The organism is Halorubrum sp. JWXQ-INN 858, assembly GCF_009806985.1.
GTDB lineage: Archaea > Halobacteriota > Halobacteria > Halobacteriales > Haloferacaceae > Halorubrum.
Genome location: NZ_WUAX01000006.1, coordinates 286,773 through 342,465 on the forward strand (window position 1 = coordinate 286,773; position 55,693 = coordinate 342,465).

55 protein-coding genes (1 of these 55 running past the window's edge) are annotated in these 55,693 nt (G+C 69.1%); 32 read left to right on the top strand and 23 right to left on the bottom strand.

Features of this window, described 5'->3' with window-relative positions; all coding sequences use genetic code 11:
* Window positions 1-237, top strand: the 3' portion of a protein-coding gene (locus tag GRS48_RS04720) for a helix-turn-helix domain-containing protein (RefSeq protein WP_235027990.1). The gene continues 57 nt to the left of window position 1, outside the view; the window shows 237 of its 294 coding nt (coding positions 58-294); the start codon falls outside the window, past its left edge; its stop codon occupies window positions 235-237.
* A 68-nt stretch (window positions 238-305) separates the two neighbouring features.
* Here GRS48_RS04720 and GRS48_RS04725 read toward each other — a convergent pair whose 3' ends face one another.
* Entirely contained in the window at window positions 306-704 is a 399-nt protein-coding gene (locus GRS48_RS04725) for a universal stress protein (protein ID WP_159484033.1), read from the bottom strand.
* Window positions 705-818: 114 nt separating this feature from the next.
* Here GRS48_RS04725 and GRS48_RS04730 point away from each other — a divergent pair, with 114 nt between their 5' ends.
* The 4 genes from GRS48_RS04730 (at window position 819) to GRS48_RS04745 (ending at window position 4,668) form a co-directional block, all read left to right on the top strand.
* The gene (locus GRS48_RS04730; protein WP_321168294.1) at window positions 819-2,054 is read left to right on the top strand and encodes an HD domain-containing protein; all 1,236 of its coding nucleotides are present in this window, start codon (window positions 819-821) and stop codon (window positions 2,052-2,054) included.
* Window positions 2,055-2,128: 74 nt separating this feature from the next.
* Complete coding sequence (locus tag GRS48_RS04735; RefSeq protein WP_159484035.1) at window positions 2,129-3,166, top strand: amidohydrolase family protein; 1,038 nt, start codon at window positions 2,129-2,131, stop codon at window positions 3,164-3,166.
* Between the two features lie 93 nt (window positions 3,167-3,259).
* On the top strand, window positions 3,260-3,814 hold the full coding sequence (locus tag GRS48_RS04740) for a DedA family protein (RefSeq protein WP_159484037.1): 555 nt from the start codon (window positions 3,260-3,262) through the stop codon (window positions 3,812-3,814).
* A gap of 137 nt (window positions 3,815-3,951) precedes the next feature.
* On the top strand, window positions 3,952-4,668 hold the full coding sequence (locus tag GRS48_RS04745) for a thymidine kinase (RefSeq protein ID WP_159484040.1): 717 nt from the start codon (window positions 3,952-3,954) through the stop codon (window positions 4,666-4,668).
* Here the strand turns inward: GRS48_RS04745 and GRS48_RS04750 are convergent.
* The gene (locus tag GRS48_RS04750) at window positions 4,623-5,828 is read right to left on the bottom strand and encodes a PAS domain S-box protein (protein WP_159484042.1); all 1,206 of its coding nucleotides are present in this window, start codon (window positions 5,826-5,828) and stop codon (window positions 4,623-4,625) included. The two genes, GRS48_RS04745 and GRS48_RS04750, sit on opposite strands and share 46 nt — an antisense overlap.
* 196 nt (window positions 5,829-6,024) lie before the next feature.
* On the opposite strand from GRS48_RS04750, the gene GRS48_RS04755 reads away from it, so the two are divergent.
* The 5 genes from GRS48_RS04755 to GRS48_RS04775 all read left to right on the top strand — a co-directional run bounded on the left by GRS48_RS04755 (window position 6,025) and on the right by GRS48_RS04775 (window position 11,506).
* Window positions 6,025-6,900 carry an electron transfer flavoprotein subunit beta/FixA family protein gene (locus GRS48_RS04755; protein ID WP_159484044.1) on the top strand — a complete coding sequence of 292 codons (876 nt, stop codon included), beginning with the start codon at window positions 6,025-6,027 and terminating at the stop codon, window positions 6,898-6,900.
* A 2-nt stretch (window positions 6,901-6,902) separates the two neighbouring features.
* A complete protein-coding gene (locus GRS48_RS04760; protein ID WP_321168295.1) occupies window positions 6,903-8,555 on the top strand; it encodes an electron transfer flavoprotein subunit alpha/FixB family protein in 1,653 nt (550 codons plus the stop codon).
* Window positions 8,548-10,209 (top strand): FAD-dependent monooxygenase, encoded by a 1,662-nt coding sequence (locus GRS48_RS04765; protein WP_159484046.1) that lies wholly within the window; start codon window positions 8,548-8,550, stop codon window positions 10,207-10,209. The genes GRS48_RS04760 and GRS48_RS04765 overlap by 8 nt, the downstream gene beginning before the upstream one ends.
* A gap of 4 nt (window positions 10,210-10,213) precedes the next feature.
* Window positions 10,214-10,645 (top strand): hypothetical protein, encoded by a 432-nt coding sequence (locus GRS48_RS04770; protein ID WP_159484048.1) that lies wholly within the window; start codon window positions 10,214-10,216, stop codon window positions 10,643-10,645.
* Window positions 10,646-10,750: 105 nt separating this feature from the next.
* Window positions 10,751-11,506, top strand: coding sequence for a bifunctional helix-turn-helix transcriptional regulator/GNAT family N-acetyltransferase (locus tag GRS48_RS04775; protein ID WP_159484050.1), 756 nt, complete (start codon window positions 10,751-10,753; stop codon window positions 11,504-11,506).
* On the opposite strand, the gene GRS48_RS04780 is transcribed toward GRS48_RS04775, so the two are convergent.
* Window positions 11,497-13,275: a methyl-accepting chemotaxis protein gene (locus GRS48_RS04780; protein ID WP_159484188.1), complete on the bottom strand. Its 1,779-nt coding sequence runs from the start codon at window positions 13,273-13,275 to the stop codon at window positions 11,497-11,499. The two genes, GRS48_RS04775 and GRS48_RS04780, sit on opposite strands and share 10 nt — an antisense overlap.
* A gap of 234 nt (window positions 13,276-13,509) precedes the next feature.
* Window positions 13,510-14,061: a hypothetical protein gene (locus tag GRS48_RS04785; RefSeq protein ID WP_159484052.1), complete on the bottom strand. Its 552-nt coding sequence runs from the start codon at window positions 14,059-14,061 to the stop codon at window positions 13,510-13,512.
* A gap of 370 nt (window positions 14,062-14,431) precedes the next feature.
* Between GRS48_RS04785 and GRS48_RS04790 the strand changes: the two genes are divergently transcribed.
* Window positions 14,432-15,307 (top strand): hypothetical protein, encoded by an 876-nt coding sequence (locus GRS48_RS04790; protein ID WP_159484054.1) that lies wholly within the window; start codon window positions 14,432-14,434, stop codon window positions 15,305-15,307.
* A gap of 146 nt (window positions 15,308-15,453) precedes the next feature.
* Window positions 15,454-16,428, top strand: coding sequence for a GTP 3',8-cyclase MoaA (gene moaA, locus GRS48_RS04795; protein WP_159484056.1), 975 nt, complete (start codon window positions 15,454-15,456; stop codon window positions 16,426-16,428).
* A gap of 176 nt (window positions 16,429-16,604) precedes the next feature.
* Here moaA and GRS48_RS04800 read toward each other — a convergent pair whose 3' ends face one another.
* A complete protein-coding gene (locus GRS48_RS04800) occupies window positions 16,605-17,177 on the bottom strand; it encodes a hypothetical protein (protein WP_159484058.1) in 573 nt (190 codons plus the stop codon).
* A gap of 288 nt (window positions 17,178-17,465) precedes the next feature.
* On the opposite strand from GRS48_RS04800, the gene GRS48_RS04805 reads away from it, so the two are divergent.
* The 4 genes from GRS48_RS04805 to GRS48_RS04820 all read left to right on the top strand — a co-directional run bounded on the left by GRS48_RS04805 (window position 17,466) and on the right by GRS48_RS04820 (window position 19,479).
* Entirely contained in the window at window positions 17,466-17,675 is a 210-nt protein-coding gene (locus tag GRS48_RS04805; RefSeq protein WP_159484060.1) for a hypothetical protein, read from the top strand.
* A gap of 138 nt (window positions 17,676-17,813) precedes the next feature.
* Window positions 17,814-18,227 carry a hypothetical protein gene (locus GRS48_RS04810; protein WP_159484062.1) on the top strand — a complete coding sequence of 138 codons (414 nt, stop codon included), beginning with the start codon at window positions 17,814-17,816 and terminating at the stop codon, window positions 18,225-18,227.
* A 57-nt stretch (window positions 18,228-18,284) separates the two neighbouring features.
* Window positions 18,285-18,863, top strand: a complete 579-nt coding sequence (locus GRS48_RS04815) for a molybdenum cofactor biosynthesis protein B (RefSeq protein ID WP_159484064.1) — start codon at window positions 18,285-18,287, stop codon at window positions 18,861-18,863.
* Window positions 18,864-18,948: 85 nt separating this feature from the next.
* Window positions 18,949-19,479, top strand: coding sequence for a hypothetical protein (locus GRS48_RS04820; protein ID WP_159484066.1), 531 nt, complete (start codon window positions 18,949-18,951; stop codon window positions 19,477-19,479).
* Between the two features lie 15 nt (window positions 19,480-19,494).
* Here the strand turns inward: GRS48_RS04820 and trpG are convergent, their stop codons facing one another.
* The 6 genes from trpG to GRS48_RS04850 form a co-directional block, all read right to left on the bottom strand.
* Window positions 19,495-20,091: an anthranilate synthase component II gene (gene trpG, locus GRS48_RS04825; RefSeq protein ID WP_159484068.1), complete on the bottom strand. Its 597-nt coding sequence runs from the start codon at window positions 20,089-20,091 to the stop codon at window positions 19,495-19,497.
* Window positions 20,088-21,821 (bottom strand): anthranilate synthase component I, encoded by a 1,734-nt coding sequence (trpE, locus tag GRS48_RS04830; RefSeq protein WP_159484070.1) that lies wholly within the window; start codon window positions 21,819-21,821, stop codon window positions 20,088-20,090. Before trpE ends, trpG begins: the two co-directional genes overlap by 4 nt.
* A gap of 1 nt (window position 21,822) precedes the next feature.
* Window positions 21,823-22,467 (bottom strand): phosphoribosylanthranilate isomerase, encoded by a 645-nt coding sequence (locus tag GRS48_RS04835; RefSeq protein ID WP_159484072.1) that lies wholly within the window; start codon window positions 22,465-22,467, stop codon window positions 21,823-21,825.
* Window positions 22,467-23,561, bottom strand: a complete 1,095-nt coding sequence (trpD, locus tag GRS48_RS04840; RefSeq protein WP_159484074.1) for an anthranilate phosphoribosyltransferase — start codon at window positions 23,559-23,561, stop codon at window positions 22,467-22,469. Before trpD ends, GRS48_RS04835 begins: the two co-directional genes overlap by 1 nt.
* A gap of 188 nt (window positions 23,562-23,749) precedes the next feature.
* Window positions 23,750-24,136, bottom strand: a complete 387-nt coding sequence (locus GRS48_RS04845) for a thiol-disulfide oxidoreductase DCC family protein (protein WP_159484076.1) — start codon at window positions 24,134-24,136, stop codon at window positions 23,750-23,752.
* Between the two features lie 503 nt (window positions 24,137-24,639).
* Window positions 24,640-25,413: an AsnC family transcriptional regulator gene (locus GRS48_RS04850; RefSeq protein ID WP_321168296.1), complete on the bottom strand. Its 774-nt coding sequence runs from the start codon at window positions 25,411-25,413 to the stop codon at window positions 24,640-24,642.
* A 207-nt stretch (window positions 25,414-25,620) separates the two neighbouring features.
* Between GRS48_RS04850 and GRS48_RS04855 the strand changes: the two genes are divergently transcribed.
* A complete protein-coding gene (locus GRS48_RS04855) occupies window positions 25,621-27,888 on the top strand; it encodes an amino acid permease (RefSeq protein WP_159484080.1) in 2,268 nt (755 codons plus the stop codon).
* A gap of 123 nt (window positions 27,889-28,011) precedes the next feature.
* On the opposite strand, the gene deoC is transcribed toward GRS48_RS04855, so the two are convergent.
* The 3 genes from deoC to GRS48_RS04870 form a co-directional block, all read right to left on the bottom strand.
* On the bottom strand, window positions 28,012-28,647 hold the full coding sequence (deoC, locus tag GRS48_RS04860; RefSeq protein WP_159484082.1) for a deoxyribose-phosphate aldolase: 636 nt from the start codon (window positions 28,645-28,647) through the stop codon (window positions 28,012-28,014).
* Window positions 28,648-28,734: 87 nt separating this feature from the next.
* Complete coding sequence (locus GRS48_RS04865) at window positions 28,735-29,967, bottom strand: MBL fold metallo-hydrolase (protein ID WP_159484084.1); 1,233 nt, start codon at window positions 29,965-29,967, stop codon at window positions 28,735-28,737.
* A gap of 61 nt (window positions 29,968-30,028) precedes the next feature.
* On the bottom strand, window positions 30,029-30,748 hold the full coding sequence (locus tag GRS48_RS04870) for a DUF998 domain-containing protein (RefSeq protein WP_321168297.1): 720 nt from the start codon (window positions 30,746-30,748) through the stop codon (window positions 30,029-30,031).
* A gap of 99 nt (window positions 30,749-30,847) precedes the next feature.
* Here GRS48_RS04870 and GRS48_RS04875 point away from each other — a divergent pair, with 99 nt between their 5' ends.
* Window positions 30,848-31,222 (top strand): DUF5518 domain-containing protein, encoded by a 375-nt coding sequence (locus GRS48_RS04875; RefSeq protein ID WP_159484086.1) that lies wholly within the window; start codon window positions 30,848-30,850, stop codon window positions 31,220-31,222.
* Window positions 31,223-31,318: 96 nt separating this feature from the next.
* Here GRS48_RS04875 and GRS48_RS04880 read toward each other — a convergent pair whose 3' ends face one another.
* The 3 genes from GRS48_RS04880 to GRS48_RS04890 form a co-directional block, all read right to left on the bottom strand.
* The gene (locus GRS48_RS04880; RefSeq protein WP_159484088.1) at window positions 31,319-32,947 is read right to left on the bottom strand and encodes a tryptophan--tRNA ligase; all 1,629 of its coding nucleotides are present in this window, start codon (window positions 32,945-32,947) and stop codon (window positions 31,319-31,321) included.
* A gap of 102 nt (window positions 32,948-33,049) precedes the next feature.
* On the bottom strand, window positions 33,050-34,264 hold the full coding sequence (gene endA, locus GRS48_RS04885; RefSeq protein WP_159484090.1) for a tRNA-intron lyase: 1,215 nt from the start codon (window positions 34,262-34,264) through the stop codon (window positions 33,050-33,052).
* 128 nt (window positions 34,265-34,392) lie between these two features.
* Window positions 34,393-36,339 carry a DHH family phosphoesterase gene (locus GRS48_RS04890; protein WP_159484092.1) on the bottom strand — a complete coding sequence of 649 codons (1,947 nt, stop codon included), beginning with the start codon at window positions 36,337-36,339 and terminating at the stop codon, window positions 34,393-34,395.
* Window positions 36,340-36,486: 147 nt separating this feature from the next.
* On the opposite strand from GRS48_RS04890, the gene GRS48_RS04895 reads away from it, so the two are divergent.
* From GRS48_RS04895 to GRS48_RS04940, 10 genes are all read left to right on the top strand, one after another.
* Window positions 36,487-37,062 carry a Mov34/MPN/PAD-1 family protein gene (locus GRS48_RS04895; RefSeq protein ID WP_235027991.1) on the top strand — a complete coding sequence of 192 codons (576 nt, stop codon included), beginning with the start codon at window positions 36,487-36,489 and terminating at the stop codon, window positions 37,060-37,062.
* Window positions 37,059-37,502, top strand: coding sequence for an adenylyltransferase/cytidyltransferase family protein (locus tag GRS48_RS04900; protein WP_159484094.1), 444 nt, complete (start codon window positions 37,059-37,061; stop codon window positions 37,500-37,502). Before GRS48_RS04895 ends, GRS48_RS04900 begins: the two co-directional genes overlap by 4 nt.
* A gap of 134 nt (window positions 37,503-37,636) precedes the next feature.
* Window positions 37,637-38,995, top strand: a complete 1,359-nt coding sequence (locus GRS48_RS04905; RefSeq protein WP_159484192.1) for a heme o synthase — start codon at window positions 37,637-37,639, stop codon at window positions 38,993-38,995.
* Window positions 38,992-39,675, top strand: coding sequence for a hypothetical protein (locus tag GRS48_RS04910; RefSeq protein ID WP_159484096.1), 684 nt, complete (start codon window positions 38,992-38,994; stop codon window positions 39,673-39,675). Before GRS48_RS04905 ends, GRS48_RS04910 begins: the two co-directional genes overlap by 4 nt.
* Window positions 39,676-39,808: 133 nt before the next feature.
* On the top strand, window positions 39,809-40,051 hold the full coding sequence (locus GRS48_RS04915) for a SelT/SelW/SelH family protein (RefSeq protein ID WP_159484098.1): 243 nt from the start codon (window positions 39,809-39,811) through the stop codon (window positions 40,049-40,051).
* A 94-nt stretch (window positions 40,052-40,145) separates the two neighbouring features.
* A complete protein-coding gene (locus GRS48_RS04920) occupies window positions 40,146-40,352 on the top strand; it encodes a hypothetical protein (protein WP_159484100.1) in 207 nt (68 codons plus the stop codon).
* 111 nt (window positions 40,353-40,463) lie between these two features.
* Window positions 40,464-41,576 carry an AIR synthase-related protein gene (locus GRS48_RS04925; protein ID WP_159484102.1) on the top strand — a complete coding sequence of 371 codons (1,113 nt, stop codon included), beginning with the start codon at window positions 40,464-40,466 and terminating at the stop codon, window positions 41,574-41,576.
* A gap of 168 nt (window positions 41,577-41,744) precedes the next feature.
* On the top strand, window positions 41,745-42,128 hold the full coding sequence (locus GRS48_RS04930; RefSeq protein ID WP_159484104.1) for a helix-turn-helix domain-containing protein: 384 nt from the start codon (window positions 41,745-41,747) through the stop codon (window positions 42,126-42,128).
* Window positions 42,129-42,130: 2 nt separating this feature from the next.
* Window positions 42,131-42,403: a hypothetical protein gene (locus GRS48_RS04935; RefSeq protein WP_159484106.1), complete on the top strand. Its 273-nt coding sequence runs from the start codon at window positions 42,131-42,133 to the stop codon at window positions 42,401-42,403.
* A 73-nt stretch (window positions 42,404-42,476) separates the two neighbouring features.
* Complete coding sequence (locus GRS48_RS04940) at window positions 42,477-43,181, top strand: helix-turn-helix domain-containing protein (protein WP_159484108.1); 705 nt, start codon at window positions 42,477-42,479, stop codon at window positions 43,179-43,181.
* A gap of 69 nt (window positions 43,182-43,250) precedes the next feature.
* Here the strand turns inward: GRS48_RS04940 and GRS48_RS04945 are convergent, their stop codons facing one another.
* The 3 genes from GRS48_RS04945 to GRS48_RS04955 all read right to left on the bottom strand — a co-directional run bounded on the left by GRS48_RS04945 (window position 43,251) and on the right by GRS48_RS04955 (window position 48,159).
* Window positions 43,251-44,504 (bottom strand): tRNA (N(6)-L-threonylcarbamoyladenosine(37)-C(2))-methylthiotransferase, encoded by a 1,254-nt coding sequence (locus tag GRS48_RS04945; protein WP_159484110.1) that lies wholly within the window; start codon window positions 44,502-44,504, stop codon window positions 43,251-43,253.
* A gap of 137 nt (window positions 44,505-44,641) precedes the next feature.
* Window positions 44,642-46,999: an amino acid permease gene (locus tag GRS48_RS04950; RefSeq protein ID WP_159484112.1), complete on the bottom strand. Its 2,358-nt coding sequence runs from the start codon at window positions 46,997-46,999 to the stop codon at window positions 44,642-44,644.
* A 410-nt stretch (window positions 47,000-47,409) separates the two neighbouring features.
* Window positions 47,410-48,159 (bottom strand): winged helix-turn-helix transcriptional regulator, encoded by a 750-nt coding sequence (locus GRS48_RS04955; protein WP_159484114.1) that lies wholly within the window; start codon window positions 48,157-48,159, stop codon window positions 47,410-47,412.
* A gap of 132 nt (window positions 48,160-48,291) precedes the next feature.
* Here GRS48_RS04955 and GRS48_RS04960 point away from each other — a divergent pair, with 132 nt between their 5' ends.
* Together GRS48_RS04960 and GRS48_RS04965 are read left to right on the top strand one after the other, a co-directional pair.
* Window positions 48,292-49,065, top strand: a complete 774-nt coding sequence (locus GRS48_RS04960; protein WP_159484116.1) for a universal stress protein — start codon at window positions 48,292-48,294, stop codon at window positions 49,063-49,065.
* A 138-nt stretch (window positions 49,066-49,203) separates the two neighbouring features.
* A complete protein-coding gene (locus tag GRS48_RS04965) occupies window positions 49,204-50,028 on the top strand; it encodes an NAD(+)/NADH kinase (RefSeq protein WP_159484118.1) in 825 nt (274 codons plus the stop codon).
* A gap of 52 nt (window positions 50,029-50,080) precedes the next feature.
* Here the strand turns inward: GRS48_RS04965 and larC are convergent, their stop codons facing one another.
* From larC to gpmI, 3 genes are all read right to left on the bottom strand, one after another.
* Window positions 50,081-51,445 carry a nickel pincer cofactor biosynthesis protein LarC gene (larC, locus tag GRS48_RS04970; protein WP_159484120.1) on the bottom strand — a complete coding sequence of 455 codons (1,365 nt, stop codon included), beginning with the start codon at window positions 51,443-51,445 and terminating at the stop codon, window positions 50,081-50,083.
* A gap of 124 nt (window positions 51,446-51,569) precedes the next feature.
* Window positions 51,570-51,983: a DUF3054 domain-containing protein gene (locus tag GRS48_RS04975; RefSeq protein WP_159484122.1), complete on the bottom strand. Its 414-nt coding sequence runs from the start codon at window positions 51,981-51,983 to the stop codon at window positions 51,570-51,572.
* 109 nt (window positions 51,984-52,092) lie between these two features.
* Window positions 52,093-53,613 carry a 2,3-bisphosphoglycerate-independent phosphoglycerate mutase gene (gpmI, locus tag GRS48_RS04980; protein WP_159484124.1) on the bottom strand — a complete coding sequence of 507 codons (1,521 nt, stop codon included), beginning with the start codon at window positions 53,611-53,613 and terminating at the stop codon, window positions 52,093-52,095.
* Between the two features lie 205 nt (window positions 53,614-53,818).
* On the opposite strand from gpmI, the gene GRS48_RS04985 reads away from it, so the two are divergent.
* Window positions 53,819-54,478 (top strand): ArsR family transcriptional regulator, encoded by a 660-nt coding sequence (locus GRS48_RS04985; protein WP_159484126.1) that lies wholly within the window; start codon window positions 53,819-53,821, stop codon window positions 54,476-54,478.
* 307 nt (window positions 54,479-54,785) lie between these two features.
* Window positions 54,786-55,649: a GAF domain-containing protein gene (locus GRS48_RS04990; RefSeq protein WP_235027992.1), complete on the top strand. Its 864-nt coding sequence runs from the start codon at window positions 54,786-54,788 to the stop codon at window positions 55,647-55,649.
* The last annotated feature ends 44 nt before the right edge of the window (window positions 55,650-55,693 follow it).

Genomic DNA, 55,693 nt, shown 5'->3' on the forward strand with positions numbered 1-55,693 from the left:
TACTACGTTCTCGACGCCGAGGGACGTCTGGATCAGACGGGGTTGGCCGCCGAGACGCGGCTGTCGACGCGGACCGTCCGGTTCGCCGTCGAGAAGCTCTCGGCGGCCGAGCTGGTCGACGAGGGATTCTGCCCCACCGACGCCCGCCGGTCCGTGTACGAGACGGCCCCGGGTCCCGACTCCGAGTCGGATCCCGACCCGACGGCCGCCGTGCGGACGGCCCCCGTCGACGACTGACGCCGAGGATCTTGCCCGGCGGTCGGATGCCTGTTCCGCTCAGTCCCTTCCCGGGCGGCGCGGTCGCCTTACTTCGTCGGGCCGGGGACGGCGAACACCGGGCGGTCGCTCGTGAGGATCGTCCCCTGGGTCACGCTCCCGAACACCGCCTTCCCCGCCGGCGACCGCTTGCGCCCGGAGAGACAGATAGCGTCGGCGTCGATGTCCTCGGCGGCCGCGACGAGCTCTTCCGCCGGCCTCCCGCTGGCCTCGTAGTGGACACAGGAGACGCCCGCGTCCTCGAGGAGCGTCCGCGCCCGGCGGACGGCCGCCAGCTGGTGGACCGACGCGCCCTCGGGGTTGTCGCCGAACACGTGACAGAGGTGTGCGGTCACGTCCTCGCTCGCGGCGGGGAGGGCCGCGATGGCCTCGGCCTGTGCGATCGCTCGGTCCTCGTCGACATCGATCCCCACGAGTACTCGATACATACCTCCCCGTTCGATCGACCGGCACATAAGTGATCGTGGGAGGACACGTGGGGGAGGGCGACCGCGCCGACCTTCGCGCCCCTGTTTTTACCCGATGCCGACGAACGGGCGGTCGTGATAACGATCAAAGACACCGTCCACGACCACATCGAGATCGACGGCGTCGCCGCCGACCTCCTCGACACGCCGGCGGTACAGCGGCTCCGGCACGTCAAACAGCTCGGCACGGTCCAGCTCGTCTATCCGTCGGCTAACCACACGCGGTTCGAGCACAGCCTCGGCGTCTACCACCTCGCGCGGCAGGCGCTCGAGCACCTCGGGATCGGCGGCAAGCGGGCCGACCGGATCGAGGCGGCCGCGATGGTCCACGACGTGGGACACGGCCCGTTCAGCCACAACCTGGAGGCGCTCACCCACCGCCGGACCGGGAAGTACCACGACGACGTCGAGGGGCTGTTGGCCCGCGGCGCGGTCGGCGACGTCCTCCGCGACCACGACCTCGACCCGTCCCGGATCGCCGGCCTCGTCGCGGGCGAGGGGCGCTACGCGGGGCTGGTCTCGGGTGAACTCGACGTCGATCGGATGGACTACCTCGTGCGCGACGCGTATCACACCGGCGTCCCGTACGGGACGATAGACACCGAGCGATTCGTCCGTGAGCTGGCGTTCACGACGGTCGACGGCGACGGGCCCCGGCTCGTGTTGGACGAGGGGAACGTCCAGACCGCCGAGAGCCTCCTCCTGGCGCGCGCGCTGATGAACCCGGTCGTCTACACCCACCACGTCGCGCGGATCTCGAAGGCGATGCTGCGTGACGGGGCGGCGACGCTGCTCGACGCGACGGAGACGACGGCGGCGGAGCTCCGTCGCATGGACGACCACGACTTCCTCGTCGCGCTCCGCTCGTGTCCGGACACCGCGCCGATCGCCCGGCGGTACGACGAGCGGGACCTCTACAAGCTGGCGGTCTGGGCGGAGTACGACGACGTCCCCGAGCGGGTCCACGACGCGGAGCACGAAACCATCGTCGCGCTCGAACGCGAGATCGCCGCGGAGGCCGGCGTCGATCGCGACGCCGTCGTGCTCGACGTCCCGCCGGAGCCCTCGATGCGGGAGTCGAGCGCCCGCGTGACCGTCAACGGGGAGGTCCGGCGGCTGGAGCGACAGTCGCCGCTCGTCTCGGCGCTCCGGACCGTCCAGCGGAACCAGTGGCGGCTCGGCGTGTACGCCCCCGCGCCGGCGACCGACCGGGTCGGGCGAGCCGCCGCCGACGTGTTGGACCTCGACCCCGACGGGCTCGTGAGCGAGGTGCGGCGGGGGATGTCGACCACCCTCGACGAGTTCGAGTGACCGCCGGACGGGAGGGGACGGCAGGGTCGTCGCGGGTCGTGACGTTTTAACCCCCCGCTGTCGACCACCCGCGTATGCACGTCGAGGGGACCGTACTGGTCGGGCGCGGGTTCGAGCCGGTCGAGGGGCGGGTCGTCGTCGCAGACGGGGAGATCGTCGCGATCGAGGAGTGCGAGACCGACAGCGACGACGTGGTCCTCCCGGCGTTCGTCAACGCACACACGCACATCGGCGACTCCATCGCCAAGGAGGCCGGCGAGGGGCTCTCGCTCGACGAGCTGGTCGCCCCGCCGGACGGGCTCAAACACCGGCTCCTCCGGGCGGCGAGCCACGAGGAGAAGGTGGCCGCGATGGCGCGGACCCTCCGTTACATGGAGTCGACCGGAACCGGCACGTTCCTCGAGTTCCGCGAGGGGGGCGTCGACGGCGTCGCGGCCCTCCGCGACGCGCTGGCCGGCGAGGGCGTCCCGTTCGGCGAGCGCGACGTCGAGGCGGTCGTGTTCGGTCGCGACGACCCCGACGTCCTGTCGGTCGCGGACGGCTACGGCGCGTCCGGCGCGCGCGACGCCGACTTCGACGCCGTTCGCTCCGAGACCCGGCGGGCGGGGAAGCTGTTCGGGATCCACGCGGGCGAGCGCGACGCCGACGACGTTAACCCCGCGATGGACCTCGAGCCCGACTTCCTCGTTCACATGGTCCACGCCGAGGCGATCCACCTCGACCGGCTGGCGGACCGCGGGACGCCCGTCGTCGTCTGTCCGCGGTCCAACCTCGTGACGAACGTCGGGGTCCCCCCGATCCGCGAGCTGGTCGAGCGCACCACGGTCGCGCTCGGCACCGACAACGTGATGCTCGACTCGCCGTCGATGTTCCGCGAGATGGAGTTCGCCGCCAAGCTCGCGGACCTGCCCGCGAGGGAGGTGCTCCGGATGGCGACGGTCAACGGGGCGGCGATCGCGGGGCTCAACCGCGGCGTCATCGAGGAGGGAGCCGACGCCCGCCTCCTCGTGCTCGACGGCGACTCCGACAACCTCGCCGGTGCACGCGACCTCGTCCGGGCGATCGTCCGCCGGGCGGGGGCGGCCGACGTCGAGCGCGTCGTCCTCGGGTGAGCCGGTAGCCACGGGTCGGGCCGAGTAGCCGACCGCGGGGCCGCTCGAGAGGCGAGCCACAGATTGAAGCGTGGGAAGCCCGTGCGCTCCGGTATGCTCCCGAGCGCCACCGGAACCGGTGTGCTCCTGCAGGCGCTCGGCGTGCCCCTGATCCTGCTGTTGTTTTACGTCGACGGGATGATCGTCGGGAAGGTCACGCCGCCGGCCGCGCTGTACGTCGCGTACGTGGCGCTGGTCGCCCCGGAAAACGCCGTGCTCGTGGCCGTCGCGGCCGGATGCGTCATCGCCGCCACGCTCGGCCAGTGGACCATCTACCGCGGCTTCAACGAGGACAGCCCGGAGTTCGTCGGGATCCGGCGGGCGGTTCCGTACGTCGACCGGATCCCCGCCGTCGTGAAGAGGCGTATCGGCCAGCGACGGATGGACGTCGTGAGCGGGCTGTTCGATCGCTTCGGTGGGGCCGGGATCGCCGTCACGAACGCGGTTCCGGGGATCCGGAGCCTGATGGCCGTCCCGGCCGGGCTGAGCGGCTATCCTCGCTGGCGGTTCCTCGCGTTCGCGACGGTCGGCAACGTCGGCTATCTCGTCCTGCTCACCGCGATCGCCCGGGGGGCGGTCACCGTCGTCGGGTTCGCGCCGGGCGGCTGACCGCCGACGGCAGAACGCGTCGGGCCGGCGGCGATCGGGTGCCGATCGGACGGGGCCGGCCGCCGTCGGCGGTGATGAGGTCGACGTGACGGGGGCGGAGAGCAACCGTTTAGTCGTTGGCTCGACGCCGATACCGCATGCACGCCATCACCCGATCCGGGTGGATCGAGGTCGTCTCCGGGTCGATGTTCTCCGGGAAGACCGAGGAGCTCCTCCGGCGGCTCCGGCGGGCGGAGATCGCCGAACAGTCCGTCGCCGTTTATAAACCAGCGATCGATGATCGCTACGGCGAGGCGACGATCGGCACGCACAACGGCCGTCAGTGGGAGGCGACGGTCGTCGACGCCGAAGGCGACGGCCCGCTGGCGATCGTCGACGACGCCGGCGACGCGGCGGTCGTCGCGATCGACGAGGCGAACTTCTTCTCGCCCGCGCTCGTCGACGCGTGCAACGCGCTCGCGGACCGCGGCGCACGGGTCATCGTCACGGGAACCGACCAGACGTTCCGCGGCGAGCCGTTCGAACCTCTGCCGCGGCTGATGGCGGTCGCGGAGTACGTCGACAAACTGCGAGCGATCTGTTCGTGCTGTGGCGAGCCGGCGACACGGAACCAGCGACTGATCGGCGGCGAGCCCGCCCACGTCGACGACCCGACGATACTCGTCGGGGCCGAGGAGTCCTACGAGGCGCGGTGTCGCGACTGCCACGTGCTTCGGACGGGCGAGCGGGGCGGAGACGACCGCCGCCGGGAACGTCCCGACGCGGGGCAGTCGTCAGCAGGCACGGGGCAGTCGTCAGCAGACGTGGATCAGTCGTCGTCCGGCGGGGGCGGATCATCGCCCGACGCCTCCTGATACACCCAGAGGTGTCCCTGTCCGTCGGGGAGGTCGATCGGCTGGTACGTCCGTCGGAACGCGCCCCCGTCCGCCAGCGGGAGCCGCTCGTCCCGGACGGGGCGGCGCTCGGCGACGACCGTCGCGATCCGGTCGACGAACCCCTCCGGGTCGGCGAACGCGCCGCCGACCCGTTCCGCGAAGCGCTCGCAGTCCGCGCCGACGGCGTCCGCCGGCGCCCCGTCGATGTCGAACAGGTCGTAGAGCTGTTGGTTAATCGCGATGACGCGCCGGTCGGCGTCCTCCGCGAGCATCCCGACCGGGAGGGTGTCGCAGATCGTCGAGAGAACGGCGTTCGTCCGCGTTATTTCCCGTTTTCTCGCCTCCCGTTCGGTGATGTCCTCGAACTGTGAGACGACGCTGATGACCGCTCCGTCCGCGTCGGTCACCACCTGGTTATGCCAGGCGCAACGGATCCGCTCGCCGGTCGCGGTCACGTTGTCGTTCACGCTCCGGTAGCCGCCCGCCTCCGCGAGGAGCTGTCGCTCCACCTCCGCGACGTGCCGGCGCGCCTCCTCCGGGACGAACGGCAGCCACGTCCCCCCGACGAGGTCGTCGGCGTCGTAGCCGAGGATCGACTCGGCGGCGGCGTTCACGCGGACGATCCGGAACCGCTCGTCGTACTCGATCGTGCCCAGCGGCGACTGGTCGATGAACCGCGAGAGGCGTTCCTGGCTCGCGGCCAGCGCGCGCCGCGAACGGTACTGCTCGACCGCGTTCCGGACCCGGTTGGCGAGCACGGCGTACTGGTCCGTTCCCGTTCCCTTCTGGATGTAGTCGGTCACGCCCGCCGAGATCGCCTCGCTCGCGATCTCCTCGCTCCCCTTCCCCGTGAACAGCACGAACGGGATCTCCGAATCGATCTCGCGGGCCCGTTCGAGGAACTCCAGCCCGTTCATCCCGGGCATGTCGTAGTCGCTGACGACGCAGTCGAACGGCTCGTCGACGAGCGCCTCGAGCGCCGCCCGGGGGCTGGCCTCGGTCCGGACCGTGAACGAGCCGTCGACCCGGGCGAGGAACGCCGCGGTGAGCTCCGCGAAGTCCGGCTCGTCGTCGACGTGGAGGAGCCGAACCGCGGACGGCCGCCCGGGCGACTGCCCGTAAGGATCGGCCCCGTGCATACAGTCCGTCCGCGTCGGCGATCACATATATGTTTGTATCGGTGACTGTTTCCGGCTCGACGGCGGAAACGGGGGTCGTCCGTGCCGAAACGGGATCTCCCCGTGCCGAAACCGAGCGTAATCCGCACCCCCGCGAAACATACCACACAAACAACTATTAGGGATCGAACCAACGCGCCAATGTGAGGAGTGATCAATGTACACAGTCGTACTGACGAAGGGCGTCCCCGACTTCCGCGAGGGGAAGGTGTCGTTCGACGAGGACGGTCACCTCGAACGCGGGAAGACGCCCACCGTTATGAACCCGAACGACGAGCTCGCACTGCGGGCGGCCCTCCAAGGGAAGGTCCGCCACGGCGGCACCGTCTCGCTTCTGAGCATGGGCCCGCCCGGATACACGGACGTGTTGCGACAGGGCATGGAGGAGGTGTACGCCGACGACCTCTACCTCCTGTCCGACCGGGAGATGGCCGCGGCGGACACCTGGGCGACCGCGATGACGGTCACCACCGGCATCTCGCGGCTGGAGCCGACGCCCGACCTCGTCGTGGCCGGGTTCAAGACGGCCGACGGGGAGACGGGCCACACCGGCCCGCAGACGAACTGGTGTCACCACATGAACGACGCGCTTCCCGACCGCACGCTCGTCACCCACGTCGTCTCGCTCGACGTCGACCCCGACGCCGGGACGCTGCGCGCGAAGCGGCTGGTGAAAGGCGACGTCACCGAGGTCGAGACCGTCGAAACCGACCTCCCGGCGTTCGTCGTGACCGACCCCGAGTTCGAGGCGAGCTACCCGAAAGCCGACCACCGGCTGCGATACAAGGACCTGCGCGAGGAGACGAAGCGGCGGGCCGAGGACCCGGAGGCGGTGCTTACCGTCTGGAACCACGAGGACCTCAACCTCGATCCGGACTTCATCGGGCTCGACGGCTCGCCGACGATCGTCGCGGGCGTCGACCCGATCCCGAAAGGGCCCGACGAACGGGAGGCGACGCACGTCTCGCCCGACGACGGCGCGGGGATGGAGACGGTCCTCGAGGAGCTCCAGCCGTTCGCGGGGGGTGACTAACCGTGCCCACGATAGACCCGACCGACCACGAGATCGCCGACCTCGGTCCGGAGGTGAACGGGATCGACGACGTCGAGGAGCTGGAGGCGATGCTCGCTCTCGAGGCCGACGGCGAGGACCGGGGGCCGGTCAGAACGCTCATCGAGAGCCGGATCGAGAAGCTCCGCGCGGCGGACGAGGAGGAGGACGCCGACCCCGGCGACGTCGACCTCGCCGAACTCACCATCGCGGACGTGGCCAACATGGTCCGGGACGTCGACGACGCCGCGGTGTTGCGGGGGCTGCTCGAACGCGAACGGGAGGGGAAGGACCGCTCGGGAGCGATCACGCAGATCGAAAACCGGATCGAGGCCGTCGAGGGCAGCGAGGGCGGCGACGGCGAGGTCGAGTACGTGCCGCCCGAGGAGAAGTACCCCGACCTCGACCACCCGACCGCGGACAAACAGTACGTCGAGGGCACCTCCGGCGAGACGTATCGCGACATGTGGGTGTACTGTGAGACCCAACAGGGCGAGCTGATCGACGTCTCGAAGGAACTGCTCGGGAAGGCTCGCGAGCTGATGGACGAGTACAACGGCGAGGAGGGGTACGGCGGCGACGAGGACGGGACCCCCGAGGAGGTGATCGCCGTGGTCATCGGCGACGACGTCGTCGATCTCGCCGAGGAGGCGATCGCGTACGGGGCCGACCGGGTCGTCTACCACGAGGACGAGCGGCTCGAACGGTTCCGCCACAAGCCGTACACGGAGCTGTTCGCGCACATGTGTCGCGACTTCGACGTCGACTGGCGCGACTACCACGAGCCGCGATACACCGTCTTCCCGGCGACGAACAACGGTCGCGACCTCTCCGCGCTCGTGCAGGGCGAGCTCGACTCCGGGCTCGCGTCCGACTGCTCGGACCTGTACATCGACGAGGCGATGATCTCGAACCCGGCGAAGACGGGGATACCCGGCGACAGCGTGGCGTTCGATCGGGTCCTCCACATGCCCCGGCCGGACTTCTCCGGGTTCGAGTACTCGACGATCCTCTGTATCGACAAGCCGCACCGGGACTTCCACCCGCAGGGCGCGAGCGTCATTCCCGGCGCGTTCGACCTCCCCGATCCGGACCCGGACCGGGAGGGCGAGCTCGTGGAACACGACCTCGAGTTACCCGACGAGTGGTTCCAGATCGAGATCGTCGACCACGACCGGCTGGAGGGCGGCGTCGACCTCACCGGCCACGACGTGGTGGTCGCGCTCGGCCGCGGGATCGGGACCGACCCGACGAAGGGGATCGAGCTCGGGCTCGAGCTGGTCGACGCGTTCGACGACGCGGCGTTCGGACTCTCCCGAGGGGTCATCACGGCCTCGTACCAGTTCGGGGGCCACGTCGCGGACTACGTCTCCGAGGAGCGGCAGATCGGCGAGTCCGGGCAGGTCGTCGAACCCGCCGTCTACATCGCGGCCGGCATCTCCGGCGCGGTACAACACAAGGTCGGGATGGACGAGTCGGACACGATCATCGCGATCAACGACGACCCGGACGCGGACATCCGGGGCTTCTCGGACTACTTCATCGAGGGGGACCTCTTCGAGGTGCTCCCGCGGCTGACGGCGGCGGTAGAGAGCGGGAACCTGGCGGCGGTAGCGGCGGAGGCAAGCGATGACTGACGATCACGAACACTACGAAGCGGTCGTCGTCGGGGCGGGTCCCGGCGGGGCCGCCGCGGCGGCGGCATTGGCACGGCAGGGCGTCGAGACGCTCGTGTTGGAACGCGGCGTCGACGCCGGCTCGAAGAACGTCTCGGGCGGGCTGATCTACGCGGAGGAGTCGGCCCCGTACACGATCGACTCGCTGTTCCCCGACTTCCGCGAGGCCGCCTCGGAACGCCCCGTGGACGACTACTACATCCACAACGTCTCGGGACGGGACGTGAAGACGTTCGACCTGGGACGGATCCACCGCCACGACACGGACTGGTGTGACGCGGTGTTGCGCCGGAAGATGGACTCGTGGCTCGCCGAGCGCGTCCACGAACTCACCCGCGAGACGGGCGGGGGGCTGCTCACCGAGGTCCGCGTGAACGGGCTGCTGCGCGAGAACGGGGAGATCGTCGGCGTCACCTGCGACGAGCTCGACCCCATCACCGCGGACCTCATCGTCGCGGCCGACGGGGTGAACTCCGAGCTGGCCCGCGACGCCGGCCTGATGGACTGGGACGAGCCCGACGACTGGTTCCAGGGGGTGAAAGCCGTCGTCGAGATGGAGCCCGACGCGATCGCCGACCGCTTCGGGATCGACGACGACGAGGGGGCCGCACACCTGTTCTCGGGCGACCTCTTCGAGGGAGTCCGCGGCGGCGGGTTCCTCTACACCAACGAGGACTCGCTCTCGGTCGGGACGGTCTTCCACCTCGACTCGCTCGCGGCCGAGCGGGCGGAGCCGCACGAGCTGCTGGACGCGCTGCTCACGCACCCGTTGCTCGATCAGTGGCTTCAGGGCGAGTACGAGGAGCGCGAGTACGCGGCGAAGCTCGTCCCGGACTCGAAGAAGGTGGCTCACCCCTCGCCGCACCGCGGGCGGCTCCTTCTCGTCGGCGACGCCGCCGGCCAGATGCAGGCGCAGGGACCGATCATCAAGGGGATGAACCACGCCGTGACCGCCGGCGGGCTCGCCGCCGAGGCGTACGCCGACGCGAAGACGCGGGGGGACCCGTCCGCGGCCGGCGAGCTGTACGAGGCGAAGCTCAACGAGGAAGGGGTCATGGACCAGCTCCGGCCGGCACGCTACCGCGCGACCCGGTCGGTCTCGGAGAGCGACCTGCTCGGCACGATCGGGGACGCCGTGATCCGGTCGCCGATCGGGGCGGCGGGGTTGAAGGCGTTCGACGGCGCGATAGAGCGGGCGTTCAACTCGCCGTTCCTGCTCGGGATGGTCCCGGACACGCGCTTCTCGTACGTGACGCTTCCGACCCGGATCGGCGAGGTGCTCGGCGAGCCGGTGACCGGCGACAACGACGTCGAGCCGCCGGATCTCGCCGACCGGATCGGCGACCTGACGTACGACGTGGGCGAGCCGCACATCGAGCTGGTCGACAACAGCTTCGAGGCGAGCGGGACCGCCGTCACGGCGTGTCCGGTCAGCGCGGTCGGGTTCGGCGGCGGCTGTTACCGCGAGGAGACGGTCCGGACGAACGGGAGCGAGGAGCGGCTCGTCAGTCTCGACACCCAGCCGTGCGTCGAGTGTGGCACCTGCGCGATCGTCGCCGACACCGAGTGGGAGCACCCGGCCGGCGGCAAGGGCGTCGAGTACGAACAGGGGTGAACGAATGCCCTCAGCGTACGCCGACCGGATCGCGACCCTCGCGGCGGCGGCAACCGACGCGCGCGAGTGCGTCGACGAGGCTCCCGCCCCCGACGGCCGCCCGTTCGTCGACCGCGTGGCCGACGGGGACGTCCGGCTCGCCGGGACGCGGGTCGCGGATCCCGACGAGGCCGCGCTCGTCGCCGCCCGCGACGGGCTCGGGCCGGTCGTCGCGACCTACGTGGAGGCCCGGACCGCGGACGAGTGGGTGTGGTTCTCCCAACGGGAGATGGACCGGCTACACGCCGCGACCCGCGACTGGCTCGCCGTCTACGCCGGCTGTCACGGCGTGGACGCCGACCCCGACGTCACCGTCCGCGAGGCCGCCGAAGTCCTCCTCGACACGCACGACATCACCGACGTCGCCGCGCTGTTGACGGGACTCCATCGCCGGTAGCCGCTCGCGTGTGCTAGGGGGCCGCGCTTGTTGTGCCCTCCCCGACGTTGTTTATCACGTTCTTTCGTGGCAATCGTTAAGTAGCGCACCGTGGTATCGACCAGCATGGAGCTCGCCAGACGCGTCGCGATCGAGAACAGGGACCGAAAGGACATCTACGAGCACGTCGAACGCCGCGGCTCCGTACCCGCGGAGGACGTCCGCCAGGAACTCGGCTTCGAGCCGGCCGCGTTCGGCCACCACCTCGCGGTGTTGCGCCGCGACGGCTACGTTCGGAAGGTCGGCGACGAGTTGGAGATCGCCTTCGACACCGACGCCGGCACCGTCCACGAGTCCGACCGCTCCCGGTTTACGATCCGGACCGCCCGACAGGCGGACCTGACGGGGCTCGTCGGCGCCATCAGACAGGTGGCGAAGGACGGCTCCTATATCGAGGCCGAGACGGTGGCGGACCTCCTCGACTACGAGGAGATCATCCTCCGGAACAACGAGGTCGAGTCGCGGATGTTCTTCGTGGCGACCGTCGAGGACCAGGTGGTCGGCTGGGTCCACCTCGAGCTCCCCGAGACGGACAAGCTGAAACACACGGCGCGGCTCACCGTCGGCGTCCTAGAGGAGTACCGCGGTCGGGGGATCGGCGAGACGCTCCTCCGAAAAGGGACGTCGTGGGCCCGCGAACACGGCTTCGAGAAGCTGTACAACAGCGTGCCGGCGACGAACACCGACGCCGTCTCGTTCCTCGAGGCGCACGGCTGGACGCGGGAGGCGACGCGGAAGGACCACTACCGGATCGACGGCGAGTACGTCGACGAGGTGATGATGGCCGCCTCCATCGCGTCGCCCGACGGCGATCAGTCCTGATCGGGTCCGCCCCGCGTCGCTCCCGGCGGCTCGATCGACGCGGCCGACTCGCCGACCCACTCCATCGAGCCGTCGCCCCCGTCCGCGACCGCCTCGGTCCCGGCCGCCGTCTCACCTGTAGCCCTGGTCCCGGCCGCCGTCTCACCTGTACCCCCGGTCTCGTCCGCGGTCTCACCTGTATCTCCGGTCCCGCCCGTGGCCCGCTCGTCCCCGTTCGGGACCTCGAACCTCGCGAGCAGCGCCCGGAGATCGTCCGACCGCGCCGAGACGTCGTGGACGCTCTCGGTCACCGTCGAGACGGTCGCCGTCTGCTGTTCGGCGGCCGCCGCCGCGTTCTCCGCCTCCGTGGACGTGCGCTCGCTGATCGCCGCGATGTCGTCGACCATGTCGACGACCTCCGCGGTGGTCCCCGCCTGGTCGTCGGTCGCGTCGCTTATCTCCTGTATCGTCCCGTTAACCGTCGTGACCTCGTCGACGATCTCGTCGAACTCCCGGAGCGTCGTCTCGATGGTGTGGACGCTCTCGGACACTTGCGTCTCCATCGTCTCGACGTCGTCCGTCGTCTCCGCGGTGGCCGTCTGTACCTGCTCGATGCGCTCGGAGATCTCCGCCGCGGAGCCGCGGGCCTCCTCCGCGAGCGACTTGACCTCGTCGGCGACGACCGCGAACCCGGCCCCCTTTTCGCCCGCGCGAGCCGCCTCGATCGAGGCGTTGAGCGCGAGGAGGTTCGTCTCCTCCGCGATGCCGTCGATCACCGACGCGATCTCGTCGATCTCCGCGACGCGGTCGGCCAGGTCCTCGACCGCGCCCGCCGTCTCCGCGATCCGCGACTCCAGCTGGTCGAGCTCGTCGATCGCGTCCTCGGCGGCCTCCCGCCCGGACCGGCTCCGATCCGCGGCCCCCTGTGCCGTTCGTGCCGCCTCGTTGGCCGACGCCGCGATCTCCTCGACGGTCGCCGACAGCGTGTTCATCTCGCCCGCGACGGACCGGAGGTCCGTGGTCTGTTCGGTCGCCCCGTCGGAGATCGCCTGCACCGAGCGGGCCACGTCGCCGCTGGCTTCGTCGAGCTCATCCATGCTCACGGTGACGTCGTCGGTGGCGTCGGCGACGCCCCCGGTGAACGCCTGCGCCTCGACGAGCGTCTCCCCGAGCGTCTCGACCAGCCGGTTGTAGTCCTCGACGAGCGCCATGTACCGGTCCCGCTCGACCGACAGCTCAGCGGCGTCGATCGTCGCGGTCAGGTCGCCCTCGGTCGCCCGGGCGGTGGCATCGCCGAACGCCGTCACGAGCGTCTCGAGGTCGGTCGTGTACGCTTCGAGGTTCTCCGCCATGCGGGAGAGCGACTCGCCGAACGCGCCCGGGACGTCCGCCTCGAGCGACGGGTCGTCGAACTCCTGGTCCGCGAGCGCGTCCGCCTGCGAGGAGACCGTCTCGAGGTAGCCCTGGAGGTCCGCGAACGACGCGGTAAGCGCACCGATCTCGTCGGCCTGGTCCGTCTCGGTGACCCGGGTGCCGACGTCGCCGGCGGCGATGGCGTCCGCCTGCCGCTCCAGCTCCCGTACCGGCTCCGTGAAGTCACGCCGCACGATCAGCACCGTGTTGTAGACGGCGACGAGGGCCGCACAGAACAGCACGCCCGAGAGGACGTACCAGACGGTGCCCGCGAACAGGAAGGGGACGAGGAAGATCCCGACGGTGACGAGCAGCTGGATCCCGACCGCGGCGAGGACCTTGCGCTCGATCGATCCCGAGACGCCCAACACGTCCATCGTCCGCCGAAGAAACGCCTCGTAGCGTCCCGCGAGCCCGAAGCGTGTCCGTCGAATCGACGTCATACCCGAACGTCGATCGAACCGGGCTATCAAAGCACGGCTGCGATTATCGAAAGTGATAACGACGGGTTCTCGGATCGGCGGATCGCTGGACTGGAGGGCCGGGGAGCAAGGACGTCGATTACAGAATTACGGACATCGAACCCGTGACAGGCGCACGACGCCGACCCGTTACAACTGGCTCGCCCGCGTGTATCGGAAGTGGGCGACCGCCGCCACCGCGAGGAGGAGCGCGAACGATCCCATCACGACCGTCGCCGAGAGCGCACTGAACGGGGGCGTCCCGGTCGCGTACGCCAGCGTAACCGCGGCGAAGAGCCCGGCGAGCCCGAGATAGAACTCCGACCACGTGAACTCGTCGTCGCCGACGACCTCGAGGTACGCGTCGAACGTGTCCGCCCCGGGCGCGAGGGTGATGGCCCCGCTGTTCCGGTTGTACTCGATCACGCCGCTCCGTTCCATCCGTGGTAGGTGTGACTGATACAACGACGTGTACAGCCGCTTGCGCTGGGCGTACGTGACCTCGACCGGCTCGACGTCGTTCTCCTCGGCGGCGATCGTGGTGGCGAGCTCGCGGAGGCGTACCTCCCCGCCGTTCATCGAGAGGTGCCGCAGCACGCTCCGGCGTCGCTCGTTGCTCAACAGGGCGAACACCTCGTCCGTCGAGATGGCTTCCGGGCCCTCCTCGTCCAGTGATTCGTCGCTCGGTCCCTCGCTGTCCACGGTTTCGGATGACTGGATTTGGCTCATAGAACGTTCCACAGGCTCCCCCCGATCGGCAGGAAACCGCTTGCTACTACAATATCGTCAAAAGTATTAACAGTATCCATGTGTCTATTGATTGTCTATAGATGCGTTATGAGGTCCGTACCGGGCGAAATATCTCGTCTCTGTTTCTCTGACGAGAGAGTTATAACTTCATTGGGTATTCTCGCCTTCGGTGACGATCGGGATCGAGGCCCCTGACGGGGAGGGGACGCTCCGGGAACGGTTGGGGCTCGAGGACCGGACCGTTCACGGGAGACGTATATGGAACGCGGGCCGTGACGGTATGGGTGCCATAACTATGCCGTATCGTGGCCTCCATGGCGCCATGGCGACGTCATTCACGCTTCCCGCATGGCTGCGGGATCCACGCTACACCGGACCGAACCGCTGTCTCCCCTGCACCGCGGTGAACGTCGTGATCGCGGCGGCGATCGCCCTCCTCGTCGCGACGGTGTCGGTCCCGGGCGCGCTGCTCGTGTTCGGCGCGTCCGTCGCGACGATCTCGGTCCGTGGGTACCTCGTGCCGGGGACTCCGACGCTGACGAAGCGGTACCTCCCGGACCGCGTGTTGGCGTGGTTCGACAAGGGGCCGGCACGCTCGACGGCCGCGACCGTCGCGGCCGGTGCGGGCGGGTCCGGCGGCGACGCCGAAACGGGTGCGCCGTTCGACCCCGGAGCCCGCCTCGTGGACGCAGGGGTGCTGTTCGATGACCCTGCCGTCGACGACTACGTGCTCGAGCCGGCGTTCCATGTGACGTGGACCGACCGCGCCCGTGAACTGGCCGACGCCGACGGCGACGCGGCCGCGCTGGCGCGATTCCTCGAGGTCGATGCCGACTCGATCGACCTCGTCGACCGCGGCTACGTCTTCGCGGCCGCCCTCGACGGCGAATGGATCGGACAGTGGGAGTCCCGATCGGCGTTCATCGTCGACGTGGCAGCCGCCGAGGTGCTCGCCGAACGGTGGGGGGAATGGGCCGGGCTCCCCACCGCACAGCGCAGCGAGCTGCTCGGTGGCCTCCGGCTGTTCGTGGAGGACTGTCCGACCTGCGACGGTTCGGTGACGCTCGGAACGACCGTCGTCGAGTCCTGTTGCCGGCAGTACGACGTGCTCGCGGCGACGTGTGACGACTGCGGCGCGCGGCTGTTCGAGGCCGACGTCGACCCGGAAGCGCTCGAACGTGTCGCGGGGACCGCGTGATCCGTTTCGGCGCTCGAAGCGCACTCGACGCTCGAAGCGCACTCGACGCCCGAAACACACCCGCTGCCCCAAACGCAACCGGATCGCGTTACGCGACCACCGGATCGACCCGGACGCTTAAGCGTTCGTAGTGGCTTCCTCGATCCATGAGCGGCCCACTCGCGGACGACTTCGGACGGGAGGTGACGGGGGTTCGCGTGTCACTCACCGACCGCTGTAACTTCGACTGTATCTACTGTCACAACGAGGGGCTGGGGGATACGCGTGGACCGATGGATCCCGGCGAGAACGAGATGAGCACCGACGACGTCGTTCGCTTCCTGGAGGTCGTCGAGGGGTACGGCGTCCGAAAGGTGAAGTTCACCGGCGGGGAGCCGATGCTCCGCGACGACCTCGAGGAGATCGTTCGACGGACCCCCGACTCGATGGAGACGTCGATGACGACGAACGGCACGTTCCTCCCGGGGCGCGCCGTCGACCTGAAGGCCGCCGGGCTGGACCGGGTGAACGTCTCACAGGACGCGCTCGACCCCGATGACTTCGCCGCGGTGACGAAGTCCGGCGCGTACGACCAGGTGTTAAAAGGCGTCAAAGCCGCCGTCGACGCCGGGCTCGATCCCGTGAAGCTCAACATGGTCGTGTTCACCCACACCGCCGGCTACGTCGAGGAGATGGTCGACCACGTCGCCGACAACGAGGGGCTCCAGCTCCAGCTCATCGAGTACATGCCCGAGCTGACCGGGAAGCCCGAGTGGAACGTCGACATCGGCCGGGTCCACGACTGGCTCGCGGGGAAGGCCGACCGCGTCGAGCGCCGCGAGATGCACGACCGGAAGCGCTACTTCGTCGGCGACGGAATGGTCGAGATCGTCGACCCCGTGGAGAACGCCGACTTCTGTGCGAACTGCGGTCGCGTTCGCGTCACCCACGAAGGGTACTTGAAAGGCTGTCTCAACCGGAACGACGACCTGCGGTCGATGGGCGAGATGACCCGGGCGGAGATCGCCGAGGCGTTCGAGACGGTCGTCGCGAACCGGGTACCGTACTACGGCGAGTACCTGATCGAGAACGACGACGGCGAATACGAACTGAACGAGGAGTACCTCAAGGCGTCCGTATGAATCGCTTCGGGGCGTACCCCTGAGCGCTCGGGAGAACCGATCCGACCGCGGACAGAGCGCTACCGGAGGTTCGCTACCGAGCATTCGAGCGAAAAAACGCGCCGGCACAGGGGACGGTCACCCACCCCCGATCTCACGAGCTCTTCTTGAGGTGTCGGGCCCTCGAAACGGGCGGATCAGTCCTCGTCGTCCTCGTCAGGATCGTCATCCTCGTCAGGATCCTCGTCCGGGTCGTCATCTTCATCCGGGTCGTCATCTTCATCCGGGTCGTCATCCTCGTCCGGATCCTCCTCAGGATCGTCGTCTTCGTCAGGATCGTCGTCTAGGTCGTCGTCCTCATCGGGATCCTCCTCAGGATCATCGTCCGGGTCGTCCTCTAGGTCATCATCCTCATCGGGATCCTCCTCAGGATCATCGTCCGGGTCGTCGTCTAGGTCGTCGTCCGGGTCGTCGTCTAGGTCGTCGTCCGGGTCGTCGTCTAGGCCATCATCCGGGTCGTCGTCTAGGCCATCATCCGGGTCATCGTCTAAGTCGTCGTCCAAGTCGTCGTCTAGGCCGTCATCCGGGTCATCGTCTAAGTCGTCGTCCAGGTCGTCGTCTAAGTCGTCGTCAAGCGGCTCGTCGTCGGTATCGCCACAGCCGGCGAGCGCGATCGTACCCGCCGCCCCGAGGAGCGTGACGAAGCCACGCCTGGTGTTCTTGTGTGCACGGTTCTCCGTTCGGTCGTCGGCGTTGTCGTTGGTGGTCACTGCGACCGTCGGATCGGGCGGATCGCGGATTGTTATAAGCCCCCCCGAGAGACGAACGTCTGACGTACTTCACGACAGTCTCCAAAACCACGAGGTGATGAGCGATGGTCGGTTCCTCCGTGTTCCACGAGTATGGTTGGCGATATCCGACGTAATCTCTCCGTAGGTGACATTCGACAATCCTCGCGACGACCTCGTGGTCCAGAGCGGGACACGCCCCGTCACGGCGCCGAGGAACGTTCCCAGTGGACCGCAATCCTTATCATCGATCATGTTGCATGGTATCACATGTCAGTACAGGGACGACGGATACGGCTGCGTCGAACCGGAACCGTTCCCCCGAACGCTCGGGTGCGCCACTACGACGAACTGTCCGACGACACCCAGGACGCCGTCGTCGAACTCGCCGGACGAGCTCGGACGCTCCCCGAGACGGCCGATCTCGACGACGGCGACGTGGTGAAGTTCACGGAGTACTACCTCGTTCGCGCGCGCTGAGCCGGCGGCGAACGTCGGGAGCGGATGAGGCGGCGTCCACGGGCGGCTCGTGTGGACGGTGAGACGGCGTCCGTGGCCGGATCGCGTCGATGGGCGGGGAAGCGAAGCTGTTTTCGGCCGGCACGCGAAAGCGCGGGTATGGACAGTGGCGGATCCAGCGACATGACGCTGGCGTTCGAGTTGAAGGCGCTACGGGCCCTCGCGAACCCCAACGCCGTGTTCAACAGCGCCCGGCAGTGGACCGAGTACGTCGGCGTCGTGAGCGAGAAGCCCACGTACGTCGTCACCAACTTCACCCGCAAACACCGGGTTCGCCAGGACTTCTTCTCCGGGCCTCGCGGCGTCGAGGAGAGCCTCGAGAACATCGCCCGGCAGTTCGACACGGACCGGCACGTCTTCGTCGGCATCGACGCCGACGACGAGGCGGTCGCGGAGGCGACCGGTTGGGAGTTCCTCCACGTCGAGGACGCCGCCGAGGCCGCCGGATGGGCGCTCGCCGACGAGGTCGACGAGGAGCCGACCGAGGAGCCGTCCCGCGACGACTGGCCCTGAGTCGATCGGAAGCCCGAACGACGGAGGGTTTTACCCGCGACGACCGAAGGGGTTCCCATGAGCGACCACGAGGTCGAAGACGGACACGATCACCACGACGACGCCCACGGACACGACCACCACGACGACGCCCGCGGACACGACCACCACCATCACGACGCGGAGACCGTCTCGGTCGCGGTCGTCACCGTTTCGTCGTCGCGGACGATCGACGACGACCCGTCGGGCGACTACCTCGAGTCCGCGTTCGAGGACGCCGGCCACGACGTCGCGGTCCGCGAGCTGATCCCCGACGAGTTCGACAGCGTTCAAGGCACCATCGACAGGCTGGCGCGCCGCGACGACACTGACGTCGTCGTGACGACCGGCGGCACGGGGGTGACGCCGGACGACATCACCCCGGAGGCCGTCGACGACCTCTTCGAGAAGGCGCTTCCGGGCTTCGGCGAGCTGTTCCGTCGGCTCTCCTACGAGGAGGTCGGGACGCGAACCATCGGCTCCCGCGCGATCGCCGGCGTCGACGACGGAACGATCGTCTGTTGTCTCCCCGGGTCGGAGAACGCGGTCCGGCTCGGCGTCGACGAGATCCTCCTCCCCGAAGTCGGCCACCTCGTCGGGTTGGCGACCCGGGAGTGATCGGAGTGCGCCGGGGGTGACCGGAGTGCGCCGGCACCGTCGCCGTCATACAGTGATATAAACGATCGCCGTCCGTAGCACGCTCATGCGACAGGTGGACGTTACGGCCGATCTCCGTGCGCCGCGTGAAACCGTCCTCGACGCGCTCGACCCGGCGGCGCTGGTCCGGCTCGAAGGGACCTACGAGGTCGACAGCGTGCACGAGACCGACGACGGCTGGATCGTGACGGCGGTGGCCGAAGCGGGCAGCGACCGCGTTCCGATGACGCTGTCGGTCGACGCCGTCGACGACGGCTACGCGTACGACCTCGTCGACGGGGGGTTCTTCGCGGAGCTCCATACGACGGTCCTCGTCACGGACCCTCCCGCGGAGGCCCGCCAGGAGGCGGGCGATGAGGACCTGACGCGCGTGACGATACGGTCGACGTTCACGTTCGGCGGGCGGTTGGCGAGGGTGAAAGACTGGTTCGCGACCTCGAACCGTCGCACCGAGCTCCGCCGGGCGATCGCCCGGCTGGGCGAGGAGGTCGCGGGCGAGGAAAGCGACACGGGCAACGAGAGCAACACCGGCGAGGGGAGCAGCACGGACGACGAGGACGCGAGCGGCGGCCGGTGACGCGACGCCTGCGGCTCACCGCGCCAGGTCGATGAAGTTCCGGATTACGTCGTGGCCGACGCCGGTGAGCACGCTCTCCGGGTGGAACTGCACCGCCTCGATCGGGTGTTCGCGGTGGCGGATCCCCATCACGAGCGACTCGCCGTCGTGGTCGGTCGTCGCCGTGACGTCGAAGACGTCCGGGACGCTGGTCGCGACGAGCGAGTGGTATCGGCCGGCACGGAACCCCTGATCGAGGCCCGCGAACACGCCCGCGCCGTCGTGGTCGATCGGGAACGCCTTCCCGTGGATCGGCTCGGGGGCGTGGCCGACGGTGCCCCCGTATTCGTAGACGGCCGCCTCCAGGCCGAGACAGACCCCGAGCGTGGGGGTCTCCGGCGACAGCTCCCGCAACACCTCGGCGGTCACCCCGACGTCGCGGTCGTTCTTCGGGTGGCCGGGACCGGGGCTGAGCAGGAGCGCGTCGGGGCCTTCGGCCTCGACGGCGGCGACCGACGCCGTGTTCTTCAACACGGACACGTCGACCGGCTCGCCGTCGACCCGCTGTTCGGAGACGTACTCGACGAGGTTGTACGTGAACGAGTCGAAGTTGTCGACGACGACGACCCTCATTCGTCCACCCCCGTTCCCGGGGCGACCGCTCCGTCCCCCTCGCGGATCGCGTCGATGGCGGCCAACACCCCGTGCATCTTCTGTTCGGTCTCCTCGTACTCGGCCGTCGGGTCGGAGTCGGCGACGAGTCCCGCGCCGGCACGGACCGTCACGACCGAGTCGCGGTCGACGGTCGAGTCATCGACGGCCGAATCATCGACGACCGAATCATCGACGGCCGAACCGTCGATCGTCGGCTCCTCGGCGGTCGCGCTCGGCTCGACCGCGTCGCGGATCGTCGCGGTGCGGATGACGATGGCGAAATCGGCGTCGCCCGTCCACGAGTAGTAGCCGACGCCGCCGCCGTACGCCTCCCGCGGGGTCGCCTCGAGGTCGTTGATGATCTCCATCGCACGCACCTTCGGCGCGCCCGTGAGGGTCCCGGCGGGGAACGTCGCGCGCGTCGCGTCGAACGCGTCGGCGTCGGCCGCCAGCGTCCCCGTCACCGTCGACTCGATGTGTTGAACGTGGCTGTACTTCAACACGTTCATGAACTCCTCGACGCGGACCGACCCCGGCTCGGAGACCCGCCGCACGTCGTTTCGCGCGAGGTCGACGAGCATCGTGTGCTCGGCGCGCTCCTTCCCGTCGGCGAGCATCTCGCCGGCGAGCCGCCGGTCCTCGACCGGGCTCTCCCCGCGCGGACAGGTGCCCGCGATCGGGTTCGAGACGATCCGGTCGCCCTGCACGGAGACGAGCGTCTCGGGGCTCGCCCCGACGATGGTCCGGTCGTCGTGCCGGAGGACGTACATGTACGGCGACGGGTTGATCCGGCGCAGCGCGGCGTACAGCCCGAGCGGGTCGACCTCCCCGCGCAGCTCGCGCGACCGGGAGACGACGCCCTGGTAGATGTCCCCGTCGAGGACGTGGCGTTTGGCCGTTCGGACGGCCTCCTCATACGCCGGCTGGGGATCCGCCGTTTCGTCCCGACCGCGGAAGCCGCCGGTCTCCGGCTCCGATGCGGCCGCGAGCGCGTCGACCACGCGGTCGGCCTCCGCGGCGATCGCGTCGTACGTCTCGCCGGGGTCGTCGTCGACGTCGATAACCGGAGTGAAGACGACCTCGACGGTCCCCTCCACCTCGTCGAAGACCACCGTCCGGGTCGTCAGCGCGAACTCCGCGTCCGGGAACGCAGTCTCCGGGCGGTCGACGCCGACCTCCTCCAACCAGAGGTCGTAAACCGCCTCGTACGCGAGGAAGCCGACGAACCCGCCCGAGAGGATCTGACGTTCAGTCTCGGGGAAGCCGCGCAGCCGTACGTCGGGGAACGCCGACCTGACTCGGTCGATGACGTCGCCGGCGTCGGGGCCGAGCGCGTCGTCGCGATGGTGGGGGTCCTCGTTCGCCTCGTCGGGCGTCCCGATCAGGTCCGCCGCCGGCCCGAGCCGCTGGATCTCGGTCCGGTCCGGATGGATCGAGACGATCGCCTCGGGGTCGTAGCCGACGAACGAGTAGCGGGCGTGCTTGTCGGCCTTCCCGCCCGCGGTGAACGCCCCGTCGGGGTCGCTGGAGGCGACCTTCTCGCCCGATTCGAGCAGGAAGCCGTACGGGCTGTCGCCGACGAGCGTCGCGTACGCCGCCAACGGCGTCACGTCGGTGTCGATCGGGGCCGCGGCGCGAACGACGACCGGCCGGTCGGCGTCGGCGGCGAGGTCGACGAACGACTCCCGCGAACGGTCCAGGGCGGTCATCTCACGCGACCTCCATCTCGCGTCCCGCGTTTCGAATGAACCGCGCGACGCCGTTGTGGTCCTTCCGGCCGCCGGAGAGCTCGACCCCGGAGGCGACGTCCACCGCGAACGGGTCGGCGACCCGAACCGCCTCGGCGACGTTCTCGGGCGTCAACCCGCCCGCGAGCACGACCGGCGACGTCAGCCGGTCCGCCAGCGCGCCCGTCGCGGCCCAGTCGTGCGTCTCGCCGGTCCCGCCCGCACCCGACGCCGTCGTCGAGTCGACGACGAGGGCGTCGACGACCGTGTCGAGCGCCTCGGCCCGGCCGTGATCCGTCGCGTCGACGGTGAGAAGCACCTTCACGCCCGTCTCCGCACGGACGTACCCCACCTCGTCGGCGGTCCACTCCCCGTGGAGCTGGAGCGCGTCGGGCTCGACGGTCCGGACGAGCTCGACCGCCCGCTCCGGCGAGTCCGGCATCGTGACGAGCGTCGACGTGACGAACGGCGGCACGTCCGCGAGCAGCTCCGCCGCGGTCGCCGGGTCGACTTCCCGGGGCGTGTCGACGGGCACCTCGGTGATGACGCCGACCGCGTCGCTGCCCGCATCGATCGCGGCCCGGAGGTCCGCGCCGCGGGTCAGCCCGCAGATCTTCACCCGCGCCATCAGTCGTCACCCTCGGCGTCGGGGAGCGTCCCCGCGGTCTCCCCGTCCGGGCCGCCGGTCCCCGCGGCATCCGCGTCGTCCGCGTCGCCCGGATCGTCCCCGCACAGCGCCGCGAGCTTCCCCGCGGCCGCGCCGGAGTCGATCGCCTCGGCGGCGCGGTCGACGCCGTCGGCGAGCGTGTCGGCCATCCCGGCGACGTATATCGCCGCGCCCGCGTTCGCGAGTATCAGGTCGCGCTTCGGGCCGGTCACGTCGCCCTCGACGATCCCCCGGAGGTCCGCGGCGTTCGCCTCGGGCGTCCCGCCGGCGACCGCCTCGATCGGCGCGCGCTCCAGTCCGAGGTCCGCGGGCGAGACCGTGTACTCGGTCACCGTCTCGCCGTCGACCTCGGCGACGACGGTGTCGTCGTGGAGCGCGATCTCGTCCATGCCCGAGCCGTGAACGACCAGCGCGCGCTCGACGGGCATGTGCGAGAGCGCTCGGGCGATCTGCGGGACCAGCGCCGGGTCGTACACGCCGAGCACCTGCGCGTCCGCGCCGGCCGGGTTGGTGAGCGGGCCGAGGACGTTGAACACCGTCCGCATCCCCAGCTCGCGTCGCGGGCCGATGACGGCCTTCATCGCCGGGTGGAACACGGGCGCGAGCATGAACCCGATCCCGTCCGCCTCGATCGCGGCCTCGACCGCCGGCGGCTCCGCGTCGATGTCGACCCCGGCGACCTCGAGGACGTCCGCGCTGCCCGAAGACGACGAGACCGAGTAGTTGCCGTGTTTCGCGACGGCGACGCCCGCGCCCGCCGCGACGATCGCGGCGGTCGTCGACACGTTGATCGTGTCGTAGTCGTCGCCGCCGGTGCCGCAGGTGTCGACGAGGACGTCGCGGTCCGGCTCGATCGTCCGGGCGGCGTCGCGCATCCCCTGGGCGAAGCCGGCGATCTCGGCCTCCGTCTCCCCTTTCGCCCGGAGCGCGGCGAGCAGCGCACCGATCTGCGCCTCGGTCGCCTCCTCGAAGACGAGCCGTGCCGTCTCGCGCGCCTCCGCGACCGTCAGATCCGTCCCGTCCGTCACTCGCTCGATGGTTTCCTGGATACTCATTGTGAACACCAATGTATAGATTCGGCTTATAATGTACAAACCTGTACACTGCCTTAACGCTGTCGGCGGGGCTCTCTCAGCTCCTTTTTAAGCGGCCGGCCGCCGTCGCCCCCGACACCCGTCCGAGACTCGCCCGACACTGCCCGACAGATCGCCGGAACCCCCGACGACGACTCATAAACCGTCCATCATTCCGATCGAGGACCGGAAAGGCTCCCCTCGACGTGCTCGCAGGACCGAAACCGTCCCCAAACCGATCGGCGGTCGGCGACGAACCGGTAGCCGCGTTCTCGAATTCGCCCCCAAAACGGAAGTAGACGCGCTGTGCGAACGATACCCCGACCGACGACCCCACAGCGGCTCACGCACTGTTCGAGCGCGTGGCCACACGAGTACACCGCTTCGTCGGTCAACAGGTGCATGCAGCTCTCGTACTCGTCCGGAAGCCGGGCCTTCTGATCCGCCGTGAGCTCGCTGAACCCGACCGGATCGAACGTGCCGAACCGCAAGAGCCACCGAGTCATATACATACAGAACCCGCACTCATCGTCGTACACGAGGCGTGGAACGGCCATACAGGTGGTTTGGGGCGCTCGCTCTTTGGTGTTCTCCCAAGCGGAGGGTCGAGACGCGCCCTTCGTCGAGCAGCTGTTTCAGGCGGAAACGCGTCCGAACGAGCAGGTCTCAAGGTGCTGTTGAACTCCTCCGCAGGAACACGTTCCGGTCCGAGTCTGGGTCGCTACAGAGGGCTCACGTGCCGACGTAACCCTGACACAGACATCAGTTGTCACGAGCCGCATGCAAGGTATAGCGAACGGTCATGATCAGTCCCCAGTGATCTGATACGTCGCTATTTCGTTCTTCCCACAGCTAGGGCATTCACTCTCCACGTTTTCGACGGTCGTTCCACAGTTTCGACACTCATAGATGACCTCTGCTCCCGGCCAAATCCGCTGCATTAACCGTCGTAGCATCACGCAGTCCTCCCTTGATAAAGAGGGTCGCCCAATGCCGTACGGCAGTACGGACACGTACTCTCGATTTCGTGTTCACAGCGAAGGGATCGTACCATCGGATATCACACCGTTTTCGAGGTGGACGTGTGGAATGCATCGATGACTTCTTCTGGTTCTCCACCTCTCGAAACCAGCGTCACCACATCGTCCTGGAGAACGACTGTTTCACCGCGAGGTGTCAGAACGCGTCCGTCGCGTTCAATTGCAACCACAAGCGCATCTTCATCGAGAACTCCCCGGTCTGCAGCCTCTGCAAGGGAGAGATCGACGATGGGCGCGGCTTCCCCAACAGTCACCTCGACAATGTCAGTTCCACCGGCAAGTCTGAGAAAATCCGTCGGCTCCCAGGCTGGCGCTTCATCATCTCCTCCGTACTGAGCATACGGTTCGAACAGTTCGTTCTGAACGAGGTTTTTATCAACGAGTTCAATCTCTAACTCCGAGAGTGAACGCATGATGCGCTTGAAATCCGCCGTCGTCTCACCGACTGCAAGAACGTGAAGATTTCCACTTCCAGTCATTAGCTCCCGAACGTTCACGACGCCACGAATGTTACGAACGTCTCGGGCGAGCGTCTCTAACTCCTGCGGTGGGGCGGTACACACGTAGAGGTACGTCAGTTTGTCTTCGGCTCGTTCGAAATCAACGTTGGCGTGGTAACCGCTGACGATTCCGTGTTCTTCTAGCTGTTTGATGCGATTTCGGATCGTTCCCGGCGAGACGTTCACCTGTTCTGCGATCATCGGGGCCGACGTGTTGCGGGCATCGGCCATGAGCGCGTGAATGATCCGTCGATCAATATCGTCGATCCGATAATTGGTTTGGGAGTTGGACACGGGCCATCACCTGTACGTGGGTGTTCTCGACTCACCAATATAATACATTGGTATTGTTGGAAGCGGTGATTGGAGCACCCTATATTATCGATCCAACAATCGCATCGGTTATTTTATACTGCATCGGTTGGGTTGATGCGATATGGACAAACCGAGAACTGCTCCACACTTCGAATCAGCCGTGCTGAACGGTGGGTGGTGAACGCGATGGCAGATCAAGAACTCGCCCGTGATCTCGGCTTCCTCGAAGCGTACACCCTCGGATTGGGAACGATGATCGGGGCGGGGATATTCGTCCTCCCCGGCATCGTCGCCGGCAGGGCAGGCCCCGCCAGTATGATTTCGTTCGCTATCGGCGGGTTCGTCGCGTTACTCGCTGCGCTCTCGCTGTCCGAACTGGCAACCGGCATGCCGAAGGCCGGGGGAAGTTACTACTACGTCAATCGAGCACTCGGCGGACTGTTCGGGAGCATCGTTGGGTGGGGTATGTGGGCCGGTCTGATGTTTGCGACCGCCTTCTACATGCTCGGCTTCGGCCAGTACCTCGCCGGGCTACATCCGATCTTCCCGATTATCGCGTCCGCACTCGTGATGGGTGCGATCCTCACTCTCGTGAACTATCGTGGGGTCAAAGAGACCGGATCCCTACAGAACGTCATCGTCATTCTCCTCATCGTCTTAATCATTGGATTCATCGTTCTCGGACTGACAGCGATCGATCCGACGCTGCTACAACCGTTCGCTCCCGAAGGATGGGGAGCAGTCGGGTTGACTGCGGGGACGGTGTTCGTGACGTTCATCGGCTTCGAGGTAATCGCGACGTCCGCCGAAGAGATCAAAAACCCGGGACGGAACCTCCCGCTATCGATGATCGCAGCGGTCGTGACGCCCACGATTCTGTACGTTCTCGTGATGCTCGTCTCGACCGGCGTACTCCCGGTCGGTGTTCTAGAAGCGTCGACCATCCCGGTTGCTGACGTTGCCGCCGAATATGCGGGGGCAATCGGGTCGCTAGCGATGATCATCGGAGCTGTGCTCGCGACCGTTTCGTCTGCGAACGCGTCGATTCTGTCGGCGGCACGAGTCAACTTCGCTATGGGTCGCGACCGTCTCCTGTCCGAGTGGCTGAACCAGATCCATTCGGACTATCGTACCCCCTACCGGGCGATTTTGGCAACGGGTGGCGTTATTTTGCTGTTGATCGCCGGACCCCTCCCGATCGATACGCTGGCCGACGTGGCCGCGTTCTCATTCCTCGTGACATACGCTCTCGTCCACGTGGCCGTCGTCGTGTTACGGCGTGCAGATCCCGACGGATACGATCCGGACTTTCGGATCCCCGGTCCGCTCTATCCCACTGTTCCGATCCTCGGTGGACTCGCTTGCCTCGGCGTGATGGTTCAGATGCGTCCGATCGTCCAGGGGATCGGAATCGGCATCATCGGGGTCGGAGTCCTCTGGTATGTCGTATACGCACGGGACCGTGCGGTCTCGACGAGTCTCGTCGGAGAAGCGATCGCTGCCGAACCTGCGGCTGAAACCGAGGACGAACCAGTGTATCGCGTCGTAGTTCCGGTGGCGAACCCGGTGACCGAGGAGACGCTCATTCGTTATGCGGCGGCGAGCGCGTACGGCCATGACGGACCGACCGAGCTCGTTGCTGTCAACGTGATCGAGGTGCCCCCACAGATGTCTCCCGAGCAGATCGAGCTCGAACAAGAGCGCGTCGAACGGCAGCAGGAGTTGCTCGACAGTGCTCGTGGAACGGCAGAGACGCTGGACATCCCGCTTCGAACGCGCGCGATGGTGGGCCGAAACGCCGGAAGCGCACTCCTGTCCGTTATCCAGGAAGAAGAGGCGGACCACGTCCTGATGGGATGGGGTGGGAAACGGCGACGGCGTGACGCGATCTTCGGGAGTACACTCGATCCCGTGATCGAACGTGCGTCGTGTGAGGTGACGCTCGTGACGAATCCGAGTCGCTCGCCGGGTCGAATCGTGGCTCTGGCAGGCCGTGGACCGAACGCGCCGAGTGCTGTTCGTCGTGCGGGTGAACTGGTGCGCACGTTCGAGGATGCCTCGTTAACGCTACTGAATGTGCAGCCGCCAGCGGACGATGAGACAACCGATGGTGCGGATGACGATGAAACAGCGACACCAACTCAAGTGGGTGAGGAAACGATCCGTTCGGTTGCGACGGCTGCGGGGATCGAAGACGCCGAGTACGAACCGCAGGTGATCGTGAGCGAGGAGGTTCGGGAGTCGCTTTTGGAGACGGTCCAAGGATACGACTCCGTAAGCGTCGGTGCGACTGGTGAAAGCTTCGCAGCACAGGCCTTGTACGGATCGATTCCACAGGCTATTGTCGAACAGTCGGAAGGGACGGTACTGATCGCACGGGACGCTGATCGGGCTCCGAGAACCTTCCGAGAAGCCTTACGAGACCGTCTACGACGGGTGTTAGAAAGTAGCTGAGACGGCATCCTTCGTGGACGTCGTCCGTTACGATCTACTGTCCTATCCCGTATGGTGTCTGACGAATAGGACGTCAACGGCGTCGAACACGTCGTCCGGCGAGGGTTCAACGAAGCCAGGAACTCAGCCCTCGAACCCCTCGACGATGTCGACGCCGGCGGACGCGCCGATCCGGACCGCGCCCGCCTCGAACATCGCCATCGCCTCGGCGGCGGTGCCGACGCCGCCGGACGCCTTCACGGGCAGGTACTCGCTCAAGAGTTCGACGTCGGCGACGGTCGCGCCGCCGCCGGCGAAGCCGGTCGACGTCTTGACCATGTCGGCGTCGGCGGCGACCGCGGCCTCGCAGGCGCGGCGCTTCTCCGCGTCCGTGAGCAGCGCCGTCTCGACGATCACCTTCACGGGCACGGGCACCGCCGCGACGACCTCGGCGATGTCGGCGGCGACGGCGTCGTCCTCGCCCGCCTTCAAGCGGCCGACGTTGATCACGAGGTCGAGCTCGTCCGCGCCGTCGTTCCAGGCGTTGACCGCCTCGTCGTGTTTCGAGACCATCGACGACTGCCCGTGCGGGAACCCGACGACGGTGGCGACGGTGACCGACGGCGCGTAGTCGGTCGCCTCGGCCACGTAACAGGGCGGGATACAGGCGTTCATCCCGTGTTCGACCGCCTCGTCGAGGACGGCCGTGACGTCGCTCCACCTGGTTTCGGGCCCGAGCACGGTGTGGTCGATGCGGCCGGCGAACTCCTCGCGGTTCATACCCGGGCGTGGTCGCGACGTGTGAAAGGCGTACTGGGTCGGCCGTCCCGGAGCTGTGCTGACCGCCGCGGGTCGGCGCCGACCGTCTCAGACCGCGACTTCCTCGCCCAACGCCGGCGCGGTCGCGTCGTGGCCGTCGGCCCGGAGTTCCGCCGCGAACCCGTCACAGCGGTCCCCGTGGACGACGAGGACGGGCGTCCCCTCGTACGGCGCGAGGAACGAGCGGAGCCCCTCGCGGTCGGCGTGCGCGGAGAAGTCGTACTGCTCGACGCGGGCGCTCGCGGTCACGTGTCGCCCGTCGAGCCGCGCGCTCCCCGTCTCGACGAGGTCGCGGCCGGGCGTCCCCGCGACCTGATAGCCGGTGAGCGTGATCCGGTTCGTCGGGTCGCCGGCGACCGCCGGGACGTACGTCATCGCCGGTCCCCCCGAGAGCATCCCGCTCGTCGTGACGATCGCGGCCGGCTGCTCCGCGATCCGCCGACGCTGCCCGTCGCGACCCGTGACGTATCGCGCGTGCGACTTCGCCCGGCGCAGCGCGTCCGCGTCCCTGAGGAACTCGGGGTACCGGAGGAGCGCGTCTGTCACCTCCTGTCCCATCCCGTCGACGTAACACGGGATGTCGTACGCCTCACAGACGAGCAGTAGCTCCTGTGTCCGCCCGATCGCGAACGCCGGCACGACGACCGTCCCGCCCTCCCACAGCGTCGTCCGCACGCGTTCCGCGAATCGCGCCTCCAACGTCCCCCGGTCCTCGTGGGTGACGTCGGCGTACGTGCTCTCGCAGATCACGGCGTCGGCATCGGGGCGGGCGGCCGTCCCGGACACGAGCCGCTGGTCGTCGGTGTGGAAGTCGCCGGCGTACAGGAGCCGCGTCTCGCCGTCGTCGACGAGGACGTGTGCGCTCCCCGGGATGTGACCCGCAGTATAAAAGGTCACCTCGTGGCCCGCCGCCTCGAACGGCTCGCGGTAGCCGTGCGTCTCGGACACCTCCGTGACGCGTTTGAGGTCGTTCTCGGAGAACGGGCAGGCGTACGTCCCGCCGTGCAGCTTGAGCGTGTCGCGGCCGAGCGTCGTCGCGAGGTCCCGCGTCGGCGGCGTCCAGTGGATCGGCGGCCGGTCGCGCCCGGACAACAGCGCGGGGACCGACCCGACGTGGTCGAGGTGGCCGTGGGAGACGACGACGGCCTCGGGGGAGGGCGTCTCGACCGGGAACAGCGGCGGCTCGGCGGTGAGGAGACCGAAATCGAGGAGCAACGAGTCGTTCACGAGGACCGCGCTCCGTCCGACCTCGCGGGCCCCGCCGAGGAATCGAACGTCCATTGTCGGCTCGACGCCCCCGAGGGGTTTTCCTCCGTCGGTTCGCGACCGGCCCTCGGTCGGCTCACGATCCGTCGCCGGATCGCTCCTCGTCGGACGGACCGACGGCAAGGACCGGCAGCGGGCCGACGACCCAGACCCAGGCGGCGAGCATGAGCGCGCCGGGGAGTTCGGGCAGCGCGAGCCCCGTCACCGGCCAGTAGCCGCCGAGGAACGTCGCCCAGACGACGACGTGGACGGGGACGAACGCGAGCGCAACGCGGCCGGTCGCCGTCCGGCGGCGGGCGACCCCGTCGACCGCCAGCGTCGCCGTGAGGAAGGTATAAAAGGCGGCCGCCGCAGGGCCGTGAAGCGGCCGCGTGAGGTCGTACACGCCGACGCCGGCCATCGCGACCATCGAGAGCGCGAAGAGGGCCGCGCGGAGGCGGACGGCGGCTCCGGTCGTCCCCGCGCTGATCCCAGCCGTCCCGGTGTCACCCTCAACCGTGTGCGCGCCGTCCTCGGCGGCACACCGCCACAGCCCGACGGCGTAGCCGAGCCCGAGCACGCCGCCGAGGACCAGCCCGCCGTTGAAGACGAGCGCACTGCGGTCACGGACGCCGAGGTGGGAGAGGGCGTCGCCGGTCCACGAGAACGTCGGGTCGAGCAGGGTCGCGAGGGCGATCCCGCCGAGGGCGACGACGGTGGCGACCGCGCCGAGGAGCCGGTACGGATCGAGCGCGTCGCTTCGAGCCGTGGGATCGGCCCCCGCACGACCGTCGCCTGCGTCGGTGTCGTCGGTCACGGGCCGACGTGTGCGGCCGGCCCGCTTAAAAGCGCGGGCGGGAAGACGGCAGTCGGATCGTCGCCGCGTTTATCACCGGTCGTGGGATCGGTATCACGTATGAACACCGACAACACGCTGTTGAACGCGGTGATCGGCGCGGTGGCCACGTTCGCCCTCTCGTTCGTCCCCTTCTCGCCCGTGCTCGGCGGGGCGATCGCGGGCTACCTCGAGGGCGGCGAGACCGGCGACGGCCTCCGCGTCGGCGCGATATCCGGAGCGATCGCGTCGCTGCCGGCGGCCGGGGCCCTCCTGTTGCTGCTCGCGTTCGTGCCGTTCGCCCCGGACGTCGGGGTCGCCCTCGGCGGCGCGTTCCTCGTGTTCCTCGTCATCGCGATGGCGATCGGCTACTTCGTGGCGCTGAGCGCGCTCGGCGGCGTGATCGGGAGCTACCTCAACGAGGAGAACGCCTCGTCCGACGGAGCCGCGCCGTGACGTCCTCGGTGTCGGGGACCGGACGGTAGTTCGACCCGCACGACCCGAATCAAGCGACGCGAACCGAGCGACTCGCCGCGACCGATCCCGGCGTCTTCAGTGCTCGCCTCCGGTCCCCCGTCGGTCGGAGTCGAGATCGATATCGAGGTCCTCGAGCACCGCCTCGGCCTCCGCGCGCTTCTCCTGGTGGTCCGCGAGGAACTCGCTCATGAGTTCGGCGGCCTGCTCCTTGCAGCCGCCACAGAGCCGCTCGCCGTTGACGCACTCGGAGTAGACGGTCTTCGTCAATTCGTCGTCGTCGCCGGCGAGCAGGTAGGCGTACAGCTCGTAGACGGGACACTCGTCGGCTTCCCCGCCCAGTTCGCGCTGCTCCTCGGCGGTCGATCGACCGCCCGTCGTCGCCGCTTTCACCTTGTCGTAGCCGTCCTCCGGGGCGTCGAGCAGCGAGATGTGGCTCGCTGGGATCGACGACGACATCTTCCCGCCGGTGAGCCCCGAGATGAACCGGTGGTAGATCGAGGAGGGCTGACGGAAGCCGAAGCCGTCGTGGTCGAGTTCGACCTCGCGCGCGAGGGCCTCGGCCTCCTCGCGGGTCAGATCAAAGGCGTCGACGTGTTCGTCGAAGACGCGCTTTTCCCCCTCGACGGCCTCGATCAGCGCTTCGAACGCCTCGTCGGTCGCGTTGCGGTCGAGGAAGCGAACCCTGGGTCGAAGCGGCTCCTTACCGCCGGCCCGGAGCTTCTCCAGCGCGGTCGGTTTCGCCGCCGCGAGCGACGCCGGCTCCGCGGGCGGCTCGTAGTCGGCGAGCCACTCGGCCGCTCGGACGCAGCGAACGTCGGCGGCGTCGGGGTCGTCAGCGTCCGCCGCGAGCGCGTCGTAGGCAGCCCGAACCAGTCCGCGCTCGTCGTCGTCGAGCTCGAAGCTCGCGAACGCCTCCGTCACCTTGAAGTAGCGCATCCGAACCGCCAGGTCGCGCGTCAGGCGGACGTGAGGGTCCTGGTCGGGACCGACGGGGATCACCGTGGGCTTCGGCTCGTCGACGAGCTGCGGGTAGAGGATGTCGGCGGTCTGGGTGACGACGCTCTGCATGTGTGAGATGTTCGTCTCGCCGTCGAAGCCGTAGATCGCCTCGAACTCCGAGAAGTTCGCCTTCGACCCCAGCTCGAACGCGAGGTCCTGCACCTCGCGGTTGTCCGACTGCCGGTACAGCTCGCCGTCCTCGGCGTCGAAGCCGAGCGCGAGAAGCGAGAGGAGGTAGTCGCGGGCGTGGTCGTCGATCTCCGACCACGACATCCCGCGCGCAGAGTGCGCTTCGAGGTCGGCGATGAGCCCGAAGACGTCCCCACCCTGCTGCTGGTGCCAGATCAGCTCGTCGAAGACGAGCTTGTGGCCGATGTGCGGGTCACCGGTCGGCATGAACCCGGAGAGCGCGGCGAACGGTTCGCCGTTCGCCATCGCTTCGGCGACGGCGTCGTACTCGCGGTGGCCGAAGATGACGCCCCGGCGCATCAGGTAGTGCGGGTCCGTCACGTCGTCGGCGACGTCGTCGAACGCCTCGATGCCGAACTCGGCGAACAGGTCGGCGTAGTCGCCCACGGAGGCCGACCCCCACGGGTCGAGCGTGACGTCCGCTGTCGGCTCGTCCGCGGGCTCCGCACCGCCGTCCGGACGGGCGGTCGCCCCCGGCTCCGGCGGGCTCGCTCCCTCGTGGGTGTCCTCGGTCATACCTACCCTTCCCGCCGGTCGACGCAAAAACCGTTCGCTTGCGGGGGACGGACCCGGCGCGAGGGGGCCGCACAGGGATCGGCGGGCCGGGTCCGCGGCCGGCTACGGCGTCAGCCGGCTCACGGAGAGCCACTCGACGCCGCCGGCGTCGTCGCCGTCGCCGCTCCCGTCCGCGGCGTCGGCCATCGCGAACACCATCTCCTTGCGAACGCCGCCGGCGAGCCGGACGTCGAGGGAGAGCTCCCGGGGCTCGAACGTGTGGTCGGGCTCGACGACGCGCACGAGGTGTTCCGAGTGCGGGAGATCGTCGACGGTGTCGACGTCGAGGTACGTCCGGAAGTCCGCCCCGAACTTGAACCCCGTCTTGGGGACGACCCGCCGGTTTCGAAGCCGTCGGTACACGGCGAGCCGGCGGTCGAACCGGTCGCCCTCGACCGCGCGACCACGGTCGATCACGGCGGCCGCCGCTCGGCTCGCGTCGTCAGCCGTTCGGTTCGTGTCGTCCGCCGTTCGGCTCGTGTCGCCCGCGCTTTCCGTCCCGCGGTCCCCGTCGTCCCCGTCGTCTCGCCTCCTGCCGACCGTCCGCGACAGCGAGAGCGCCCCGTCGGCCGCCAGCGACGCGGCCTCGACGAGCGAGAGCTGGAGCGCGCCCTCGACCTCGGCGGCCCGGCCGGTCAGCGGCCGGCCGTAGAACCCCCGGTCGTAGAGGGCGTCGGGGGCGTCCCAGACGACGACCCGGTCCTCGAGGAGGGCGCCGGCCAGGCCGGTCGGCGGCGTGTAGTCGGTTCCCCCCGAGACGTCGGGCTGCGTCGCCGCGAAGTACGTGAGGTCGCTCTCCTCGTCGACGACCGCGAGCGTCCGCCCCGCCAGCCCGGCGGCGGGCACGGTCTGGCGCTCGCCGACGACCTGCACCGGGTAGCGCACGTCGCCGGTGTCTGGCGTCGAACCGCGCTCGTAGACGACGAAATCGACCGCGTCCGCCGCCGCGTCGTCGCCGCCCGGCCACCGGTCGCGGGTGGGCGACAGGTAGAAGCCCCGGTCGCGGAGGTCGGCGTACACGAGGTACCGCACCGCGAACCGCTCCGCGGCCGCCGCGCTGGCGACGAAGAAGCGCTCGAAGCCGATCGCCGCCCCGCCGTCCTCGAGGACGACGCCCGAGAGGTCGCCGCGGAACAGCAGGTGTGCGGCCTCGATCCGCGACAGCGCGATCTCGTTGCCCGAGAGCGGCCGGCCGTACCCCCGCGAGTCGTAGAACCGCTGTCGGGCGTCGCCGCCGACGCGGACGGCGTCGCCGCGGAGTTCCCCTGTCGGTTGCATGGTGGTGTGGCCGGTCGGGCCGGGTAAGGGGGTTGCGGTCGGCGGGCGGTGAGGGTACGGGAGTCGCGATCGGCGGTCGGTGGAGGTCGACCCCGGGCGGTCGACGGGAGCCGTCGCTCAGTCGTCGTTCAGTCGTCGAGCGCGGCCGTCGAGGAGAGCGACTCGTCGATCTCGGCGCGCGCCATCTTCTCCACCAGCGCCTCGATGACCGCGGCTCGCCGCCCCGCGACGAACTTGATCGAGCCGACGACGAGGTGGCCGCCGCCGGAGACGCCGGCCTCCGGCAGCTCCGCGTTCAGCTCCGTCACCATGTTCGGGATGTCGAGCCGGACGCCGTCCGAGCGGAGCACGCAGAAGTCCGGCCCGTAGCCGATCGTGATGACGGGATCGCCCGTCTCCTGGACGCGGGTGTCGTGGAGCTCGCCGGTCGTCTTCCCCGGCGCGGGGTAGGTGAACCGGTGGGCGTGTTCGTCGAGGTCGATCCGGTAGAGGTGCGCGCCGGAGGCGAGCCGCTCGTGTCGGACGTGGTCGTCGAGCGCGTCGAGCTGGCGGTCGACGTCGCGGGCGGCCCGCTCGGAGAGGAACTCGACGAGCTCCGCGTGGCGCGCCTCGTCGTCACAGCCGACGTTGAGCGCGTCGTTGACGAGCGTCTTCCCCTCGGAGTAGCGCAGCCAGTGGGCGGCGTAGTCGAGCGCCTCGCCGATGTCGAGCAGGTCCTCCTTCCCGTAGCCGGCGGCGGCGGCGAGGTCGACGTAGTCGTCCATCGTCTCGGCCTTCGAGCGGTCGGAGAGGCCGGCGACCGCGGGGACGTGTTCGAGCTCCTCGGTGAGCGACGGGTCGATCAGCCGCGCGAGCTCGACGCACATCATCCCGGTGGTGACCCGGTAGTCCTCGCCGTGGAGGTACGGGTTGACGTGGGCGTCGAGCAGCGGGCCGACCGCGTCCGGGTCGGGGTGGTGGTGGTCGACGACCGCGATGGGGATGTCGTAGTGGGCGAGGTTCTCGTAGGCGGGGACGTCCTCCTCCGTCGACCCGTTGTCGAGCATCAGCAGGAAGGGGAGCTTCTGGCCGTGCCGGGCCCGACCCTCCAACGCGAAGTTGAGGTCCCGGGTGACGTCCTCCATCTCGTAGTACGGCGCCTTGCTCGGCAGCCGCTTGAACAGGTGTTGGGGGGCGTTCGGGTCCTCGTGGACCTCCGCGAGGAGCCCCTCGAGCGCCAGCTGAACCGGGATCGCCGCGCACATGCCGTCGCCGTCGGCGTGGTGACGGACGCGCAGCGGTCGCCCGGCGAGCACGGTGCGCCGGAGGAGCCGCGCGAGGTCACGGAGGTCCTCGTGGATCGACTCGAACGCCGCCCACTCGACGAGCGGCTCGACGTCGGCGGGCTCGGCGCGCTCGTCGAGGGCCGTCTCGTACCGTTCGCGGGCGTCCGCCGCACGCTCGCCGGAGAGCGCCTTCAGCGAGTCGACCTCGAGCTGGAGCGCGTCGTCTCGGGTCTCGACGGTGCCGGCGACGTGGACCATGTCGCCGACCGAGATCGACGGGTACGCCCGGACGCCGGCCTCCTCGAACGCCGCACAGGAGACGACGCCGGAAGCGTCCGCGACGCCGAATATCGTCGGGCCGCCGGTCTGTTTCGCCTGCACGACCTCCCCCTCGACGGTGACCTCGTCGCCCGGCGCGAGCCCGCGGATCCGCGAGACGGTGGGTTCGTGGGCGACCGTCTCGGTGCCGTAGTCGTCGGGGGCCACGTCGTCGAACGCGACGTCGCCGTTCTCCCGAACGTCGGTGAGCCGGACGATCAGCCGGTCGCCGACGGCGTAGTCGCCGTCGAGGTTCGACTCGTGGACGAGCCCGGAGACGGCGTCGGAGAGGTCGACGAAGACGCCGTAGTCGACGACGCCGTTGACCTCGGCGTGGTAGAGCGCGTCGGTCTCGACGTCCTCGAGGGTGCAGTCGGGAGCCAGGTCGTAGACGACCGGTCGGTCGTCGTCGGTCCCCTCCGCCACGTCGGCGTCGGGTTCGGGACTCGAATCGTCCCGCGTGCCGGAATCCCCGGCGGTGTTCTCGCTCATGGTACGTCGTTGGTGATCGGCCGGTGTTAAGCCTGTTCTATCGCGCTCGCGAGCCCGATCGTCGGCGACGTCGCGGACGCCTCCGGCGGGTTCGGGACGGGTCGACGGTCCGGAACCCCTATGAGGCGACGGCGACTTCCATCGGGTATGCGACTGTTCCGGTCGGACGACCTCCTCGGGATCGCCCGGGAGACGCTGGAGTTCGTCCTCGAGGCCAGCGAGGAGACCCACCCCAACGAGTACATGGGGTTCCTCCGGGCCGACGACGCGCGGAAGCTCGACATCGACCGGGAGGGACAGGTGATAACCGACGTGCTCGTCATCCCCGGGACGGAGTCGAACCCGGTGAGCGCGACGGTCCGGTCACACATGAAGCCGAACGACATGCGATCGGTCGGCTCCGTCCACTCGCACCCGAACGGCGCGCTCCGCCCCAGCGACGCCGACCTCGCCACTTTCGGGCAGGGTGAGGTCCACATCATCGTCGGGGCCCCCTACGGCTGGGGCGACTGGAAGGCGTTCGACAACGAGGGGGCACAGACGACGCTCGACGTGCTCGACGTCGAGGTCCCCGACCAGCACTTCTTCGATTTCACCCAGGAGGACATCGACCGCGAGCTGATCGCGGAGGGGCGCGACCGCGGGGTGGTCCCGCCCGACGAACGCGGTCGGATCGGCGACGACGACGAGAACGAGGGCGGGTTCCTCTCGTGGTTCCGATGAGGCGGGTCGTCGCGCAGGGCACCTTCGACCTGCTCCACCCCGGTCACGTCCACTACCTCGAGGACGCCGCGCGTCACGGCGACGAGCTCCACGCCATCGTCGCGCGCCGGGAGAACGTCACCCACAAGCCGAAACCGATCCTCGCGAACCGCCAGCGGCGGGACATGGTGGCGGCGCTCGCCGTCGTCGACGAGGCCCACGTCGGACACCCCGAGGACATCTTCGCGCCGATCGAGCGGATCGACCCCGACGTGATCGTGCTCGGATACGACCAGCACCACGAGACGAGCGATATCGAGGCCGCGCTCGCGGAGCGCGGCCTCGAGTGTCAAGTCGAGCGCGCGACGGCGCGCGAGCCCCGAGACGACGAGGTGCTCTCGACCGGCGACATCGTCGACCGGATCCTGCGGCGGCGAAGGGCCGCCGGAGGCGACGACTGACCTCGAAGGAGAGGACTAACGCCGGACGCGACGCCCGGCCCGAACGCGAAGCGCGGCACCTATATGGACCGATCCCTAAGAGGCCGCTAGTGTCGATCCCCGACAGATATCCCGCGGTCCTCGCGACGACGGCCATGGGGGCGTACCTCCTGTTGATCGTCGGCGCGACGACCTCCCTGACCGACGCGGCGGCCGCGTGTACGGCGTGGCCCGCCTGCGGCGACGGCTACGCACTGCCCGTCGAGCGAGCCGGCTGGGTCGCGATCGGACATCGGGCCCTCGCGGCCGTCGTCGGCCTCCTCGTCGTCGCCTCGACCGTCCTCGCGTGGCGGAACGACGCGACCCGCCGCGTCCGCGCCGCGCTCCTCGTCGCGCTCGTGCTCTTCCCGATACAGGCCGCGCTCGGCGCGCTCGTCGCCCTCGGCGGGGCGTCCGCCCCCGCCGGGGTGGCACACCTCGTCACCGGCGTCGTCATCTTCGCCGGCGTCCTCGCGGCGCTCGCGTGGTGGCTGGAGGCGGCGACCGGCGACCCGGACGACGTGCCCGACGGCTTCGAGCCCGGAACCGACGACCTGCCGCCGGCCGAAGAGACCGAGCAACCCGCCGTCCCGACGGCGACGGTCCCACGGCTGAAAGCGACCGCTTCGGCGTACTTCCGGCTGATGAAGCCGCGGCTGATGTGGCTGCTGTGTCTCGTCGCCGCGGCGGCGATGGCGCTCGCCGGCGGCCCCGGGTTCACCCCGTACACGGTGGCGGCGACCCTCGTCGGCGGCTCGCTCGCGATCGGCGCGTCAGGGACGTTCAACCACGTGCTCGAACGCGACGTGGACAAACGGATGCAGCGGACCAACGACCGGCCGCTGGCGACCGACCTCGTTCCGGTTCCGCGGGCGATCGCCTTCGGCCTCCTGTTGACCGCCGTTTCGCTCGGGCTGTTCTGGACCGTCAACCCGCTGACCGCGGGGCTCGGGCTGCTCGCGATCCTGTTTTACAGCGTCGTCTACACGCTCGTGTTGAAGCCGAACACCGTTCAGAACACGGTGATCGGCGGAGCGGCGGGCGCGCTGCCGGCGCTCATCGGATGGGCCGCGGTGACCGGGGAGGTCGGCGGCGGCGGGCTGCTGCTCGCGCTGGTCATCTTCCTGTGGACTCCGGCACACTTCTACAACCTCGCGCTGGCGTACAAGTCCGACTACGCGCGCGGCGGCTTCCCGATGATGCCGGTGGTCCGCGGCGAGACGACGACGCGGCGGCACATCGTCTGGTACCTCGGCGCGACGCTCGTCGCCGCCGCGGTGCTCGCGCTGGTCGCCGAACCGCTCGGCGGGCTGTACGCGGCGGTCGGCGTCGCGCTGGGGGCGGTGTTCCTCTGGGCCGTCGTCCGGCTCCACTACGAACGCACAGAGGCGGCGGCGCTCCGGGCGTTCCACGCGTCGAACGCCTACCTCGGGCTCCTCCTGTTCGCCGTCGTCATCGACGCCCTCGTCGTATGACCGCCGGCCCCGGACTCGCGGGCGCGGGTCACGCCCTCCGAGAGGCCCTCCCGGGGACCCGGACGCTCGCGTGGGTGGCGCTGCTGGGGAACGCACAGATCGTGGCGGTGATCGCGTACTACGCGTTCCTCGGGTCGTTCCCGTCGACGCTTCGATACGTCGCCTACGGGCTGATCTGGGTGAACGTGAGCGTCTTGGTGTTGTTTCGCGCGTCGATCCCCGAGGGGTACGGCTTCGCCACGCGCCGCCGGGCGCTGGCGATCGCCGCCGGCTACTTCGCGGTGTTGCTGTTCTTCGCCGGCCTCGTCGCGACCGGCGTCCCGGAGCGCGCCGTCGACGCGCGGGTCGCGTGGCTGCCGCCCGGATGGGGGCCCGCGTTCGTGTACGCCGGCGAGTACCTCACCGTCATCGTGATGCCCGCGTACCTGCTGGGCTATCTCGCGCTCGCGAAGCTCGTTTACGTCGCGGTGTTGGAGGCGTCCGGGTCGCTCGTCGCCGGCGTCGTCGGGCTGTTCTCCTGTATCTCCTGTACGCTCCCGATCGTCGCGATGATCGCCTCCGCGCTGTTCGGCGGGACCGGGATCCTCGCGGCGACCGCGCTCGACGCCTCCTACGACCTCTCGACGGCCGTCTTCCTCCTCACCGTCGCGCTGTTGTACTGGCGTCCGGACTTCCGCTGAGCGGCCGTCGCTGTTGCTCCCCGAGTAGGTACCGTTGACGGAGGGTCCGATCTCCGACCGCACCCACAGCGACCGCACACCACCACCGCGACCACGGGCCGGCTTTTAAGCACGGGCAGCACCAACGGGGCGTATGACCCGAGTCGAGGTCGAGTACTGCGTACCGTGTGGGATGTTGAACCGAGCGCAAGACGTCGCCGGCGCGGTCCTCGAACAGTTCGGGGAGGGCATCGACGAAGTCGCGCTGGTGACCGGCGACGACGGCGTCTTCGTCGTCCGCGCGGGCGACGAGGTCGTCTTCGACAAGACCGAAGACGAGTACGACGTCGACGCCATCGTGCGGGCCGTGAAGCCGCACGTCGGCGCGACGGCGTAGGACCGACGAAGAGGCCGAACCCGGGCGGACGACTCCCTCCGTCGTCCCGGCCGATGGCGGCGCTTATAACCGACACGAGCCCGGAACGGACGGTATGAATGACGAACCTGCGAGTGACGAGGAGAACACGAGCGAGACGGCGAACACGAGCATCGAGGACGCCGTCGATCGGTTCCTCGGGGACACGGACACGGCGCTCGGCGAGTACGACCGCGGATACACCGACGCCGACGCGACGCTGTCGGTGGTCCGGAGCCACCTCCAGGAGCTTCGGGCGGCCGTCGACGGCGACGACGACTGAGCCACGCAGCGCCCGACGTCGCTCGATGCCGACGACGATGTATCCCGCGACCGGACACACGCTGCGCGCCGGGACGGAACCGATTTATCCCGTCGCCGGAACCGACCGTGCATGGGGAACGGCAAGATCGGGAGACGGTTCTTCGCGGAGCGGATCCGCCCCAACCTCGGGGCGGATCGCGCGGACGTGACCCTCGGGCCCGCACACGGCTGTGACTTCGCGGTGATCGAGCCGGGACGGACGGCGGACGACGCCCCCGGCGCCTCCGGCGGCGGTGCTGGGGCGGACACCGCTGCCAGCGCCACCACTGCCGCTGGCTCCGCTCCTGCGCACGCGATCGTACTCGCGACCGATCCGATCTCCGTCCTCCCGGAGCTCGGATACGACCGTGCCGGCCGGTTCGCGCTCCACATCGTCCTGTCGGACGTGGCGGTGTCGGGGATCGCCCCCTCGCACCTCTCGATCGCCTTCTCGCTGCCGACGACGGTCTCCGACGCGGCGTTCGGCGAGCTCTGGGACGCGATAAGCGACGAGTGCGCACGGCTCGGGGTCGCCGTGACGACGGGCCACACCGCCCGCTACCCCGGCGCGACGCTCCCGTGGGTCGGGGCGGCGACCGCCCTCGGCGTCGGCGACCCCGACCGGATCGTCCGCCCGGACGGGGCCCGCCCGGGCGACCGCCTCGTCGTCACGCGGGGACCGGCGGTGGAGGCGACCGGGCTGTTCGCCTCGCTGTTCCCGGACGCGCTCGACCTGCCGGCGGAAACGGTGGCGACCGCACAGGAGCGGCTCGACGACGTCCGCCTGGTCGGCGACGCGCTCGCGGCACGGGAGGCGGGCGCGGTCCACGCGATGCACGACGCGACGGAGGGCGGGCTCCTCGGCGCGTTCCACGAGACCGCGGGCGCGGCCGGCGTCCGGTTCGAGATCGAGCGCGACGCCGTTCCCGTCGCGCCCGGGGTCGAGCCGGTCTGTCGCGCGCTCGGGATGGACCCGTGGAACGCGACCACGGCCGGAACCCTGATCGCGTCGGTCGCGGCCGCCGACGCCGACGCGGTCGTCGAGGCGCTTCGGGGGCGGGGCACCCCCGCGGCCGTGGTCGGGGACGTGACCGCCGGTTCCGGGGTCGCCGTCGACGGGGTCGACACGGAGCCGCCCGACGGCGACGCCTCCTGGCCGGTGTACGCCGCGCTGTCGGAAGCGTCCGCGGCCGACGACCGGTAAGCGGCGCACGCGTACCGTGACGAGAGAGATACGATCGCCGTCCTCGTCGCGCGACCGCCGTCCTCGTCACGCGATGGCCCACCCGCCGCGCGCCGAGCGCCGCGTCGCTCGGTTTCCCGGCGGAACGAAAGCTGAACCTTTTAAGTCCTGCCGGTTGGAAGCGTGGCCATGGTGCGGGACCCGTCACACGACGAGGAGCCGCCGTCGCCCGCCGAGGTGTTGGACGCGCTGGCCGACGACGCCGCCCAACGCTTCATCGCCGCGCTCTCCGAACCGAAGACGGCGAGCGAGCTCTCCGAGGAGTGTGACGTTCCCCTCTCGACGACGTACCGCAAGCTGGAGAAGCTCACGGACGCGTCGCTGTTGAGCGAGTCGACCGAGATCCGCCGGGACGGACAGCACACGACGCGGTACGCCGTCGCCTTCGATTCGGTGACCGTGTCCGTCGACGACGGGGGAGCCCGCGGGATCGCCATCGAGTTCACCCGCTCGGACCGGACCCGCGACGAGCGGCTGGCCGAGCTGTGGACCGAGCTTCGCGAGGAGACGTAACTATGCATGTCGAACTGGTTATCATCGGAGTAAAGACCGCCATCCTCCTGTTGGGTGGCAGCATCACCTACTACGCCCTGCGGGCGTTCCGGCGCACGGGGGACCCGTCGCTCCGGGCGCTCGCGCTCGGCTTCGGGATCGTCACCGTGGGCGCGCTGGTCGGCGGCGTGTCACACCAGTTCATCGGGGCGGACCTCGCCGTCGGGATCGCGATCGACGGGGCCCTCACGGCACTCGGCTTCGCCGTCATCGTCTACTCGCTGTACGTGGAGTGAACCGCGGGGTATCGACACGCGACGAACCTTGGTTTCGGTAGCCTTTTGCGGCGCTCCGTCGTGCGTTCCGACGATGAGCGAGACCGCACGCGACGAGCTCTCCCGTCGGATCGCGGGCGAGATCACCTTAAGCGACGACCCGGGAGCGACGCTACGGAAGTGGCGAACCGATTTCGACGTCTCCCAGACGGAGCTCGCCGACCAGCTCGGCGTCTCCTCGTCGGTCGTCTCCGACTACGAGAGCGGCCGGCGCGAGAGCCCCGGCATCGGCGTCGTTCGCCGAACCGTCGACGGGCTGCTCGACATCGACGAGCGCCGCGGCGGCGGCCGGCTCAGACAGTACGCTCGCGTGCTCTCGGCCGGCTTCGAGAGCGACATCGTCCACGACCTGCGGGAGTACTCCACGGCGGTCCCGCTGGAGGAGTTCTACGACGCGATGGGCGCGACCGAGATCGTCCGCGGCGACCGCGACCACGTCAACGGCCACACCGTCATCGACTCGATTCAAGCGATCACGCGGCTCTCCAGCGAGGAGTTCTACCGGCTGTACGGCCAGTCGACGAACCGCGCGCTCGTCTTCACCCGCGTCACGCGCGGGGAGTCGCCGCTGGTGGCGATGCGCGTCGTCAGTCCGACGCCGAACGCGGTCGTCCTCCACGGGATCGACGACGACGACCTCTGGGAGCACGCGGGCGACCTCGCGCGGGTCGACGGCTTCTCGCTGGCGACCTCCACGCGCGACCTCGACGACTGTCTCGCCGACCTCCGGGAGCTGTGATCGGAGCCGAGAACGGCCCCCCGGTCGACCGATCGCCGGAACCGGCCGCGACGCGGCCGCGTTCGCCCGCTACTGGACCGGATCGCCGAACGCGTAGACGGTGTTGTGGCCGGTGATCTCGACCTCGAGGACGTCGCCGACGGCGACGCCACGCTCGTCCGCGCGCTGGACGATCACCTGTCTGTAGGCCGGATCGCGGCACTTCACGGAGTCCCCGGTCCCCTCCTCGACGACGAGCACCTCGAGGGTCTCGCCGACCATCGCCCCGTACGCCTCGCCGACGACGTCCATCTTCAGCTCTGACATCGCCTTCGAACGCTCCTTTTTCACCGTCCCGCCGAGCCCCTTCATGTCCGCGGCGTCGGTGCCGGGCCGCTTCGAGAAGCGGGTGACGTTGATCTTCTCGGGGCGGACCTCCCGGAGGAGGGCCATCGACTCCTCGTGGTCCGCGTCCGTCTCCGTCGGAAAGCCCACGATGAAGTCCGTCGACAGCGTCCAGTGGTCGAGCCGGTCGTCGAAGGCGGCGACGACCTCGCGGAACTTGTCGACGCGGTGTTGCCGGCGCATGTCGGCGAGCACGTCGTCGCTGCCCGACTGGACGGGGGCGTGGATGAAGTCGTACAGCTTCCGATTCCGGGCGAAGACGTCCGCCAGCTCCTCGTGGATCCCGTGGATCCCGCCCGGGTTCGCCATCCCGAGCCGGACGCGGAACTCGCCGTCGATGTCGCAGATCCGGTCGAGCAGCTCGGGGAGCTTCCGGTCGCCCGTGTCCCAGCCGTAGACGCCGGTGTCCTGGCCGGTGACCCGGATCTCCTTCGCCCCGGCGTGGACGAGCGCGCGCGCCTTCTCGACGTTCTCCTCGACGGGCGGCGAGTCGACCCGTCCGGTCGCGAACTTCGTGATACAGTACGAGCAGTTGCTCATGCAACCGCGCGCGATGGGGAGGATGCCGACGACGCCGTCGAGCACCGGCTCCGTGTCGGGCGTGACGGTGGGACACTCGCCGTTGAGGACGTGGGTCGGGACGTCGTCCCAGTGGAGCACTTCGGCGTCGACGCCCGCCTCGCGGAACTGCTCGCCCTGTGCGAGCGCCATACAGCCGGTGACGACGAGGTCGGTCGACTCCGCGGCCAACTCCTCGGCACGTCGAAGCATGTTCCGCTCCGTCTTCTCGACGACGGTGCAGGTGTTGAGGATGGCGACGTCGGCGTCGGCCGGGCCGTCGGCCGGGTGGTGGCCGCCGTCGCGGAGGGTCCGTTCTATCTCCCGGCTCTCACCCCGGTTGGAGGTACAGCCGTACGTCTCGATGTGGTACGTCGCCATCGGTTACCCCGTCGTACCCCGCCCGCGGCCAAAAGGGCGACGGATCGGGGGCCGGCCGTCCGCGTGCGACGGGGACCGATCGTCGTGCGATGGGGGCCGATCGTCGTGCGACGGAAGCCAGCCGTGCTGTGTGGCGATCAGTCGCTGTCGTCGTCGGGCTTGCCCCGCGAGCCGCCCCCGAACAGCCGCTCCCGCAGCGACCGGGTGTCGGGACGTTCACACAGCAGCACCGAGGAGTCGACGTGGTTGACGATGTCGTAGACGAGCGACCCGCTGAACAGCCGCGAGAGGAGCCCGCGGTCCGTTGCGCCGACGATCACCATCGTCGAGTCCCGGGAGTGACGGGCGATCGCGTTCTCCACGTCGCCGCCGGTGTCGACCGTGAGCGTCGCGTTGCCGAGGTCGTGATCCTGCGCCCAGCCGCCGAGGAACTCGGTCCCGGCGGCGCGCTTCTCGTCGTCGTCGACGACGTACAACAGCTCGACCTCGGAGCCGCGGCCGTCGCGGAGCGTCCGGGCGACCTCGGCGGAGAGGTCCGAGTCCGTCCCGCCCGCGGTCGGCACGAGGACGTGCTCGGGGTCGAACCCGCGGTCCTTTAAGACGAGGAAGTCACACGGAAGTTCTCGGGTGAGTTCGTCGAGCCCGCGGGTGACCGTCCCCGACGACCAGAACGGCTGGTTCGCCCAGCCCATCACGACGAGGTCGGCGTCGCCGCTCGCGGCCGCGTCGAAGATCTCCTCGAACGACTGATGAGAGATCACGGTTCGAGTCTCCACGTCGACGCCGAACGTCTCCGCGCTCTCGCGGGCGGACTCGAGCAGGCGCTGTGACTCGGCGTCGATGCGCTCGACGTGCTCCGCGCCCGCGTACAGCGGGGTCTGGTCGGGCACCGAGACGATGTGGACGGCCTCGACGACGCCGTCGTTCGCCTTCGCCATGATCGACGCGAGCTCGATCAGCTCGCTTTCCGTTCGCGGGTTCGCCAGCGGCACCATCACCCGGTAGTCGGTCTTGTCGGGCTGGACGGATTCGGCGGCCGAGACGGCGGGTTCGGGCATCTCGTCCGCCCGGTCGAGGATGTACTGCCCGAGGTGTCCCTGGTGGGTCGTCTCGGCGCGGGCGTACAGGAAGTACCAGAGGACCGCGCCGACGACGAACGCGGCCGAGAGCGCGATCTCGACCGGGCTCATGAAGGCGATGAGCCCGAGCGAGAGCACGATCCCGGCGATCGGCGTGATCGGATACAACGGGACGCGGAAGTCGGGATCGTACTCCGGCACGTCGGCCTCGCGGAAGACGATGAGCGCGGCGTTCATCAACGCGTACACGATCAGGTGGAGCACCGACGCCGCCTGCGCGAGGATCGCGAGGTCCTGTCCGAGCAGGACGATGAAGAAGACGATCATCCCGCCCGTGAGGAAGATGGAGCGGTACGGCGTCGAGTAGCGGGGGTGGATCTCGTTGAGCCAGTTGGTGACGATCTTGTCCCGACCCATCGCGAAGTTGATCCGGGCCGACGAGAGGATCGAGGCGTTCGCCGACGACGCCGTCGCGAGCAGCGCACCGAGCGTCATGATCGTCGCGGCGGCCGCCGCGACGCCGCCGATGCCGAACAGCTCCGCGGGGAACGCGACCTCGGCGGCCTGTGCGACGGGTGCCTCGAGATCGAGGGCGTTCCACGGGACCACGCCGAGCATGATCGTCACGAGGATCCCGTAGATGACGGTGACGATCGCGACGGAGCCGATGATCGCGATCGGGAGGTTCCGGCCCGGGTTCTTCAGCTCCTCGGCGACCGTCGCGATCTTCGCGTAACCGAGGAAGGAGACGAACACGAGCGCCGTCGCCGGCAGGATCGCCCCGTAGCCGTCCGGCATCGGGGCCCAGCCGTCGGCGGTCAGGGTGCCGTAATCGAACGAGAACCAGCCCGCGATCGCGAACACGCCGAGGATGAGGAGCAGGAGCGTCACGATCACGGTCTGGATCCCGCCGGTCTCCTTCGCGCCGATGTAGTTGACGCCGACGAAGACGATCCCCGCGAACAGCGCGCCGAACTGGATCTGCGTCACCGTGAACAGTCCGAGATCGAGCGAGGGGATGAGCGCGATCGTGCCGAGGACGGGGAGAACGAAGGTGGTGTCGCCGAGCAGCGTGACGAGGTACTGTCCGAAACCGATGGAGTAGAACGCGGACGCGAACGCGAGCCCGAGCCAGTCGCCGAGCCCCGCGATGGAGCCGAACATCGGCCCGAGCGCGCGGTTGACGTAGTAGTAACCGCCGCCGGCCTTCGGCATCGCCGTCCCCAGCTCGGAGACTGACAGCGCGTTCACCATCGCGATCAGCCCGCCGATGAGGAAGGAGACGACGACGATGGGGCCGGCCTCCTGGGCGGCGACGCCGGGGAGGACGAAGATCCCCGCGCCGATCATCGTCCCGATCCCGATCGTCATCGCCGAGACGAGTCCGAGGTCCTTGGCGAGCTCCTCGTCGCTCATCGGCGGTCACCCCGAGGCGGTTCCGTGGTCGGAGTCACGGTCGTGGTTGCGATGGGGGTCGCGAGCGGGGTCACGTCGCCGCGACAGGATCGCGATCGGGGTCGCGACGGGGGCGGTCCGGTCGGTGAAGCCTGATATGTCGGGTTCATTGGATCGATCGTCACGGGAGGTCCACGGGTCGTGAACCGTGCCCGCGTCTCGTTGGCGGCGTTTCAGTCTTCCCGGACTTAATCACCCCGATACAGGTGTGTTCGACGCACAACCACATATATAAAGGAGATCTCGATGCCGTAGTAACGTCTCGGTTTATCACGGGACCGAAGCGGGTCTCGGGTCGAATACGTCACTCCCGGACCGGATACGATCGACGCACCCGCGGGCGGGTGTTCCGAGCGATTCCCGTTCGACCTTCACGTGCCGCCATCGCCGCGGAACGCGTCTATCGTCGCCTCGTCGACGCCGCCGCGCGAGAAGACGGTGACGACGTCGTCCGGCTCGACCGTCGTGTCGCCGTGGGCGGTCCGAACGGCGTCGTCCCGCTCGATCGCGATGACGAGCGCGTCCTCACCGATAACTCGCCTTTCGGACGCCTCGGCGAGGGTCATGTCGGCGATCGGGGCGTCGCGTCCGACCGTCATCTCGGCCACCTCGGAGCCGCCCGAGAGGCTGACGAAATCGGAGATGCTGCCCTCACGTTCCTCCTCGGGGCGGAACGGCGAGTACGGGTGGTGCGTCTCCGTCTGGACGAGGTCCTCGTCCTCGATCTCGACGCCGATCCCCGAGATCGCTCGCGCGATCCGCCTGAGGTCGACGGTCCGCTCGCCGACGGCCATCACGTGGAGGTTTCGTCGCCCGGTCATCAGCTCGCGCACGTTGACCACGCCCGGCACGGCCCGGACCTTGGCCGCCAGCTTCTCGCGTTCGGCGACCGGCGCGTTACACAGATAGAGGTTCCGCAGGCGGCCGTCGGCGGCCTCGAAGTCGATGTCGGCGTGGTATCCCGTGATGACGCCGGCCTCCTCCAGCCGGCCGATGCGGTTCCGGACCGTCGCGGGGGAGACGTCGGCCGCCGCCGCGATGTCGGGCGCCGACGTGTTCCGCGAGTCCGTCATCAGCGCGTAGATGACCCGTCGATCGACGTCGTCCAGTCGGTACTCCATGGCGCCGAGACGATCCGCGCTCGGAAGTGCGTTGTCGTCCGAGCCGGCCGTCTCACCGCCGCGTCGACGGCGACGACCACACCGAGCGTCGCTCACGGGAGCTTTATCAACCGTCGGGTCGCCACCGTATCCATGACCGGGAGCGACACCGACGACGCGGACGCCGCGTCCGCCGCGGCGGAGGACGGTCGGGACGGGATCGCGGCGGAACTCGAGGAGGTCGTCGCCCGCGCCGCCGGGGAGCTCGCGACCGTCAGCGACGCGCGCCTCGCGTCGACGCCCGACGAGCCGGCTTCGACGCGCGTTTCGTCGATCCTCGTCGCCGTCGGCGGCGGCCCGCACACCGGCGCGACCGTCGACCTCGCCCGCCGGATCGCCGACCGGACGGACGCCTGGATCGAGCTGTTCCACGTGGTGCCCGCGACCGGCGATTCCACGACGAGCCCGTCCACCGACGATCGGTCCACGGATGACCCCACACCGAGGTCCACCGACGATCGATCCGACGACGCTCCCTCCACCGGCGAGGCCACGGACCCCGGCGTCGCCACGCCTCCCGGCGTCTCGACGGGGGGTGCCGTGGAGGGGCCCGCCACGGACGTCGGTGCCGAGTCGCCCGACACGACGCCGCTCCGTGAAGAGGGGGATCGGCTGCTCGACGCCGCCGGCGACCGGATCGCCGGCTTCGATCGCGTCGACCGCTGGATCGTCGAGGGCGAGACGCCCGCGGCCGGGATCGTCGAACAGTCGGCGTACTACGACGCCGTCGTCGTCGGCTCGCCGACCGCCGGGACCGTCGGTCGGTTCGTCTTCGGCTCCACGACCGACACGGTCGTCGAGGAGGCGACCGTCCCCGTCGTCGTCGTCGAGGCCGAGGGGTCGACGGCCCTGCTGGACGACGACTGATCCCTCTCACGCCCCCCGCGAGCGACGGGCCAGCGAGCGTATCGACACGGCGGTAGGGAGCGTCGGGCTCGTCGACACGATGGTAGGTGCCCGGCGACGACCGCACCCTTTTTCTCGAGGCACCGGAACGTGTCGGGTATGCAGGTCGGGATCGTCGCACGGAAGGGGAACCCGCGTGCCGCGGCGCTGGCGAGCGACGTGCGGGACGCGGTCGCCGAGCGGGACGTCTCCGTCTGGCTCGACGCGGTGACCGCGGAGTACCTCGACGCGGGGCCGGGCCGATCGGTGAGCGCGCTCGCGGACTGTGACCTCGCGGTGGCGGTCGGCGGCGACGGGACGTTCCTGTTCGCCGCGCGCAACGCCGACGGCGTCCCCGTTCTCGGGGTCAACCTCGGTGAGGTCGGCTTCCTCAACGCGGTCCCGCCGGACGAGGCGGAACGGGCCGTCCTCCGGGAGGTCGAACGGTTTCGTGACGGTGGAATGAGCGTCCGCGAAGCGCCCCGGCTCGTCGCGACTGCCGACGGCTGGGAGTCGCTGCCGGCCGCGAACGAGGTCCTCGTTACCGGACCACGCCGTGGCCACGGCGGCGGTATCGACTACGAGCTCCGCGTCGACGGGTCGCTGTACTCCGGCGGGCACGCCGACGGCGTCCTCGTGGCGACCCCCACGGGGTCGACCGCGTACAACCTCTCGGAGCGCGGCCCGCTCGTCCACCCGACCGTGGACGGGTTCATCGTTAACGAGATGTGCGCCGAGGAGGGGATGCCCCCGCTCGCGGTCGGCGTGGACGCGAGCGTGACCGTCACCGTGACCAGCCCCGGCGACGTCATTGTCGCCAGCGACGGCCGAAACCCGCACGAATTGGGCGGTCCCGTCGAGGTGTCCGTCCGACGGGCGACCCCGCCGATGCGGATCGCCGGACCGCCCGCCGACTTCTTCGAGGCGCTCGGGAAGCTCTCGTAGGCGTCACAGGGATGGCCGCCGACGGCGCGCTCACGCGTCTCGTTCGGCGCCGTCACTCGGTGATCGCGGCCTCCGCCCGCCGCATGACCTCCCGGACGGGAACGCCCGTCTCGGCGGCGACCTCGGCGGCGTCGTCGTACTCGGCGCTCACGTCGTAGACGTCGCCGTCGGCGGTCGCCCCGAGTTTCACCGACACCTCGTAGCGGTCGCCGCCGATGTCGATCGTCGCGGTCTCGAAGGAGCGCTCGGCGATCCACCGGTGGGTCGCGCCCGCCTGCCTGACTCCGAGCGTCCCCGTCTCACGGGCGAGCCGCTCCGCGACGGCCTCGGCGTCCGACGGGTCGCAGATCACCGTCACGAGATGGCCTGGCCGCGACTTCTTCATCGTCGTCGGGACGATCGTGACGTCGTGGGCCCCCACGGGTTTCAGCGCGTCCTGAAGCCCGCCGAGCACCTCCGGGGCGACGTCGTCGAGGTTCGTCTCCAGGACGGCGACGTCGTCGTGGACGAGCCGGCCCTCGGCACCGGCTTGCGTCCTTGCGCCCGGGGCGTCCCTCGCCGTCCCGCCGTCGCCGACGAGCGTGCGGAGCACGTTCGGATGCCGGTCGAAGGTGGCGTCGCCGGCCCCGTACCCCGACGCCGTCACCGTCAGGGACGGCAGGGCGCCGACGCCCTCGGCGACCGCGCCGAGGATCGCCGCGCCGGTCGGCGTCAACAGCTCCCGGTCGATCGGGCCGCCGACGATCGCGAAGTCGGACCGTTCGACGATCCCGACGACTGCGGGCGCCGGGATCGGGTAGACCCCGTGGCTCATGTCGACCTGTCCGCCGCCGGCGGCGACCGGGGTGGTGACGACCCGCTCGACGCCGAGGTCGTCGAGCAGCAGGGCCGCGCCGACGACGTCGGCGATCGCGTCGTCCGCGCCGACCTCGTGGAACGCCGTCTCGGCCAGGTCGGTGCCGTGCGTCGACGCCTCCGCGCGACCGAGCAGCTCGAAGGCGTCGAGCGCCACGGACTCGACAGACGCCGGCAGCGGCATCGACTCGACGAGCCTCACGACCTCCGGATACGTTCGGTGGACGCCCGCCCCTTCGGCGTGGCTGTGGTCGTGCGAGTGGCCGTGGTCGTGGTCGTGATCGTGTGAGTGGCTGTGGTCGTGACTGTGATCGTGTGAGTGGCTGTGGTCGTGGTCGTCGGTGTCGTCCTCCTCGCGGTTCCCGTCGTCCGCCTCCGCGAGCAGGACGTCGACGGTCGTCGCCCGGATCTCGTTCTTCGTCGCCTCACCGACCTCGTAGCGAACGGGGAGGTGATCCTCGACGACGGTCAACACGTCGGGGTCGCCGCCGGCCGCGATCAGGGCCGCACAGATCATGTCGCCGGCCGCGCCGGTCCGTCCGTCGAAGGCGAGGGTTCGCATGTGCGGTCGCACGACGCCGAGAGTAAAGAGTCACCCCACTCGCGTCGGGACGGCGAGTCGAGCGGCGCGGCGATACGTCGCCGTGGGGTGCCGCCCGACACGTCGTCGGCCGACGGCTTCGGGTCTACCCGCGGATCTTGAAGTACGCGGCGCGCCAGACGCCGAGCGCGAGGGCTCCGGTCACGAGGATGATGGCGACGAAGACGGGGGCGGCCCCGCCGGAGAAGACGAACGCGCGGAGCACGAACCCGATCGCGGCCGCCGGGATCCACGAACGGATCGCGAGCGGCACCGACGACTTCGCCGTCTCGACCGCCCCGGCGGAGTAGGCCCCGACGACCGGCGCGACGAGCAGCCAGCCGATGAGGAACGGCGCGTACACCTCGGGGAGGTACAGTGGGTTCGCGGTCAGGAACTCCGCCGGGACGTGACTGAGCGTGCCGACGGTCAACATGGCGATCAACACGAGGACGTCGCCGACGGCGAGCGGTGCCGCCGCACGGTCGATCCGCCCCTTCAGGAACGACTGCAGGTCCATACCGGGCGTCGGGGCCGACCCTACTTTGTACGTGCGGATCCGAGACGAGCGTGCGATCGCGACCCACCCGTGGCGTCACGCGACGGGTGCGTCCTCGTGAACTCTGCGCTCACGCGCTCTCAAGCAGGCTCTCGCCGGTCATCTCGGTCGGCTTCTCGAGGTCCAGCAGCTCCAGGACGGTCGGCGCGACGTCACACAGCGACCCGTCCGGGCGGACGCGCCGCCCCCCGTCGCCGCCGTCGGCGTCGAGGAAGACGAACGGGACCGGGTTGTACGTGTGGGCGGTGTGCGGGTCGTCCGGCGTTCCCATGTCGTCGGCGTTGCCGTGGTCCGCCGTGACGATCGCGTTGTAACCGCCGTCCTCGAGGGCGCCGAGCAGGCGGCCGAGCTCGCGGTCGACCGCCTCGACCGCCGCGACGGCGGCGTCGAAGTCGCCCGTGTGCCCGACCATGTCCGGATTCGCGTAGTTGAGCACGACGAGGTCGGGGCGGTCGCGGTCGAGGACCCCGATCGCCCGGTCGGTGAGCTCCGGCGCGGACATCTCCGGTTGGCGGTCGTACGTCGGGACGTCGGGGCTCCGGACGATCTCGCGGACCTCGCCGGGGAACGCCACCTCGCGGCCGCCGTTGAGGAAGTACGTGACGTGCGGGTACTTCTCCGACTCCGCGATCCGCAGCTGGGTGAGCCCCGCGTTCGAGACGACCTCGCCGAGCGTGTTCGTCGGGGCCTCCGGCGGGAACGCCACCGGGAACGGGTACGTCTCGTCGTACTCCGTCATCGTCACGAGACGGACGTCGGGCGCGTCGAGGTCGCCGTCCCACCCCGGACGGGTGCCGGTGAGCATCCTGACGAGCTGGCGCGCCCGGTCCGCCCGGAAGTTGAACCAGACGACGGCGTCGCCGTCAGACAGGGGGTGGCCGCCCTCGATAAGCGTCGGTTCGATGAACTCGTCGGTCTCCCCTCGGGCGTGTGCCGCCCGCGCGGCCCCCGCCGCGGTGGCCGCCTCGTGGGTGGCGTCGCGCTCGACGATCGCGTCGTACGCCCGTCGGGTCCGGTCCCAGTTCTCGTCGCGGTCCATCGCGAGGTACCGCCCCGTGACGGTCGAGACGTGGCCGGTCCCGCGCGCGTCGGCGTGGGCGGTCACGTCCGCGAGGAAGCGGTCGGCGATCTCCGGGGCGGTGTCGCGCCCGTCGGTAAACGCGTGGGTCGTCGCCGGAACGCCGGCGGCCGCGGCGGCGTCGATGAGCGCCAGTAGGTGCTCGACGTCGGAGTGGACGCCCCCGTCGGAGACGAGCCCCATGAAGTGGACCCGGCCGCCGGTGTCCGCGACGTGCTCGAACGCCGACGCGAGGGCCCCGTTGTCGGCGAACGAGCCGTCCGCGAGCGCATCCGTGATCCGCGTGTACGCCTGCTTGACCACCCGCCCCGCGCCGATATTTAAGTGGCCGACCTCCGAGTTCCCCATCTGCCCCGCCGGCAGCCCGACCCGCCGCCCGTGGACGACGAGCTCGCCGGACGCCCCTCGGCCGACTGCCCCGTCGAACGTCGGCGTGTCCGCCGCCTTCACCGCGTCCAGCCGATCGTGATCGCCGAGCCCCCAGCCGTCGAGAACGATGAGCGCCGTCTGCATACCTCATCGTCCCCGCGGCGGCGTAACTACCCTTCGCTTCGGGTGAGAACCGCCGGCCATGGAGCCCTTCCCGCCGTGCTTCGTTCGCCGCCGCCACCGCCGTTGCGCCCGCGATCGATCCGTCGGCAGCGACCAGTGTCCGACGGCGACGTGGCCTCGCCCCGGGAAGCCAGCCTTTTACGCGCTCGACGCTAACGAGACGTTAATGGACTCCGCGGTACTGTTGGATCTCCTCGGCAACGAGAACCGGCGGCGCATTCTCCGGCTTCTCGCCCACAAACCGTGCTACGTGACGGAGATCTCCGAGTATCTCGGGGTGAGTCCCAAGGCGGTGATCGACCACCTCCGAAAGCTGGAGGAGGCCGGCCTCATCGAGTCGACGACGGACGATCAGCGCCGGAAGTACTTCCACATCACCCGGAGCCTCCGGCTGGAGGTGAGCGTCTCCCCGTACGGCTTCGGCGCGAAGAGCGCCTACCCCGCGAAGAGCAGCCTCGACATGTCCGGACGGTGTCCCCACCTCTCGATTGAGGTTCCGTCGGCGTCGGCGGGATCCGGGGACGTGGCCGACCTCGCCACCGAGTACGACCGGCTACAGGAGCTCGACCGCGAGCTCTCGCTGGCCCAGCGCTGGGTCCACGGACGCGTCGAGGACACGCTCGCGGCGATCGACGACCGGCTCGGCACGGAGGCCGACAGCCGGTTCTTCGCGGCCATCCTCGCTGCGCTCGTCGAGACCGACGGCACTGCCGCTGCGGTCGCCGACGAGGTCGGTGCGCCGGAGGATGCCATCGTCGAGGCCCTCGCCCAGCTCGCCGACGTCGGAGTCGTCGTCCGCGACGGCGAGCGCTACGCGATCCGATAGGGAGTCCGTCGGTGATCACGCCGAGAGTCCCGACCGTTCGACCGGCTCCGTTCGATCGGCTCCGTTCGACCCCTCCACGGTTGATACGCTTTGCCTCCGGGTGCGCGCAATACGAGACGTTTCCGTAGCAGGCGGAGACGGCCCGATCCCTCGCGTTTGGATCACGACGGTGGAGCACTCCTAGAGCGAGGCGACTGCGGTTCACGTCGGAACGACAACCATAGTGATATGTTATCTCGGACCGTACATCCGACGCTCGAACGATCCGAACGGACGTGCCACCCGTCACAGCCACGTGGCTCAGACAATGACACACAGTATCTGCACACCGGAAGCAGGCGAGGAGTTGCCCTATTTTCAGCGCCTGTGGCGGGTGTTGTTTGCTCCCACTATCGACCCGAAAACCAGACTCGAACGGCTGTTCGAACACGAAACCGCCGAGTTCGACATGCGATACGCGTTTCTGTCGAACATCGACCTGGAGAACGATACGGAACGCTTCGAGGTCGTACACGGCTCCCACGAAGTCCTCAAACCGGAGAGCACCGTCCCGCTTTCCGAGACCTACTGTCGGAAAACCATCGTAGATCCGGAGGGAACGCTGGCCGTCAGTGATGCCGTCACCGAAGGGTGGGAGGACGATCCGGCGTATGAGACGTTCGAGTTCGGGAGTTACCTCGGGACGACGGTCTCGGTCGACGACGAGCTCTATGGAACGCTCTGTTTTGCGAACACTGCCGCCCGTGATGAACCGATCCTCGACGAAGAGAAAGCCCTCGTCGAGATGCACAGCCAGTGGGTAGAGTACGCGTTGGATCTCTCCGTCGGGCCGCACTTTCGGGAGACGCGTCTCGACACGATCGAGGGACGCGCCGTTTCTGCGGAAGACATCGACTCGATGATGGACGCACTCAAGGGTCTCACAAGTCGCGTCACTCTCATGACGCTGTTAGGGGACACCACGGAGACCAGTATCGCTGCCCTTGAACGGAAGGTGAACGGCGAAGACGACCGGATAGGGCTGTACCATCGTGACTTACCCAAGCTAGCCGACGCGGGATACATCGAGTGGAACGTGGGTTCGGATACGATATCCAAAGGGCCGAAGTTCTCCGAGGTGGAACCACTCGTTCGGTTGCTGAAGGAATACGACACGGCATTCCCCGAGTGAACGACCCCGCCTGACCGCTCGCCTAACGACTCGCGCTCGAGGAT

Excerpts from the sequence above, each read along its gene's own strand:
- GRS48_RS04940 (WP_159484108.1), top strand. The coding sequence starts at position 42,477 with ATGAGCGAGACCGCACGCGACGAGCTCTCCCGTCGGATCGCGGGCGAG.
- GRS48_RS04920 (WP_159484100.1), top strand. The coding sequence starts at position 40,146 with ATGAATGACGAACCTGCGAGTGACGAGGAGAACACGAGCGAGACGGCG.
- GRS48_RS04745 (WP_159484040.1), top strand. The coding sequence starts at position 3,952 with ATGCACGCCATCACCCGATCCGGGTGGATCGAGGTCGTCTCCGGGTCG.
- GRS48_RS04790 (WP_159484054.1), top strand. The coding sequence starts at position 14,432 with ATGGCGACGTCATTCACGCTTCCCGCATGGCTGCGGGATCCACGCTAC.
- larC (WP_159484120.1), bottom strand. The coding sequence starts at position 51,445 with ATGCGAACCCTCGCCTTCGACGGACGGACCGGCGCGGCCGGCGACATG.
- GRS48_RS04990 (WP_235027992.1), top strand. The coding sequence starts at position 54,786 with ATGACACACAGTATCTGCACACCGGAAGCAGGCGAGGAGTTGCCCTAT.
- GRS48_RS04880 (WP_159484088.1), bottom strand. The coding sequence starts at position 32,947 with ATGACCGAGGACACCCACGAGGGAGCGAGCCCGCCGGAGCCGGGGGCG.
- moaA (WP_159484056.1), top strand. The coding sequence starts at position 15,454 with ATGAGCGGCCCACTCGCGGACGACTTCGGACGGGAGGTGACGGGGGTT.
- GRS48_RS04905 (WP_159484192.1), top strand. The coding sequence starts at position 37,637 with ATGGGGGCGTACCTCCTGTTGATCGTCGGCGCGACGACCTCCCTGACC.
- GRS48_RS04770 (WP_159484048.1), top strand. The coding sequence starts at position 10,214 with ATGCCCTCAGCGTACGCCGACCGGATCGCGACCCTCGCGGCGGCGGCA.
- GRS48_RS04875 (WP_159484086.1), top strand. The coding sequence starts at position 30,848 with ATGAACACCGACAACACGCTGTTGAACGCGGTGATCGGCGCGGTGGCC.
- trpG (WP_159484068.1), bottom strand. The coding sequence starts at position 20,091 with ATGAGGGTCGTCGTCGTCGACAACTTCGACTCGTTCACGTACAACCTC.
- GRS48_RS04725 (WP_159484033.1), bottom strand. The coding sequence starts at position 704 with ATGTATCGAGTACTCGTGGGGATCGATGTCGACGAGGACCGAGCGATC.
- GRS48_RS04945 (WP_159484110.1), bottom strand. The coding sequence starts at position 44,504 with ATGGCGACGTACCACATCGAGACGTACGGCTGTACCTCCAACCGGGGT.
- GRS48_RS04925 (WP_159484102.1), top strand. The coding sequence starts at position 40,464 with ATGGGGAACGGCAAGATCGGGAGACGGTTCTTCGCGGAGCGGATCCGC.
- GRS48_RS04895 (WP_235027991.1), top strand. The coding sequence starts at position 36,487 with ATGCGACTGTTCCGGTCGGACGACCTCCTCGGGATCGCCCGGGAGACG.
- GRS48_RS04890 (WP_159484092.1), bottom strand. The coding sequence starts at position 36,339 with ATGAGCGAGAACACCGCCGGGGATTCCGGCACGCGGGACGATTCGAGT.
- GRS48_RS04765 (WP_159484046.1), top strand. The coding sequence starts at position 8,548 with ATGACTGACGATCACGAACACTACGAAGCGGTCGTCGTCGGGGCGGGT.
- GRS48_RS04985 (WP_159484126.1), top strand. The coding sequence starts at position 53,819 with ATGGACTCCGCGGTACTGTTGGATCTCCTCGGCAACGAGAACCGGCGG.
- GRS48_RS04935 (WP_159484106.1), top strand. The coding sequence starts at position 42,131 with ATGCATGTCGAACTGGTTATCATCGGAGTAAAGACCGCCATCCTCCTG.
- GRS48_RS04865 (WP_159484084.1), bottom strand. The coding sequence starts at position 29,967 with ATGGACGTTCGATTCCTCGGCGGGGCCCGCGAGGTCGGACGGAGCGCG.
- gpmI (WP_159484124.1), bottom strand. The coding sequence starts at position 53,613 with ATGCAGACGGCGCTCATCGTTCTCGACGGCTGGGGGCTCGGCGATCAC.
- GRS48_RS04915 (WP_159484098.1), top strand. The coding sequence starts at position 39,809 with ATGACCCGAGTCGAGGTCGAGTACTGCGTACCGTGTGGGATGTTGAAC.
- GRS48_RS04835 (WP_159484072.1), bottom strand. The coding sequence starts at position 22,467 with ATGGCGCGGGTGAAGATCTGCGGGCTGACCCGCGGCGCGGACCTCCGG.
- GRS48_RS04955 (WP_159484114.1), bottom strand. The coding sequence starts at position 48,159 with ATGGAGTACCGACTGGACGACGTCGATCGACGGGTCATCTACGCGCTG.
- GRS48_RS04960 (WP_159484116.1), top strand. The coding sequence starts at position 48,292 with ATGACCGGGAGCGACACCGACGACGCGGACGCCGCGTCCGCCGCGGCG.
- GRS48_RS04735 (WP_159484035.1), top strand. The coding sequence starts at position 2,129 with ATGCACGTCGAGGGGACCGTACTGGTCGGGCGCGGGTTCGAGCCGGTC.
- GRS48_RS04965 (WP_159484118.1), top strand. The coding sequence starts at position 49,204 with ATGCAGGTCGGGATCGTCGCACGGAAGGGGAACCCGCGTGCCGCGGCG.
- endA (WP_159484090.1), bottom strand. The coding sequence starts at position 34,264 with ATGCAACCGACAGGGGAACTCCGCGGCGACGCCGTCCGCGTCGGCGGC.
- GRS48_RS04855 (WP_159484080.1), top strand. The coding sequence starts at position 25,621 with ATGGCAGATCAAGAACTCGCCCGTGATCTCGGCTTCCTCGAAGCGTAC.
- GRS48_RS04815 (WP_159484064.1), top strand. The coding sequence starts at position 18,285 with ATGAGCGACCACGAGGTCGAAGACGGACACGATCACCACGACGACGCC.
- trpE (WP_159484070.1), bottom strand. The coding sequence starts at position 21,821 with ATGACCGCCCTGGACCGTTCGCGGGAGTCGTTCGTCGACCTCGCCGCC.
- GRS48_RS04755 (WP_159484044.1), top strand. The coding sequence starts at position 6,025 with ATGTACACAGTCGTACTGACGAAGGGCGTCCCCGACTTCCGCGAGGGG.
- deoC (WP_159484082.1), bottom strand. The coding sequence starts at position 28,647 with ATGAACCGCGAGGAGTTCGCCGGCCGCATCGACCACACCGTGCTCGGG.
- GRS48_RS04950 (WP_159484112.1), bottom strand. The coding sequence starts at position 46,999 with ATGAGCGACGAGGAGCTCGCCAAGGACCTCGGACTCGTCTCGGCGATG.
- GRS48_RS04820 (WP_159484066.1), top strand. The coding sequence starts at position 18,949 with ATGCGACAGGTGGACGTTACGGCCGATCTCCGTGCGCCGCGTGAAACC.
- GRS48_RS04975 (WP_159484122.1), bottom strand. The coding sequence starts at position 51,983 with ATGGACCTGCAGTCGTTCCTGAAGGGGCGGATCGACCGTGCGGCGGCA.
- GRS48_RS04805 (WP_159484060.1), top strand. The coding sequence starts at position 17,466 with ATGTCAGTACAGGGACGACGGATACGGCTGCGTCGAACCGGAACCGTT.
- GRS48_RS04900 (WP_159484094.1), top strand. The coding sequence starts at position 37,059 with ATGAGGCGGGTCGTCGCGCAGGGCACCTTCGACCTGCTCCACCCCGGT.
- GRS48_RS04910 (WP_159484096.1), top strand. The coding sequence starts at position 38,992 with ATGACCGCCGGCCCCGGACTCGCGGGCGCGGGTCACGCCCTCCGAGAG.
- GRS48_RS04930 (WP_159484104.1), top strand. The coding sequence starts at position 41,745 with ATGGTGCGGGACCCGTCACACGACGAGGAGCCGCCGTCGCCCGCCGAG.
- GRS48_RS04740 (WP_159484037.1), top strand. The coding sequence starts at position 3,260 with ATGCTCCCGAGCGCCACCGGAACCGGTGTGCTCCTGCAGGCGCTCGGC.
- GRS48_RS04845 (WP_159484076.1), bottom strand. The coding sequence starts at position 24,136 with ATGGCCGTTCCACGCCTCGTGTACGACGATGAGTGCGGGTTCTGTATG.
- GRS48_RS04750 (WP_159484042.1), bottom strand. The coding sequence starts at position 5,828 with ATGCACGGGGCCGATCCTTACGGGCAGTCGCCCGGGCGGCCGTCCGCG.
- trpD (WP_159484074.1), bottom strand. The coding sequence starts at position 23,561 with ATGAGTATCCAGGAAACCATCGAGCGAGTGACGGACGGGACGGATCTG.
- GRS48_RS04780 (WP_159484188.1), bottom strand. The coding sequence starts at position 13,275 with ATGGACGTGTTGGGCGTCTCGGGATCGATCGAGCGCAAGGTCCTCGCC.
- GRS48_RS04810 (WP_159484062.1), top strand. The coding sequence starts at position 17,814 with ATGGACAGTGGCGGATCCAGCGACATGACGCTGGCGTTCGAGTTGAAG.
- GRS48_RS04775 (WP_159484050.1), top strand. The coding sequence starts at position 10,751 with ATGGAGCTCGCCAGACGCGTCGCGATCGAGAACAGGGACCGAAAGGAC.